General features: G+C 34.8%; 49 protein-coding genes, 1 pseudogene and 1 CRISPR repeat array (1 of these 51 cut by a window edge). Of the genes and pseudogenes, 21 read left to right on the top strand and 29 right to left on the bottom strand.

Annotation, left to right across the window (positions count from 1 at the left end; translation table 11 throughout):
• The 5 genes from QEN48_RS02440 to QEN48_RS02460 all read left to right on the top strand — a co-directional run.
• On the top strand, window positions 1-2,142 hold the 3' portion of the coding sequence (locus tag QEN48_RS02440; protein ID WP_280108825.1) for a PAS domain S-box protein. 360 nt of this gene lie to the left of the window's left edge; the window shows 2,142 of its 2,502 coding nt (coding positions 361-2,502); the start codon falls outside the window, past its left edge; it ends in the stop codon at window positions 2,140-2,142.
• Between the two features lie 587 nt (window positions 2,143-2,729).
• A complete protein-coding gene (locus tag QEN48_RS02445) occupies window positions 2,730-3,713 on the top strand; it encodes a hypothetical protein (protein WP_280108826.1) in 984 nt (327 codons plus the stop codon).
• 9 nt (window positions 3,714-3,722) lie between these two features.
• Window positions 3,723-4,421 (top strand): hypothetical protein, encoded by a 699-nt coding sequence (locus tag QEN48_RS02450; protein ID WP_280108827.1) that lies wholly within the window; start codon window positions 3,723-3,725, stop codon window positions 4,419-4,421.
• Between the two features lie 300 nt (window positions 4,422-4,721).
• Entirely contained in the window at window positions 4,722-4,910 is a 189-nt protein-coding gene (locus QEN48_RS02455) for a hypothetical protein (protein WP_280108828.1), read from the top strand.
• Window positions 4,900-7,341 (top strand): AAA family ATPase, encoded by a 2,442-nt coding sequence (locus QEN48_RS02460; RefSeq protein WP_280108829.1) that lies wholly within the window; start codon window positions 4,900-4,902, stop codon window positions 7,339-7,341. Before QEN48_RS02455 ends, QEN48_RS02460 begins: the two co-directional genes overlap by 11 nt.
• A 33-nt stretch (window positions 7,342-7,374) precedes the next feature.
• Here QEN48_RS02460 and QEN48_RS02465 read toward each other — a convergent pair whose 3' ends face one another.
• The 8 genes from QEN48_RS02465 to QEN48_RS02500 all read right to left on the bottom strand — a co-directional run bounded on the left by QEN48_RS02465 (window position 7,375) and on the right by QEN48_RS02500 (window position 12,315).
• Window positions 7,375-8,694, bottom strand: coding sequence for a hypothetical protein (locus QEN48_RS02465; protein WP_280108830.1), 1,320 nt, complete (start codon window positions 8,692-8,694; stop codon window positions 7,375-7,377).
• Entirely contained in the window at window positions 8,691-9,281 is a 591-nt protein-coding gene (locus QEN48_RS02470) for a hypothetical protein (RefSeq protein ID WP_280108831.1), read from the bottom strand. Before QEN48_RS02470 ends, QEN48_RS02465 begins: the two co-directional genes overlap by 4 nt.
• Window positions 9,282-9,284: 3 nt before the next feature.
• Complete coding sequence (locus tag QEN48_RS02475) at window positions 9,285-9,698, bottom strand: hypothetical protein (protein ID WP_280108832.1); 414 nt, start codon at window positions 9,696-9,698, stop codon at window positions 9,285-9,287.
• Window positions 9,699-10,175: 477 nt separating this feature from the next.
• Complete coding sequence (locus QEN48_RS02480; protein WP_280108833.1) at window positions 10,176-11,360, bottom strand: winged helix-turn-helix domain-containing protein; 1,185 nt, start codon at window positions 11,358-11,360, stop codon at window positions 10,176-10,178.
• A gap of 163 nt (window positions 11,361-11,523) precedes the next feature.
• Window positions 11,524-11,838, bottom strand: a complete 315-nt coding sequence (locus QEN48_RS02485; protein ID WP_280108834.1) for a hypothetical protein — start codon at window positions 11,836-11,838, stop codon at window positions 11,524-11,526.
• Complete coding sequence (locus QEN48_RS02490; RefSeq protein WP_280108835.1) at window positions 11,835-11,972, bottom strand: hypothetical protein; 138 nt, start codon at window positions 11,970-11,972, stop codon at window positions 11,835-11,837. The genes QEN48_RS02485 and QEN48_RS02490 overlap by 4 nt, the downstream gene beginning before the upstream one ends.
• Before the next feature lie 2 nt (window positions 11,973-11,974).
• Complete coding sequence (locus tag QEN48_RS02495) at window positions 11,975-12,157, bottom strand: hypothetical protein (RefSeq protein WP_280108836.1); 183 nt, start codon at window positions 12,155-12,157, stop codon at window positions 11,975-11,977.
• Window positions 12,154-12,315: a ribbon-helix-helix domain-containing protein gene (locus tag QEN48_RS02500; protein WP_280108837.1), complete on the bottom strand. Its 162-nt coding sequence runs from the start codon at window positions 12,313-12,315 to the stop codon at window positions 12,154-12,156. The genes QEN48_RS02495 and QEN48_RS02500 overlap by 4 nt, the downstream gene beginning before the upstream one ends.
• Before the next feature lie 116 nt (window positions 12,316-12,431).
• On the opposite strand from QEN48_RS02500, the gene QEN48_RS02505 reads away from it, so the two are divergent.
• From QEN48_RS02505 to cas2, 9 genes and pseudogenes are all read left to right on the top strand, one after another.
• The gene (locus tag QEN48_RS02505) at window positions 12,432-12,614 is read left to right on the top strand and encodes a ribbon-helix-helix domain-containing protein (protein ID WP_280108838.1); all 183 of its coding nucleotides are present in this window, start codon (window positions 12,432-12,434) and stop codon (window positions 12,612-12,614) included.
• 1,293 nt (window positions 12,615-13,907) lie between these two features.
• Complete coding sequence (gene cas6, locus QEN48_RS02510; RefSeq protein ID WP_280108839.1) at window positions 13,908-14,627, top strand: CRISPR-associated endoribonuclease Cas6; 720 nt, start codon at window positions 13,908-13,910, stop codon at window positions 14,625-14,627.
• Complete coding sequence (locus tag QEN48_RS02515; RefSeq protein WP_280108840.1) at window positions 14,627-16,420, top strand: hypothetical protein; 1,794 nt, start codon at window positions 14,627-14,629, stop codon at window positions 16,418-16,420. Before cas6 ends, QEN48_RS02515 begins: the two co-directional genes overlap by 1 nt.
• On the top strand, window positions 16,420-17,340 hold the full coding sequence (locus QEN48_RS02520; RefSeq protein ID WP_280108841.1) for a type I CRISPR-associated protein Cas7: 921 nt from the start codon (window positions 16,420-16,422) through the stop codon (window positions 17,338-17,340). Before QEN48_RS02515 ends, QEN48_RS02520 begins: the two co-directional genes overlap by 1 nt.
• Window positions 17,341-17,364: 24 nt before the next feature.
• The gene (gene cas5, locus QEN48_RS02525) at window positions 17,365-18,192 is read left to right on the top strand and encodes a CRISPR-associated protein Cas5 (protein WP_280108842.1); all 828 of its coding nucleotides are present in this window, start codon (window positions 17,365-17,367) and stop codon (window positions 18,190-18,192) included.
• A gap of 10 nt (window positions 18,193-18,202) precedes the next feature.
• The gene (cas3, locus tag QEN48_RS02530; RefSeq protein WP_280108843.1) at window positions 18,203-20,845 is read left to right on the top strand and encodes a CRISPR-associated helicase Cas3'; all 2,643 of its coding nucleotides are present in this window, start codon (window positions 18,203-18,205) and stop codon (window positions 20,843-20,845) included.
• A gap of 118 nt (window positions 20,846-20,963) precedes the next feature.
• Entirely contained in the window at window positions 20,964-21,482 is a 519-nt protein-coding gene (cas4, locus tag QEN48_RS02535; protein WP_280108844.1) for a CRISPR-associated protein Cas4, read from the top strand.
• 9 nt (window positions 21,483-21,491) lie between these two features.
• Window positions 21,492-22,484 (top strand): type I-B CRISPR-associated endonuclease Cas1b, encoded by a 993-nt coding sequence (gene cas1b, locus QEN48_RS02540; protein WP_280108845.1) that lies wholly within the window; start codon window positions 21,492-21,494, stop codon window positions 22,482-22,484.
• A gap of 2 nt (window positions 22,485-22,486) precedes the next feature.
• Window positions 22,487-22,752, top strand: a pseudogene (cas2, locus tag QEN48_RS02545) (CRISPR-associated endonuclease Cas2).
• A 182-nt stretch (window positions 22,753-22,934) separates the two neighbouring features.
• A CRISPR array of direct repeats spans window positions 22,935-26,373; the repeat unit is 30 nt; unit sequence GTTTAAATCAGACCTTAGAGGGATTGAAAT.
• Window positions 26,374-26,450: 77 nt separating this feature from the next.
• On the opposite strand, the gene QEN48_RS02550 reads toward cas2, so the two are convergent.
• Genes QEN48_RS02550 through QEN48_RS02560 form a run of 3 tightly spaced genes read right to left on the bottom strand, consistent with a single transcriptional unit; the run spans window position 26,451 to window position 27,294 of the window.
• Window positions 26,451-26,771, bottom strand: a complete 321-nt coding sequence (locus tag QEN48_RS02550; RefSeq protein WP_280108847.1) for an ATP-binding protein — start codon at window positions 26,769-26,771, stop codon at window positions 26,451-26,453.
• Window positions 26,731-26,991 (bottom strand): hypothetical protein, encoded by a 261-nt coding sequence (locus QEN48_RS02555; RefSeq protein WP_280108848.1) that lies wholly within the window; start codon window positions 26,989-26,991, stop codon window positions 26,731-26,733. The genes QEN48_RS02550 and QEN48_RS02555 overlap by 41 nt, the downstream gene beginning before the upstream one ends.
• 30 nt (window positions 26,992-27,021) lie before the next feature.
• Window positions 27,022-27,294: a hypothetical protein gene (locus tag QEN48_RS02560; RefSeq protein ID WP_280108849.1), complete on the bottom strand. Its 273-nt coding sequence runs from the start codon at window positions 27,292-27,294 to the stop codon at window positions 27,022-27,024.
• A 482-nt stretch (window positions 27,295-27,776) separates the two neighbouring features.
• Here QEN48_RS02560 and QEN48_RS02565 point away from each other — a divergent pair, with 482 nt between their 5' ends.
• The gene (locus QEN48_RS02565) at window positions 27,777-27,995 is read left to right on the top strand and encodes a hypothetical protein (RefSeq protein WP_280108850.1); all 219 of its coding nucleotides are present in this window, start codon (window positions 27,777-27,779) and stop codon (window positions 27,993-27,995) included.
• 85 nt (window positions 27,996-28,080) lie between these two features.
• On the opposite strand, the gene QEN48_RS02570 is transcribed toward QEN48_RS02565, so the two are convergent.
• A complete protein-coding gene (locus QEN48_RS02570; RefSeq protein ID WP_280108851.1) occupies window positions 28,081-28,260 on the bottom strand; it encodes a hypothetical protein in 180 nt (59 codons plus the stop codon).
• A gap of 614 nt (window positions 28,261-28,874) precedes the next feature.
• Between QEN48_RS02570 and QEN48_RS02575 the strand changes: the two genes are divergently transcribed.
• Window positions 28,875-29,036 (top strand): hypothetical protein, encoded by a 162-nt coding sequence (locus QEN48_RS02575; RefSeq protein ID WP_280108852.1) that lies wholly within the window; start codon window positions 28,875-28,877, stop codon window positions 29,034-29,036.
• Between the two features lie 257 nt (window positions 29,037-29,293).
• On the opposite strand, the gene QEN48_RS02580 is transcribed toward QEN48_RS02575, so the two are convergent.
• Window positions 29,294-30,256 carry a hypothetical protein gene (locus QEN48_RS02580; protein ID WP_280108853.1) on the bottom strand — a complete coding sequence of 321 codons (963 nt, stop codon included), beginning with the start codon at window positions 30,254-30,256 and terminating at the stop codon, window positions 29,294-29,296.
• Between the two features lie 269 nt (window positions 30,257-30,525).
• On the bottom strand, window positions 30,526-32,205 hold the full coding sequence (gene thsA, locus QEN48_RS02585; protein WP_280108854.1) for a thermosome subunit alpha: 1,680 nt from the start codon (window positions 32,203-32,205) through the stop codon (window positions 30,526-30,528).
• A 426-nt stretch (window positions 32,206-32,631) separates the two neighbouring features.
• Here thsA and QEN48_RS02590 point away from each other — a divergent pair, with 426 nt between their 5' ends.
• Window positions 32,632-32,793 carry a hypothetical protein gene (locus QEN48_RS02590; RefSeq protein WP_280108855.1) on the top strand — a complete coding sequence of 54 codons (162 nt, stop codon included), beginning with the start codon at window positions 32,632-32,634 and terminating at the stop codon, window positions 32,791-32,793.
• A gap of 329 nt (window positions 32,794-33,122) precedes the next feature.
• Here the strand turns inward: QEN48_RS02590 and QEN48_RS02595 are convergent, their stop codons facing one another.
• The 10 genes from QEN48_RS02595 to QEN48_RS02640 form a co-directional block, all read right to left on the bottom strand.
• The gene (locus QEN48_RS02595) at window positions 33,123-34,247 is read right to left on the bottom strand and encodes a carboxylate-amine ligase (protein ID WP_280108856.1); all 1,125 of its coding nucleotides are present in this window, start codon (window positions 34,245-34,247) and stop codon (window positions 33,123-33,125) included.
• Window positions 34,248-34,582: 335 nt separating this feature from the next.
• A complete protein-coding gene (locus QEN48_RS02600) occupies window positions 34,583-34,807 on the bottom strand; it encodes a TRAM domain-containing protein (protein WP_280108857.1) in 225 nt (74 codons plus the stop codon).
• Between the two features lie 83 nt (window positions 34,808-34,890).
• On the bottom strand, window positions 34,891-35,499 hold the full coding sequence (locus tag QEN48_RS02605; protein ID WP_280108858.1) for a cobalt-precorrin-7 (C(5))-methyltransferase: 609 nt from the start codon (window positions 35,497-35,499) through the stop codon (window positions 34,891-34,893).
• Window positions 35,496-36,602: a cobalt-precorrin-5B (C(1))-methyltransferase gene (locus tag QEN48_RS02610; protein ID WP_280108859.1), complete on the bottom strand. Its 1,107-nt coding sequence runs from the start codon at window positions 36,600-36,602 to the stop codon at window positions 35,496-35,498. Before QEN48_RS02610 ends, QEN48_RS02605 begins: the two co-directional genes overlap by 4 nt.
• Before the next feature lie 4 nt (window positions 36,603-36,606).
• Entirely contained in the window at window positions 36,607-37,233 is a 627-nt protein-coding gene (locus tag QEN48_RS02615) for a precorrin-8X methylmutase (RefSeq protein WP_280108860.1), read from the bottom strand.
• Window positions 37,223-38,629, bottom strand: coding sequence for a precorrin-3B C(17)-methyltransferase (cobJ, locus tag QEN48_RS02620; protein WP_280108861.1), 1,407 nt, complete (start codon window positions 38,627-38,629; stop codon window positions 37,223-37,225). Before cobJ ends, QEN48_RS02615 begins: the two co-directional genes overlap by 11 nt.
• 3 nt (window positions 38,630-38,632) lie before the next feature.
• Window positions 38,633-39,595, bottom strand: coding sequence for a cobalamin biosynthesis protein (locus QEN48_RS02625; protein WP_347985124.1), 963 nt, complete (start codon window positions 39,593-39,595; stop codon window positions 38,633-38,635).
• The gene (gene cobM, locus QEN48_RS02630; RefSeq protein WP_280108862.1) at window positions 39,526-40,230 is read right to left on the bottom strand and encodes a precorrin-4 C(11)-methyltransferase; all 705 of its coding nucleotides are present in this window, start codon (window positions 40,228-40,230) and stop codon (window positions 39,526-39,528) included. The genes QEN48_RS02625 and cobM overlap by 70 nt, the downstream gene beginning before the upstream one ends.
• A 27-nt stretch (window positions 40,231-40,257) precedes the next feature.
• Window positions 40,258-40,881: a cobalt-factor II C(20)-methyltransferase gene (locus tag QEN48_RS02635; RefSeq protein ID WP_280108863.1), complete on the bottom strand. Its 624-nt coding sequence runs from the start codon at window positions 40,879-40,881 to the stop codon at window positions 40,258-40,260.
• Window positions 40,875-41,387, bottom strand: a complete 513-nt coding sequence (locus QEN48_RS02640; RefSeq protein ID WP_280108864.1) for a methyltransferase domain-containing protein — start codon at window positions 41,385-41,387, stop codon at window positions 40,875-40,877. Before QEN48_RS02640 ends, QEN48_RS02635 begins: the two co-directional genes overlap by 7 nt.
• 188 nt (window positions 41,388-41,575) lie before the next feature.
• On the opposite strand from QEN48_RS02640, the gene QEN48_RS02645 reads away from it, so the two are divergent.
• From QEN48_RS02645 to thiD, 4 genes are all read left to right on the top strand, one after another.
• The gene (locus QEN48_RS02645; protein WP_280108865.1) at window positions 41,576-42,214 is read left to right on the top strand and encodes a CbiM family transporter; all 639 of its coding nucleotides are present in this window, start codon (window positions 41,576-41,578) and stop codon (window positions 42,212-42,214) included.
• Between the two features lie 249 nt (window positions 42,215-42,463).
• Entirely contained in the window at window positions 42,464-43,213 is a 750-nt protein-coding gene (cbiQ, locus tag QEN48_RS02650) for a cobalt ECF transporter T component CbiQ (protein ID WP_280108866.1), read from the top strand.
• A gap of 18 nt (window positions 43,214-43,231) precedes the next feature.
• Complete coding sequence (locus QEN48_RS02655; protein ID WP_280108867.1) at window positions 43,232-43,993, top strand: ATP-binding cassette domain-containing protein; 762 nt, start codon at window positions 43,232-43,234, stop codon at window positions 43,991-43,993.
• A gap of 81 nt (window positions 43,994-44,074) precedes the next feature.
• On the top strand, window positions 44,075-45,394 hold the full coding sequence (gene thiD / locus QEN48_RS02660; RefSeq protein WP_280108868.1) for a bifunctional hydroxymethylpyrimidine kinase/phosphomethylpyrimidine kinase: 1,320 nt from the start codon (window positions 44,075-44,077) through the stop codon (window positions 45,392-45,394).
• 56 nt (window positions 45,395-45,450) lie between these two features.
• On the opposite strand, the gene pyrI is transcribed toward thiD, so the two are convergent.
• The 5 genes from pyrI to QEN48_RS02685 all read right to left on the bottom strand — a co-directional run bounded on the left by pyrI (window position 45,451) and on the right by QEN48_RS02685 (window position 49,459).
• Window positions 45,451-45,915, bottom strand: coding sequence for an aspartate carbamoyltransferase regulatory subunit (gene pyrI / locus QEN48_RS02665; RefSeq protein WP_280108869.1), 465 nt, complete (start codon window positions 45,913-45,915; stop codon window positions 45,451-45,453).
• The gene (gene pyrB, locus QEN48_RS02670) at window positions 45,908-46,831 is read right to left on the bottom strand and encodes an aspartate carbamoyltransferase (RefSeq protein ID WP_280108870.1); all 924 of its coding nucleotides are present in this window, start codon (window positions 46,829-46,831) and stop codon (window positions 45,908-45,910) included. The genes pyrI and pyrB overlap by 8 nt, the downstream gene beginning before the upstream one ends.
• A 412-nt stretch (window positions 46,832-47,243) precedes the next feature.
• Window positions 47,244-48,518 (bottom strand): TIGR00341 family protein, encoded by a 1,275-nt coding sequence (locus tag QEN48_RS02675; RefSeq protein ID WP_280108871.1) that lies wholly within the window; start codon window positions 48,516-48,518, stop codon window positions 47,244-47,246.
• Window positions 48,519-48,649: 131 nt separating this feature from the next.
• On the bottom strand, window positions 48,650-48,997 hold the full coding sequence (locus tag QEN48_RS02680) for a nascent polypeptide-associated complex protein (RefSeq protein ID WP_280108872.1): 348 nt from the start codon (window positions 48,995-48,997) through the stop codon (window positions 48,650-48,652).
• Window positions 48,998-49,003: 6 nt separating this feature from the next.
• On the bottom strand, window positions 49,004-49,459 hold the full coding sequence (locus QEN48_RS02685) for a PUA domain-containing protein (protein ID WP_280108873.1): 456 nt from the start codon (window positions 49,457-49,459) through the stop codon (window positions 49,004-49,006).
• Between the last annotated feature and the right edge of the window lie 27 nt (window positions 49,460-49,486).

The following is a 49,486-nucleotide window of genomic DNA, read 5'->3' on the forward strand; positions in this document are numbered from 1 at the left end:
ATAAAGCAGGAGGTGGAGCGCTACTACAATAGAGAAAAACTTCTTCGATCCGAAAAAGAGAAGAACCTTATACTAGAGAGTAAGACTGAGCTTATCGCATATCACGAGATGGATCATACAATTAGATGGGCAAACAAGGCCTATGCAGATTTTGTTGGTCTAGATAAGGAAGAACTGATTGGAAAAAAGTGTTATGATGCTTGGTTGGGGAGAGATACTCCTTGTCCTAGCTGTCCAGTTGAAGAATCTTTGAGGCATGAAGAGGAAAGAGAAAGAGAACTATCTCCACCAGGTGAACCAAACTACTTTAACATAAGAAGTGTCCCAGTCAAAGATGAAGAAGGTAACACTATAGGGGCAATAGAAACAGTAGTTGATATAACTGAGAGGAAAGAGGTGGAGGAAAAATACAGAATTATAGCAGAGGGCTCAAAAAACGGAATCTACATTTTTCAAGACAGGGAGTTCAAATTTATCAACGAAGCAATTATAGAAATGTCTGGATACACTAGAGAAGAACTTAATAACATGCGGTTTCTGGATCTTGTACACCCAGACTATAGAAAGAAGATGAAAAAATGTACAGAAAAGATATTAAAAGATAATCTGTCTGGGCTACAGGAAAAACACGAGTTCAGGCTGTTGAAGAAAGATGGTAATACTAAATGGGTTCAGCTGACAACTTCAGTAATAGAGTATAAAGGTAAACCCGCAATAATTGGTAACGTGGCTGATATAACCGAAAGGAAGCAGGTGGAGAAGAAGCTTCGTGAAAGAGTCAAGGAACTTAAAACCCTCTATAAACTTTCAAAAATCTCTATGGAGACTATATCTATAAAGGAATTATTAAAGAGAACGGTTGATTTAATTCCTCCCGCTTTACAATCACCTGATATAGCTTGTGCAAAAGCTAAATGGAGGGATATAGAGGTACAGACGGATAATTATCATGAAACTGAATTGAAAATCAGGAGTAATATCTCTCTCCAGGAAGAGGGAGAAAGTTTCGTTGAAGCCTGCTATCTGGAAAAGAAACTAGAAATAGACGGAAGTCCTTTTTTAGAAGAGGAGAAAAACCTAATTGACACTATTGCTGAAAGACTGAAGGAAATTATACAGTTCAAGGAAAATGAGAAAGAACTCAGAGAGCCTCGACAAGACTACAAGAACCTAATAAACGGAATGAACGACACGGCGTGGGTCATAGACCTCGACGGGAATATCGTCGAGGTGAACGAGGCATCTATCAAAAAACTAGGGTATTCCAGAAAAGAACTGCTCTCTATGAAACCTCACGACATCGATGCCTCATTAGAACCAGGTGAAATAACAAACCTTATCAAAAGCATGCCAGAGGACGAGATACAGGTCTTCGAAACCACTCATGAAACAAAACGTGGAGAAAAAATTCCAGTAGAGATCAACTCCAGCCTCATAACCTATCGTGGAGACCCAGCAATTCTGAGTATTGCCAGAGACATCACAAAAAGAAAAGAAGCTAAAAACCAAGAAGAACTCCTCCACTCCCTACTAAGACACGATCTTAGAAACAAAGCCCAAATCGTGCAAGGCTATCACGAACTATTGGAAAATTACAATTTACCCGAAAAAGCAGAAAAATACCTGGAGAAAGCGAACAAAGCAGTCCAAGACAGTATAAATCTAATCGAAAAGATCAAAAAGTTGATAGAAATCAGAAAAAAAGGAGAATTAATGGAAGTCAATATCAATCCAATCATAAACAAAATTATTAATGAAAATAAACCCCAAACCGAAGAAGAAGGAATAGAAATAGAATATAAAAAATTAGACTGTAAAGTTCAAGCCGGTCCACTTACCAAAGAACTGTTCTCAAACATTATAGAGAATTCAATAAAACATTCAGATTGTAACAAAATCCAAATTTCAGGAAAAGAAACCGATGAAAAATGCATAATAACCATAGAAGACAACGGCAAAGGAATCCCCAACAACATAAAAGACAAAATATTCGAAAGAGGCTACAAAACAGGAAAGAAAGCTGGATCAGGTCTAGGACTCTACCTAGTCAGCAAAATCACTGAAGGATACAACGGCTCAATAAAAGTCAAAGATTCAAAACTAGGCGGAGCCAGATTTGATATAGAACTAAAGAAAACCTAAACACCCAATAACAATACAAGAAAATTTATTCAGCCAGAACCCACATAATCCTTCCCGGAATTAATTATACAAGATAAATCATAAAAAAGAAAAGAAAAGAAAATATAAAAGTCTAATTAACAGGACAAATAACACCGTCTCCATCATAATTTAAAAGACAACCCCCTTCACAAATCAAATAAAACACTGATAGAAAGTTTGAAACAAGCTATAATAACCTACATAACCCATCAAAACCTCCTTTTCTTCCGGTTTTATGTAAAAACTGAAACAATAGAATCATAGAATTTAATGACATTTATAGTTATCAATGTGTAATTCTACTCAAAGGATATCTTTAACTTAATTTTCACTAAATTTTAAAAGGTACAAACAAAAAAATACAGAATCACAGCGCCTAGCATATAATAACTCAATGAAACTTTTTAGCCCCAAAACCTATAGATTTTCTAAAAAAATGAATAATTATGAGGTTAAGTAAGTTATAAGTCAAATTGTAAATAGATTATCAGATTAGGAAGAAACTAAAGGATATAAAATAATTAGTGTAGTGGTTATCTGGTGTTTATAAAATAATAGAGATAATTATGAATAAAAGAAAAAAGGACGAGGAAGAAGTAAAAGAAATTTTACTTGGAATAGATATGTTCCTAGAGAAAGAATTTGATAAACGTATAACTGATATAAGTTCAACGAGACTCCATAAAATTTGTTGGTTAGTCATTGAAGAATTCGACTTAAATATTACTAGAGCATGGTACAAGAGAGGACAATTTATTTTTAACGGTCAAGAAACTATTAAAAAAACAAATAAAGAAGGAATTTCGGATATACAGCAAGGTGAATTATCAGAGAAATCTAAAAAATTTCTAACTAACAATAGAAAATTACTAAGCAATTATATAAACACCTCTTTTCAACATTTTATTAAGTATGATTATCGCCATTATGCGCCACAAGAATTTCAAGAATTCTATGAGGCACATAACATTATATTCGATGTAATGTACAGTCTCTTGGATAAAAAAGATTTAAACAAGTTTCAGAATGCAATAGAGCGTGTGGATGCGAAAGAAAAGATTTCTAATAAAATAAGCAAAATACATCTCGAATTAATATCAAATGAATCTTTTAATCAAATAGAAGAAGAATATATAGAATTTACAAATATTTATGAAGATTTATTTTTATCCCTAAAATTCAAAGCTGAAAATGATGAACTAACCAATAAACAGTGGAAAAAAAGTTTAGAGGTTTTTAAGACATATTTTGATCAACATGCAAATGATAATGAAGATGTATGGGGTAAAATTGCCTGGATAATCAGTAATGAAACAGTAAAAGGCCGTGATTCTGAAAGAATAAAAAATATATCAAATAACAAATTAAATCAGACAATTGAAGATTTAAAATCAATAAATAGGAGAACAAGACGAATATTAGAAGATTTCGACTTACAACCAAAAGAAGAGATATACACCAGCTCCCTTAAAGAAACAGGATTCCCTGAATCAGACAAAAAAACCATAAAAAGATTCACACACACTTACTCCATCAAGAATAGAGAATAAATGATAAGTATGAATTCTAAAGAAGAAACTTATTTTCTAGATACAGCTATATTTATCTCATATACAATAACCGATGAAGACATAGAACCCTATCATTCTAATTGCTGTAAGCTTTTTAAAAACGAAAAATGGTTACATTCATCCGAAACTGTAAAAAACGAACTTGAAAAAATCAAAGAAAGAAGAAGAAAAGCATACAAACTCCTATTGAAAAAATTATCAAAAAACCTAAATAATGAAGAAATAATCCACTTAATAAAACAGGAAGTTCATATAAGCCCTAATGATGAAAAACACTTAAAAAACCTACTTAATAAAATAACCCCCCTCAGAGAGGAAGATAAAATCACTTACATGAGACACCTTATAAAAATATGGAACAAACGAATTGAAAAAGCAAAAAAGAAAATTGAATTATTCTGTACCCCTCATACAGATACTCAAATTAAAGAAATACTAATAGAAAATTCAGACTCAAAATTTGGTGAATTAGATGCAGAGATATTAATTGATGCCTATAAATGGTCAGACAAGGGTTTTTCAAACCCTATTTTTTTGACACAAGATACAGGGATTACTGAAAAACACAAAGAAATTGAAGAAATATTTCAAAAATATTGGAATAATTACGATCCAAAATTGGATCCGGAACTCTCTGAGTCAAAAAAGTTTTTAAAGTTCTTATTTATTGAATCTTATCAACCATAACAAGTTTTAAATCAATTACAAGATTTAAAATCAATTTAATCAAAAACCAGTTTTTTCATTACCTATTTTGAGAATCTCTAAATTTCAAAGTCAAACTTTAAAAATAAACTGATTGAACAAACCCTTCCTCCAAAACAGGAGAAATCGCTTGATTTATGGAAGAAAATTATTTTCCTTAGAAGACAAATTAAATATAAAAGAACCAGTTAGTTACATCGACTAATAACACCAAAAATCAAGGAGAAATTTTTACCAAAATTATATTAAGTATTTTCGGTTTTATTTAATATAATTAGAAAAATGTCTGAGGATAATGAATTACTTGGAAATAAAATGTTGGAGATTTTTAAAGAAAGAATAAAAGAAAAAGAGAATGTATCTGGAGAAGTAAATGAAGTAGTGAGTTCTCTGGCAGAAGAACCGGATTTTGGTGGTCGTGAACAAATTGTTAAATGCTTAAAAGAGGCGAAAAGGATAAATGAAGATTGAATCTTTAAAAATAAACAATTTTCGAGGAATACCTGAGGAGGAGATCAATCCAGGGGGAGATAACTTCTGCATAATTGGACCAAATGGTTCAGGGAAAACCTCAGTTATATCTGCTATAGACTTTCTTCTAACTGGTGAAATACAAGATTTAAAGGGCGAGGGAACAGGGAACATCTCAATAAACAAGCACGCTCCCTATATAAAAGAGAAAACAGAGAACACATGGGTTAAAGCGACTTTTTCTAATAATGGTAAAACATTTGAATTAAAGAGAAAGCTTTCAAATCGACATAAATTAATTAAATGCGAAAAAGCTCCTGACAATGTTGAGTCAATGTTAAAATTGGCTAAAAGGGGTCAACACTATCTCTCCAGAGAGGAAATACTCGACTTCATAGTTTCAAAACAAAGTACAAGGTCTGAAAAACTCCGAACATTATTAAATTTGAGCCAGATTAAGGAAAAGCGATTGGAACTTAGAGGTGCCAAAGAAAGATTAGAGGAAGAAGCTTCCCGTCTTGAGAGAGAATTGGAAAATTTCAAAACTATGCTTTTTGGAGATTTTGAAAACGTTTCTAATTTGGAAGACCTTCTTAGTAAAGTAAATGAACTGAGGAGTGAATTAGGTGGCTCACCTTTAAATGAACTATCAACAGATGAATCTTTTAGATCAGGCATAGACTCTCCTATAGTTCGAGCCAGCGCAAGCCCTCTTAAATCAGAAAACACGAAAGACCTTCTCAAAAACATTGAAGATTGGTTTGAAACAAAAGGAGATAAGTTTTGGGACGATTATGACAAACTAGAAAGTAAGATAATAGAGGCTAGAAAAGAAAAAGAGGCAATTCAAGAACTTAAAAAATTGGATTTAATTTTAGAAGGTAAAAAATTTGTAGATGAAGATACCAAGGAGTGTCCACTTTGTAAAAAACCATGGGACTCTCAAAAACTAAAAAGTTTTCTTGAAGAAAGAGAAAAGAAAGCTAAAAAGATAAAAGAAACAAAAGATGAAATCGAAAAATCCAAAAAAGGAGTCTTAAATACCATAACTGATATTAGAGTTTCTGTAAATTCTTTAGTTGAAATTTTGGAGCAGCATGAAAGCTTTGAAACACAAAAATTAGAAGAGTTCAGGAAAAATCTCCAAGAAATTGAAGAAGGACTAGATAAACCTATTGATAATATCTCTTTAGATAAAATAAATGAAAAAGAAAGAAAACCTAAAATCGTTAAAAATGAGATAAGACAACTGATAAAGAAATCTGAAGAAATACCCAATCTAAATGAGATAGAAAATATCTGGGATAAATTACATACCACACACCAAACCTACAAGAAATACAGAAACTCAAAAAAGAAATCTAAAGAAATGCGAAACTTAGCTGAAGAAATGAAAGAAGTATATACCGAATTTCTGAGATCTAGAAACAAAGTTCTAAATCAGACTTATAATTCAATATCCGAAAGATTTCAAAAACTTTATAAAAAGCTACACAATGATGAAAAAGATTTTTGTTCTAAAATCGAACCTACTGAAACCGGTCTAGAAATGAAAGTTGATTTTTATGGAGAAGGAAACCATCCTCCTCATGCACTCCACAGCGAAGGACACCAAGACAGTATGGGAATCTGCCTGTTTTTGGCTCTCTGTGAATACTTGAACAGTGATGACTTCAAATTAATAATGCTTGACGACGTGGTTATGTCTATAGATTCTCAACATCGAAGAGACCTAGCTGACTTACTCAAAGAAGATATTTCAGAAAACTTTCAACTGCTAATTACTACCCATGATAAACTTTGGTATCGGCACCTAAAAACAAAAGGAGTTGTTTCTTCGAAAAATACAGTTACCTTTTCATCTTGGTCTCTTGAAGAGGGTCCCATTCGAGTTGATCAGCTTTCAGATGGATGGAATAGAATAGAAGATTTGTTGGAAGACGGTGATGTTAACGGTGCAGCCCATAGACTTAGATACACCGCAGAATGGTTCCTTAGAGAAGCTTGTGACCATTTCAACGCAGAAGTTGAATTCAAAGCAAATGGACGCTGGACACTTGGAGATTTCATGGACCCCGCAACACATAAATTCAAAGACCTACTAAAAAGGGCAAAGGAAGCTGAAAAATCTTGGGGAAAGGATATAGACGATATAAATGAACTCGATAATAAAAGGAAAGAGATTTACAAATCACTAAACATAGAAAAAGGCGCAGTAAACCCTAATGTGCATTACAATCCAAATGAATGGGCTAACTTCACTGTTACAGAACTAAAAAAAGTAGTCAAAGCTTTTAATGATCTTTACAACCTTTTTTGGTGCGAAAACTGCGGAAGTTGTCTTAAAGTTTCTAAAGAGAATTATCACGAAGAAGGGTTTAGTTGCAAATGTGGAAAAAAAGCAAACTGGACTCTTTCGAAGGATAATTAATTAAAAATTCGAAAAATCTGAATGTTAAGAAATTTAAAAATTGAATATTCTTCTGTTTTGATCATTCTCAAATATATTTGAATGTGTTTTTGAATCTAGTTGCAGAAGTTCTTTGTTTTTTATATAATTTCTAATTGTATTTTTTTCGTGTAAGATTCTCTTCAGATTCTCTGTTTCATTTATTTTAATATATGAGTCAATAGCTTTACAAGTCTTGGCTTTTCCCATTAAATTATTCTGATTATCGACTTTTTTAGAAATAAAATCATCTTTTATTAGTGTGGGATGTTTAACTGGATTGTAATAATAGTAAGAGTAGGGATCAAAAATTTTGTTGTTTTTTATAAAAAGTCTCTTCTCATATTCTGATTTTGTCAAGCCAAGCTCTTCCAAATACTCCTCAAAATCATTCTCTTTGCTAAAGAAGCTTAATTTTTTTGTAGTTGAACCTATTATTTCGCCTCCCATGAATTGGCCTATAATATCTGATGGTTTGTTTTTATCATCCTTGATATGGGGAGATATCTCCTTTTTCATGTGGGAGTAAAAAATACAAAATTCAGTAGGATCATATCTCCTTTCTAAAGTATGTAATATTGTTCTTAATCCGGCAAGGTTTCTTCCTTTAATAGGTCTAGAGCTAAAATTTATCCAGATATTGGTGTATCCTTTCGATTCATAAAAATCCAGAATTTTTCGTGTTGTTTTTTCGCTTAATTTAGTTTGGATGGGTACAAAAATCGGTTTATTATTTCTTTCAGAAAGTATTCTAGTGAAATAATCAATTCTTTTTTTATATTCTTCTAATGTTACAGTAACCCCGGATTCTGTATTTTTAATTTCTTGAATACGTATATCGGGTACTAAAACCATTCCTTTAGAGTAGCTATATAAATTATGTAAAAATGTATCAAAGTTTTTTTTATTCAATGGAGGATACTTTCTATTGCTATAAGTTGATACTCTTTCCTTAAATGGATCTCTATGAAAAGAACATGAAGTAACTGAAATAGCATTAGAGACTTTTTCAATCAAATTAGGTTTTATACCCATTATTCTCAAAAATTTTGTCGTGTCATTTGTGTATCCTTCTATTATATCATTAATTCCTTCATATGTTCGGGGATCTCTTATGATTTTTGTATTATCAAAAATAAGTTGATTTTGATTCAAAGAATTAAATATGTCTAATGTTTTTCTTGATAAACCATTCATATCTGCAGCTTGGGTTGGTGTTGTAATATTTTTGTATTTTCTCGAATCTATGTTTATTTCCTTATATTTATAGAATGGTAATTTTGAATCTTTTTCAAATTGGCAACAATTTATATGAGGATCAAAATTATCAGTCAATTTTCTCCCCTTAAAGTTTCTTTAAATAAAGGGTATATCTCATTCTTCCATTTTTCCTTATTTATATTTAAAGGATGATTTCCATTATTTATTGAATTTTTTGTGGCTTTGCATACATCATAAATTAGTTTTTCATTTAACTTGTTGGTATCAGTTTTAGTTAAACAAATAAAACGAAAAGTTCTGACTAAATTTGATTTAATTTGGTCAAAATTTTTATCAACAAATTTGTAAGCTTCATTATCATCAAGTATGAGATATTTAAGTTCATTAGCTTCCTTTAAAACATATGAAACACCTATAGCCTCATATTCAGCATCTTTTATATCTTCTCCATCAACTTCATCGAAATTTTCAATCAAAAAATTATAAAAAATTTTGAGGCCACTTGCTAAATTTACTTCAGATTCAAAATATTTTGTTTTATCGAAAAAAACTTCATCTCCGTACACTTCTTGTTTAATCTCATTTTTTATTTTTGGCCCGATTACAAAATCATAACTTCTAATTAGTTTATGAAGATATTTCTTACCTTCAATATCACTATAAAAAAAGATATAAAAAGATGAGTCCGCTACGGAATTCATGTTTTAACCCAGATTAAACAACTTCCTTCTAATTCGCTCTTTAGCATTACTGTCCTCTATTTTATCCTTTTCACTAGATTTTACAGTATATCCTTCAAATTCAGGAGTGTTATACACAAAATAAAGTAGCTCCTCTGAATCAAAATCTTCTAATAAATCATGAACCATCCGCATAGCACCAAGAATTTGATTAAGCTCTTTGTCATCTTGTCTTTTAATGCCATCAACTATATCTTTATATTTACAATACCCCTTTTCGGTTATTTTAATTTTGCCTCCATGAATCTTATCACTACCTTTATAAGTCCAACAATTTTCAAGAGAATAGGGATATTTAATTGAACTTTGAATCCTCTCAGAATATGGGCCCTTATAATGAGCTATAAAATCAAAAATTTTCTCTATTCTTTTGGACATTTGACCCATTAAAAACATTTCCTTTTGAATTTTAAGCATACTAAGTTCTTTTTTACTAGAAGTACCTAACAAAAGTAATATTAAGTACTCTATATCCTCCTGCTCTTTATCTTTATAGATTTTAAACCCCTCTCACTTAAATCCCTCTAGTAGACTAGTTTGTTTATCTTTGTATATATCTTATTAACTGAACAAAATAAAAAAAATAAATATAAGAAGATATGTTTAAAGTTGATTTTTATTTTTTACTAGTTTTAGTTCGATTTTTTGTTTCTCCCGATTCACATAAATCTCAAGATTATAATTATCAGCAACAGATTCAGGATTTATCCCAAGTATCAATGATATATATCTTGGAAATGGAATCCGTGGATATATCCGACCTCCCACCTTTACTTTATATATTTTATAAGGGTTGTTTGGTAATGGAACCCTTTCATTACATACCTTAACCAATTTAAATACCTCCAAATTTTTTTAATAATACATCCCGTTAAAGTCTAAAACACCATCATCACGATTTTCATTTATATTCTCATCAGATTTACTAGGTTTTTCTTGTCTTAACTCGGTCATAGATTCATTCAAAGCTCTGAGAGTATCGAGAAGCTCTTTTTGAGTTTCTTTAAGCTCATATATTTCACTTCTAACTCCTTTCTCGTTAATTAAATCCGGCTGCAGTTTTTCAGCAAATTCTTTTATTTTGTGATTAAGAAGTTGTTCCGTGACGATCCCTTGAGTTCGCAAGGCCCTAACCAAACCAAGGTCCTGAGCCAAAGTCCGAAGACCCTCAACCTCAGCCTTCAAACCAGGCAAAGGAGAATGATCAAGCCAGCCATCCGGTAAATCCTTGAGAGCTAACCTAACACCATTCTTGGTCTTAGAGAGTCGTACTTTGTCTTCTCCATAGTTGAATGCATACTCCCGTTTCTGAGTCCAACCCTCAAAACCAATATTATTCAACCTACCGATTTTTAGTTGGCCGTTGGATTCCAACCGCAACCTCTTCAAAAATGAGACAAACATATTTTTAGTTCGCTCCAACACCCTTTCCTCTTCTTCCTCGAAAGGAAATAGTAGGCCTTCATTATTTTCTATTGTGTTGGTGAGGTCTATTGGAGCCCTATACCTATTGTCAGGCAATTTCTTAACTAAGCCAGATTTTGTGGTAACCCTGATCTCATACTCACCAAACCTAAATAAATAATCAGTACGGTTATATGGACTATCATCAACCCGATGGAAAAACTTTAGGCCTGGTAATTTATCCCGGGCTTCCTCAAGTTGATTATGCAATTGGTTCAAGTTGGAGAATTTGATTAGGGCTCCATGTATCTCTAACAAAGGATTTTCCGCTGTCGGTTTCACCCCCGGTGTAAAACCACCTGTATGTGGAATATTATCGAGTAGTATTTTGTATTGTACTGGTTTTGTGTTTCCGGTTTTCTCGATGATTTGGAGTTTTTCAAGTTTTTGTGCGCTCCGGTAGACTCCTGAGATTGTTAGGTTTAGTTGGTTTGCTATTTGGGTGAGATAGTGGCCTTGGTCTAGTAGGTAGAGGAGTTTGCGGTCTGTTTGGTTTAGGTTGTATAGTTGGAGTCTGGTTTGTTTGTTTTGGTTGTTTTTTGTGTGGTTAGGGGGTTTTCTTGACAGGTTTTTCACCCCCAAGTCAAGTTAGAACAGAAAACAGTTTTAATAGCTTTTTTCTGTGTTTCTTGGTTTTTGTGGTGTTTTTGTTTCAAGTTAGTGGGGTGTTTTTGGATAGGTTTTTGGGTGGGGGGTGCCCTTGAATTCAAGTTAGGGTGGAAATTTTTTTGTGTTTGTGTCATTTTTCTTGCATTTTTTGTCTGATTTTTCGTTCTTCTTGTTTTCTGTGTTGTTGTGTTTTTGGTGTGGCTGGGTATTTTCCTTGTTGTTGTAGTTTTTGTCTTGTTCTCCTGATGGATTCGAGTGCTGGCATTTCCTGTAATTCCTTCTGGCCAATTGTGATCTGATAGCAATCATGTGTGTAGTTGTATTTTGCGTATCCGAGTTTTTCTAATACCAGTAATGTTAGGTAGGTGTCGTTGTTTCTGGCTTTTTGGTTGTTTTGGAGTGTTTGTTCGACTGTTGCTCGGACTGTTTGTAGGTCTTGGTTCATTTTTTGTCTCTTTTTTTGTTTCTCATGTTTGGTTCTGTGAGTTTGCGGCCCTCTAATATCTTGGCGATTTTTGGTTGTTCGATGAGGCATGTGTGTCTTGTTTCTCCGAATGATTGGTAGATTGCTTTTCCCATGTTTAGCCTCGGGTTTTGGCTTTTTGTTTTTGGTTTTTGGTTGGGTTTTTGATTGTTTGTGGTTGGTTGAGTATTTGGTGTTTTTTGTCTTGTGCTTCTGCTAGTAGTAGTGCTGATTTTAGTTTTTTTAGTGTGTCTTGGCCGTGTTTTAGGTAGTGTTTGTGTGCTTCTTGGTCTATTTTCATTTTTTGTCTCCTTGTTGTTCTATGTGTTTTCGGACTGCGTGACGTATTAGTTCTGATCTGCTTGTGTAGTTTTTTTCGATTTGTTGGATTTGTTGTATGAGTGGTTTTGGGAATTTTACGTTGATTTGTTTTGTTTCCATACCTTTTTGTATAACCATGTTTATACAACCTCTATAGGTATGGTGTACCCAAACAATATATAAACATTTCTATACCACTGTTATACAAACATAAATGAAAACCCTTAACCATAGTAAAACCATAGTATAACACAATGACAAAAAACAAAGGACAACAAATCAACGTAAGATTCAACCAATACACAATACAAAAAATAGAAAAACTAATACAACAAGGAAAATTCCCAAACAAAAGCGAACTAATAAGAACAGCCGTACAACGACTAATAACAGAACAAGAACTACAAACAAAACACCAAAACAAACAAAACAAATAACACAACAACAACAAAAATCCACAAAAAATAAATAAAACTAATTTAAAAACTATAAAACTAATAATAATCCATGACACCCTACACATTTGTAATCAACGGATTACAAGCAACAGAAACCTTACCGAGGTTGATAGGGGCAGGCCTAATCTTATTAGGTATTACTCTTCTAATTTATGTTAAATTAAATACTCCTGGCTTGTCTGATTTATTCGATTTTTGACGAAGATAAAAAAAATCAACTTCTATCCTTATCAATACCTTGTTTTCCAGATAGAATAGAAGTACAAGCCATAATATATTTCATACCCTCTTTTAATAACTAAAACAGGTGGAGTGGCATCCATCTTAAGAAACTCTTGAAGCAAAATATTTTCTAAACAACTAAATGAATCCAATTACTCTTTGAAATATCTTAAGAAGGAAAAATATAAATAACATTAAATTATAGCTCTTGTTAGTTAAAAATAGAAGAATAAGAACCTGAAAAATCGCTCTCGCCCGGGGCTTAATCTTTAAGGTTCATATCCCTCCTTCTATAGCCACAAACCATATATACCCCCTCAAAAACACCGAAAAAAGAAAAAAACCAACAAAACCACTTCCTGCAGACCAATCTCCCTAAAACTAGACTCCCCATTCAAAAAACCCATAAAAACACCAAAATAAACTCAATAAAGAAAAATAAACGAGATAGAAATAAATAAAACAACAAAGTTTATCCAAAAAAAACAGAGAAAAACATAGACCCAAAAAAAGGTATGTATAGAGCTAAAGGAAAAAAAGCAAATATGAACTCTAGATTTTTTAATGTATCCCTAAAGTACAGGGCTAAGTAGATATCCGTTTTTTTGAACATCCGATAAGATGCTTTACCTTACTCTATCTCTAGTTATATCCAATGTAAGAATTAGATATATTTTACCACCTATTCAATCCTCAAAAAATTCATTTAGACAAATTCGTTTATTGGAAACGTTCTTTGTTGTGTTAGTTAGCCAAAAGTTTCTGTTGCTTTTTTCGTATTAAGTTATTAATGATTAGTGGAGAAGAGGATATAGCTTGGGAGTTGTTGGTTCTTAAGTCTAAGTATAATGAGATTGCTGATATAAAAGAACCACCGAAGAATTTTATTTTAAAGTTAATAAATTGAACTAAGAGGGGGAAAGTTTTGGACTAGGATCCATGGTTATTTTTTAGATCCATCTGAAAGCCATGGACTGAATTCATCATTTTAAAGTTTTTTTAGATAAATTATAAATACTTTAATTGGTAATGTTTTTCAAGGAGACAAGTTTGGTAAGGGCTAAGATTTTTGTTAAAAAGGTTTCAGATATGCCTCTTGATTATGATTATCAATATTGGCTTGCTAGCATGCTTCTGCATCGTTTGGATTGTGCTAGAGGGAAATTAGCTGATTTTTTACATAATTATGATGGATATAGGTTTTATTCTTTTTCTAATCTTATTTTGAAGGATCAGAGGTCTTCTGATTATGGTCTTCAGTTTGATAGTGCTTATTTTATTCTGACTTCTCCGGATGAAAAGTTTATTGAGGGTTTTGTTTCTGGTTTGTTGCAAGAACCAGAATTCAATCTAGGTGAAACATCTTTTCTTGTTAAATCTATAGAAATTATAGATGAAAGGAAAATACCATCTAAATGTGTTTTGAAAACAATTTCACCAATTTATGTTAAAACCAAGCGAGAGATTGATGGTGAGATTAAGGATTGGGATTTATATCCGAAAGATGGTAAGTTCTATGAAAACCTACATAAGAACCTTGTATCTAAATTCAAGGAGTATCATGGTAGAGAGCCTGAAAATGATTTTTTCGACATAACGGAGGTTATCCATTTTAAAGGCCGTAGATATACCATTGCTGGTGACAATAGGAGATGTAGTGAAATGAAGTTTAAGATAGAAGGTTCCGAAGAACTTCTTAATTTCGGATACCAAGCAGGTTTTGGAGAAAAAAATGCAATGGGATTCGGTTGCGTTGAGGTGTCTAACTAATGTTAAAATCTTTAAAGAAACTTGGAGAAGAAATAGGCGTAGATAAAGGTTTTGAAGATGACTTATTAGCTCCAGATGAAGATGAAACGATTGGGATAATTAAAATAGAAAATAGTGAAATAAAACTTAGTAAAGAAATCAAATACCAAGAAGAGGGATCAAACCAATATAAATATTTTTATGCTGGAGGGAATAAGTCACTTAAAGGTGGTACTGGGGGTATTGGTGGTGTAAGTCCTTTTTTTATAAATCCATCTAATATTAAGAAAGATAAAATTGAGGGTAGTAGTGGCTTCATAGATCTTTATAATGAGAAGTATGATGACGGTGTTGTAGATGATTTATTTTGTTTTTTTAAAAATAATTCAAGTTTATTTGAAGAGATGGATGTTGATTGGATTTATATAAAAGAATTTGAAGGGCATGATGCTAGAGAGCGCCATAATTTTTATATTCAAACTTATATCACAGCTCCTCAAAATGAAAATATAAATTGGGTAGAAGGTGTCTGCACGACATGCGGTGATTCAAGAGAAATGAGAGATATTCGTCTTCCGTTCTATTCTTTAGGGGTCACAAACTATAACTTTGGTTTGGCAAGTAATGAGATTAGCAAAGGCCCTTTAAAATTATGTCCAGATTGTGAATTAAAGATAACTTCAGGTTGGAAAATCCTTAACAATATTTTTGGTAATAAATATGTTCTTATTCCATCAACGAGATTTAATTCTAGTGAAAAGTTGAAGAGATTTATTGGTATAGCTAAAGAAAACGTTGGTGATTTTGAAAAGCTTAATAATATTATGGATGATGAGGAGCTCTATAATGAATTTGAGTTTAAGTTTTTAGTTACTGAGGTTCAGCAGTCTAAACTGAATATTTTGAGGTCCGTATCTAATTATAAAGTTTTTGCTGAAGAGTTTGAGGATGAAGAATTAGTTATAGAAGATGATTTAAAGTACTTTCCAGCCAGTAACATAAATATAAATGTAAATAAGGTACACAATTACTTTGATTTAGAGAGGATACTTAAATTCTTTTTTGTTAACGAAAATAACTATCCGTTGTATGAACTTTATGGAGATACTTTTCATTTTTATCAGCTTTATAATACTGATTTACCAAGTAATCTAAATTCAAGGTTTAAACACCTTCTTTATGCGCATAGAGATGAGCTTTTTTCTTTTATTTATGAGTCAGATCCTTCTGCTTTGCCTAAAAAAAGTTTTTTAAGGATTTTAGAAACCTTCCTTAGGTATGAAATTAGGAATATGGATAGTGGCTCTAGTTTTGAAGGTGGTATTGTTAGAAATCGTATTATAGAGGGCTTGAATTACTTTTATTTCTTTAATGTTAAGGTATATGGAGAGGAGAATATGAAAGAAGATATTGAGAGGTTAGAGGAATATTTTGCTAAGTTTGATGAAGATAGTAAACAGGAGATACGTGAAATAGTGAACCAAGATGAAAGGCTTTTATATTTCTTGGTTGGCCAGTTTATACGCAGAATTGATGATTATAGGTATACACAGGATAAAAATAAGATATTTACCGATTTTATAGAATCTATCAATAGAAAAAACGCTGGCCAACGTTTTGCTGAAAACATACTTCAGAATCAGATGTACTATATTGACAGACTTGATAGTAAGGCTAAGTATATATTTGATTTAACTAAAGACAATTTAAATCAGTTTTTTGAAGATAAATCGTTTTCTGAAGTGTTGATATCTTTAATATCAGGGTATTATGCGGATAATATCTTGAAATCCACATATGAAGGTGATGAATGATGTCTGAAGTAAAAAACATGTATCAAGGCATATTCGTAACAGAAACAGTTTTAGGCAATCCAAACGGAAGTTTTGTAAACAATGAACCTCGGAACATCGATGGAAGAGTATTTACAACCGATAAATGTATCAAATACAACATACGTAATTATCTAAAGCAAGAGTACGAAGAAACTGATAGTTTAAAAAACTTTGTTTTTTTCTTTCCTAGAAAAACGGAGGACGCAGAAGACTATAAAGCCAATTATATGACAAAAACAAATGTTTTTAAAGAATATTTCGATAGTGATTTTGAAAAACTTATTGAAAGTTGTATTGACGCTCGGATTTTTGGTGGAACATTTAGTTTCAAGGGAGGGGAAGAAAGGTCTATCTACGGCCCAGTTCAGATAAGCTATGGATTGGATTTGATTGGAGCAGACCTAATGAATCTAAGGGTTGGAACCCCTTTCGCCTCTGATGAAGGAAAACAGAAGACTACAGGCAACAACCGAGTGGTTGACCATGCAGTTATCTCCTATGACATAACAGTTAATCCGAAAAACACATCAGGCCTGCTTAAAAAAAGTGATTTAGAGAAATTCAAAGAGTCCATAGTGAAAGGGACAAACTTAAGAAAGTCTACAAGCAAAAAAACAGATTCAAAAATGTTATTAATGATTAAATTTAAAAATGAAAAAACACTGAACATCGGTGAACTAAAGCACCTTATCGAGATTGATTCAGAAAAAATAACAGACCCAAAAGAAAGACCCAAGAAACTAGTATTGGACCTAGAAAGAGTGAGGGAAAAAATAGGGGACTTCAAAAACGACATTGAAGAAATCGAAGTGTATATGGATAAAAATGTAGAACTAAAAAACTTCTTCGATGAATCTAACGAAATATCAATCAAAGAAAAACCCTTCAGCGACCTATAAATACAGTAAAAGAGGGACCCACAGATGGAGCTAATAACGCTTGAGATTGAAAGCCGTTTCGGATCTTTTACAAAACCAACCTCAACAACAGGCGGGCTATTAACCTACAAAATACCTCCAAAACCAACAATAAAAGGAATAATAGGAGCCATATCAGGATTCAGCTTTAAAGAAACCCATAAATACTTTAAAAACTTAAAAGTTGGAGTTAAACCTATTTCAGAGATAAAAACTAAAACAACCACATTCAACAGCCATTATGGAAACCCAAGGGGCCGAATGGTAAACATCAAACAAGAAGTATTGATCGAACCACATTACCAAATATTCATAGATTTCTCAAAAATAAGAAAAAATGAAAAAGCTATCAAAAAAATAACCAAAAACTTCAAAGAAACATTTAATAGCCCCCCCAATTCACTCTATGAAGCAATCAACAAGATATGCCAAGCTAAAAAGACATACTACTTTCCATATATGGGTAGAAACAACTTTCCTTTAGAATTTAACTCACTCAATATAGACCTCGAAAGGATAGATAAACCAATCAATGAAGAAATGAAAACAAACTCAGTAATACCAAAAGAAATCTGCAGTGACTTTAGAATTCAAGAAATACAAAAAGAAACAGGGGATTTCGGGCTTAATCTCTCCCTTCCCCAAAACCTAAAGATACATATATTAAAAGACCTGCCGATCGACCAAAAAATCAATAGAGAATATAGTGAACTAAAAGATTTCATATTAGCTCCACCCTCAGAAAACATAGAACTAAACATCAAACCAAAACAACCACAAAAACGATATAACTTTCTCAAAACACCTAAAAACAAGCTAATAACCCTATATTAAAACCACTAAAATGTTCCGAGACATAATAAAAAAAGGAGTTATAAAAATCGATGGTTCCGAAAAAAGGCTCATAGCACACAAAGACAAAAACAAAACTGAATACCTAAACGAACACAACAAAAAAACAAAAAAAATATTTAAATATCTCATTGAAACTGAAAACGTATATAAAACACTTTTTAAAGCAATTTCAAATGATTACAATTTAAATTACACAGAAAATGAGTTTAAAAATCTTCTTTTAGAAATGGCAGAATACCACGATATCGGTAAATTAAACCCAAAATTCCAAAAAGAAACGATAAAAAACCCTGAATTCAAAAACTATAAAACACCGAATCTAGCACTAACATCAGAACATTCTGAAATCGGATCCTTATTTTTTTCAGCTAGATTAATGGAGAAAAATGCAGAAAAAAAACCACCAATACTAGTATTACCATACATCATCAAAGGACACCACACAAGAGTAAGAAGCATTTACGAATCAAGCTTAGGAATAGCCAACACACTAAAAAAGAAAAAAACAGCAACCGGATACCTAAGAGAAATAATTCCTGAAGAAAACAAATTAATTGATCGATATCTTCAGGAAGTAATGGATACATATGGTAATAGGGAACTACGGAGCCAGGTTAAAGAAGATTCATCGGCACTATCATTTTTCTACAACTATATCTACTCAACTCTGATAAGGGCAGATTCAATCGCAACAAATTATGCATACAGCGAAATCAATGAAATAAATCAAGAACTACCAAAATATATCCGTAGAATCACTCCTGAACTTATAAAAAAGATAGAAGAGGGCTATAAGAAAAAACAAACAGAATATGAAGGAAAAATAGAAGAAACTCCATTAAACAAATATAGGAACGAAATGCAAAAAAAAGCTTTTAAATCTCTTGATAAGGGGTTAAAAAAAGGAAATTCAGTTTTCTACCTACAAATGCCGACTGGAGGCGGAAAAACACATACGGCAATAGGCCTCACAATAAAACTCCTCAAAGAAACAAAAGCAAACAGAGTTATATACAACCTACCATACATCAGTTTACTTGAACAAAACCACCAATATTTCCAAGAAATAACTGGACTTGATCAAAAACAATTAAGATCCATCCACTCACTTTCTGATGTACCTACCAATGAAAAAGAAGAAATGGAGAAAATAATTTTCTACGATGACTTCTTTGAATATCCAATGATATGCACAACAATGGTATCATTTTTCAACTCAATAATTAAATTTAATAAATACCAAAAATATCGTTTTGGAGCACTATCAAACTCCATAATAATTCTAGATGAAATACAGACCCTTCCAGTAGAATACTGGCCTGAATTCAACTACTTACTAAATGAAATGGCTGAAAAACTCAATTCATACATTTTAATTATGAGTGCAACAGTTCCTGAACTATATAATCTGAAACATACAAAATCTATGGCCCCAGAATTCAAGAAAGACTGCCACCATCTAATTAAAAATCCAGAAAAATACTATGCAAAATTTAAGAGAAACAAAATCAAAAACAAAAAATTCGAAGAAATACAAATAGACAAAAACGGATTTGAAAAACTATCAAAATCAGTGATAGATAAATATCTAAAAGAAATCGAGGAACATGGAAATAATGGCCTAGTAGTAGTAAACACAATTCAAACATCAAAAAACCTATATGAACAGCTTCAAAACGACCTAAAGAAAATAGAAACCCCAACAAGCTGTCTATTACTAAATTCCACAATATTAACGAGTCAAAAGAAAGAGATCTTAAATAAAATCCAATCTAACAACAAAGAAAACATATTACTCATAAGTACACAGACCATTGAAGCAGGGCTAGACGTAAGCTTTGATTTTGTAATAAGAGATTTCGCAATATTAGAATCAATTGAACAAGTAAGAGGAAGATGCAACAGAAATAAAGAAAAACCATCAGGCAACGTATACCTCCTAAAAAACATAAAAAACCAGACAGAAGCAAAATATATATACCCCAAATGGAGGCTCAAAGAAACCGAAAAAATACTAAAACAAACAAACTTCTCCTACAACCACAAAGACATAAAAAAATACTATAAAAACACCATAAATACAATAAATCAAGAAATAAGCAAAGAAACAAAACTAACCTCAGCTAAAAACAACCGCAACTGGAACAAAATAAAATTCGAAGAAAAAAACAGCCCTAAAAACAAAAACAAAGACGTATTCCACATCGATATAATCGAAGAAAACCAGAACACATATGACTTCTACATAGAGACAGAAATAAAAAAAGAAGCATTCACAGAAAAAGAACTTGAATATATCCAAAATAAACTAAAAATACCAATAAAAAACCAAGTAAACGGCTCAGAAATAATAGAAAAATACATAGAAAAAATAAAAAAACAAAAAGAAAACTATACAGAGAAAAAAATACTAAAAAAACAATTCAAATCCATAATAAATAAATTCACAGTATCCGCCGCAATCCCAAACATCGAAACAGAAATAAACCAAACACTAAAAAAAATCGGGCCATACCATAAAATACCAAAACACCTAATCGGTGAAGAAACCCACCACCTATACTCCAAAACAAAAGGACTGAACAAAAAATACTTCTCAAAAACAGATGAACCAGAAAACAAAATAATATAAAAACCCAACAAAACCACATCCACAAAGCTCAAAAAATTAAAAAACCAGTTCAACCACATTTTTTTATAATAAGGAAAAAATATTTTTAATCTATTTTATAAACTTTACTTAAAGATAAATGAATTATAGAAACTTTAACAATAGAGTTACTGGTGTAGAGGTTGGATATTATTTTATTTGCCATACCAAACTCTGGCTTTTCCACCACAACATCCAAATGGAAAGAGAACATGAAAATGTGAAAATTGGCAAACAATTACATGAAGAAAGGTATCCAAGAGTCAAAAAGGAATTAAATATCAGAAACAAAATGAAACTAGATTTTATAGAAAGAGATGGCGAATTAATCGTTCATGAAATCAAAAAAAGCAATAAAATGGAGAAATCCCACTTTTTCCAGATGTATTTCTATCTAGACTACCTAGAAAAACATAACGTAGAGGCCACTGGAGAAATCCATTACCCCTTATTAAACAAGAAAAAGTCAATCAAACTTGATGAGAACAAAAAAACGAAACTACATAAAACTATCAACAAAATTAAAAAGATTGTTTCTGAGAAATTTCCAAACCCAGAAAGAAAAAATATTTGTAAAAAATGTGCATATGAAGAATTCTGCTTCGGAACAGAAACATAAAGATCCAACATGAACAAAAATGACTATTACATAACACAAGATGGCAAACTAAAGAGAAAAGAAAACACAATCTACTTCACAAACGAAAACACAAATAGAGCGATTCCAATCCACAAAATATACAGTATATATGCCTACGGCTCAATAACAATGACCTCAGGAGCAATAAAATACCTAGGGAAAAAAGGAGTACCAGTACATTTCTTCGATTACTATGGATGGTACAAAAGCACATTTTACCCAAGAGAAACCCTTATTTCAGGAGACCTGATAGTTAAACAATCCGAACATTACCTAGACAAAGAAAAAAGAACCTACATAGCAAGAAAAATAGTAAAAGGATCAATCAAAAACATACTTAAAAACCTAAAATACTACTCTAAAAACCATAAAAACCTTAAAAAACACATAAAAAACATAAAAAACCTCTTAAAACAACTAAAAGACAAAAACCAAATACCAGCAATAATGAGTGTAGAGGGAAAAACAAGAGAAAATTACTACCAAGCCATAGACAAAATGATGGAAAAAGAATACCAGATTGGAACAAGAACCAAACAACCCCCAAACAACAGGATGAACACACTAATAAGCTTTGGAAACTCAAAACTCTACACAACAACACTATCCGAAATATACAACACACAACTACATCCCGCCATATCATACCTCCACAAACCCTTCAAAAGAAGATTTTCACTGTCACTAGATATAAGCGAAATATTCAAACCAATACTAGTAGACAGAGTAATCTTCAAACTAATCAACAAAAACATGCTAAAAGACAAACACTTCGAAGGAAAAATCGGAGACATGCTACTATCAGACCAAGGAACAAAACTCTTCCTGAAAGAATACGACAAAAGAATGGAAAGAACAATCCACCACAAAGGCCTCGACAAAAAAGTATCCTATAGACGATTAATCAGACTTGAACTATACAAACTCACAAAACACCTACTAGGAGCAAAAAAATACAAACCATTAATCATGTGGTGGTAAAAATCTACGTAATAATAGTATACGACGTCAATGTAAAAAGAGTCGACAAGGTAAGAAAATATCTAAAAAAACACCTAAACTGGGTTCAAAACAGCGTACTAGAAGGAAAAGTCACAAAAGCCGAACTAAGAAAAATAAAAAAAGAAATAAAAAAAAAATCACCAACCCACAAGAAGACAGCATACTAATATACCACGTCAGAACACCCAAATACATAAAAAGAACAGAAATAGGCCAAACAAAAGGCAACAAAAACAAAATAATCTAAAAAACTCGTGCTTCTTTAAATAAACACCACACAAACAAAAAAACACGAAAAAACACAAAACACAAAACAAACAAAAATACAAATAAACACCACGCTAAAAACATCCCGTACCTCCACAAAACAACAAAGAACTAATTAACCAACATCCACATATACCTCTAATTAACCCATCTCCAACCTTGGTTTAAATCAGACCTTAGAGGGATTGAAATAGCAGGAAAAACAAACCAATACATAATCCAAAAACACGTTTAAATCAGACCTTAGAGGGATTGAAATCCAACAACAAACAGAAAGAAGACGATAAAATAGTTGGTTTAAATCAGACCTTAGAGGGATTGAAATATGGATAAAGTAACAGACAAAGAAATGCCGATGGATAGTTTAAATCAGACCTTAGAGGGATTGAAATTAGATTTCGCCGACCACGAACGCGATTATAAAGCCGACGGTTTAAATCAGACCTTAGAGGGATTGAAATATCCCTAAAAACCTGAAGGAGGTGATTAATTATGGGTTTAAATCAGACCTTAGAGGGATTGAAATCTATGCTTGTCCCTATCTCTACAGCTATGTTTTCTTGTTTAAATCAGACCTTAGAGGGATTGAAATCATTCCTTGATAACCAGACTCCGTAAATGTCTGCTCCGTTTAAATCAGACCTTAGAGGGATTGAAATCTCCATAAATATATATGGTCATTTACAATTTCATAAGTTTAAATCAGACCTTAGAGGGATTGAAATTTTTTTGTTGTGTATGTCTTGAGTTTTCCTGTTATTGTTTAAATCAGACCTTAGAGGGATTGAAATACGAATTGGTTACACGAATCGGAAAAAGGAAAATGGGTTTAAATCAGACCTTAGAGGGATTGAAATGATCGCTTGAGCATTGAATAATGCGAAGAGTGTCAATAGTTTAAATCAGACCTTAGAGGGATTGAAATAGGTCATAGTCAGCTTCTACATCGTATTCAGCAAGGGTTTAAATCAGACCTTAGAGGGATTGAAATCAAGGAGAGGGAGACATGGATAGTGAAAGTAGTGGGGTTTAAATCAGACCTTAGAGGGATTGAAATAGAGTTACAAGAGACTATTAGTGTTTCGGGAACAGGGTTTAAATCAGACCTTAGAGGGATTGAAATAAAGTTGATAATAAAGCTATTGGTGAAGTGAAAAGTGGTTTAAATCAGACCTTAGAGGGATTGAAATAGCAGGAAAAACAAACCAATACATAATCCAAAAACACGTTTAAATCAGACCTTAGAGGGATTGAAATCCAACAACAAACAGAAAGAAGACGATAAAATAGTTGGTTTAAATCAGACCTTAGAGGGATTGAAATAACGATAAATACCTACAACAAGACAACACAAGAGAGAGTTTAAATCAGACCTTAGAGGGATTGAAATGAGTTTATCTGTATATTCTCTCGCTCTCTCGAGTTCGTTTAAATCAGACCTTAGAGGGATTGAAATGGGTTAAGTTAGGTGACTTGGATCCTGGGCCGGTTCGTTTAAATCAGACCTTAGAGGGATTGAAATATGGATAAAGTAACAGACAAAGAAATGCCGATGGATAGTTTAAATCAGACCTTAGAGGGATTGAAATTAGATTTCGCCGACCACGAACGCGATTATAAAGCCGACGGTTTAAATCAGACCTTAGAGGGATTGAAATATCCCTAAAAACCTGAAGGAGGTGATTAATTATGGGTTTAAATCAGACCTTAGAGGGATTGAAATCTATGCTTGTCCCTATCTCTACAGCTATGTTTTCTTGTTTAAATCAGACCTTAGAGGGATTGAAATCATTCCTTGATAACCAGACTCCGTAAATGTCTGCTCCGTTTAAATCAGACCTTAGAGGGATTGAAATCTCCATAAATATATATGGTCATTTACAATTTCATAAGTTTAAATCAGACCTTAGAGGGATTGAAATTATTCATAAAATGCCAATTCTCGACTTCCGAATCTACTATGTTTAAATCAGACCTTAGAGGGATTGAAATCCGTTTATCCAACAGAGGATATGAAAGCTTTAATTGGTGTTTAAATCAGACCTTAGAGGGATTGAAATGGCTAATACGGCTGGCATGGTGAGTGATTGTGTCCGTGTTTAAATCAGACCTTAGAGGGATTGAAATGCGCCAAAAAACTACAAGAAGCACTTGAAAAACTAGGTTTAAATCAGACCTTAGAGGGATTGAAATAACGAGCTTGGGGGCATAATAGTTTGGAGAAAATCGTTTAAATCAGACCTTAGAGGGATTGAAATAACAAAGGCGAGGTCGTTGAATCATGGATTTTGAAGGTTTAAATCAGACCTTAGAGGGATTGAAATATAAACTGTAGGGTCGTGTTGAATAAAAATCTTAATTGTTTAAATCAGACCTTAGAGGGATTGAAATATGTAGTACCTAAAAATATTATTTAAAAATAAAAAAAGTTTAAATCAGACCTTAGAGGGATTGAAATTTATTTCATGACATATTAGATCGATTAGACGGGACAAGTTTAAATCAGACCTTAGAGGGATTGAAATGACTCTTTGCGCTAGCCCTTTCCTTGCTTCAGTTTCTAGTTTAAATCAGACCTTAGAGGGATTGAAATGCAGACAAACTGAACAAAGAACGACCAAGAACATTAACGTTTAAATCAGACCTTAGAGGGATTGAAATAAGGAAAAGATGGGAGAGATGACAGTTAAAAACGGAGGGTTTAAATCAGACCTTAGAGGGATTGAAATGAATAATGTCGTTTGTTGGTTCGTATTCAGCGCCTATTGTTTAAATCAGACCTTAGAGGGATTGAAATATGTTATATACAGCGATGTTAGGAGGCTAATAGAAATGGTTTAAATCAGACCTTAGAGGGATTGAAATAACACTAGATACAAATGAAGGGTATGGGTTGTATATAGTTTAAATCAGACCTTAGAGGGATTGAAATAGTTTTTAGTTTCGGTTTGTGTTTCTATTTCTATTTTGTTTAAATCAGACCTTAGAGGGATTGAAATATTGAACTACTACAATATAAGGAAAAGGTCAATGAAGGTTTAAATCAGACCTTAGAGGGATTGAAATGCTTGTATATAAGTTGATTAAGGCTAATGCGATGATGTTTAAATCAGACCTTAGAGGGATTGAAATGTACTTAATCAGTTGGATCTGGGTATTTTGTTGGTTGTGTTTAAATCAGATCTTAGAGGGATTGAAATTAATGAACTAAACCAGCCTCACACTCCTTACAATCAGGTTTAAATCAGACCTTAGAGGGATTGAAATGAGAATGGAAGTAATACAACCCTGTGTGGACGTCATGTTTAAATCAGACCTTAGAGGGATTGAAATAGTGATGGGGAAATGAATATTCCGGTTGACAGCGACAGTTTAAATCATACCTTAGAGGGATTGAAATGGTTGTTATATTGTGGAAGCCAAATCGAGCGTTTAGAGTTTAAATCATACCTTAGAGGGATTGAAATTGGTTGACGATGAAGTGAAAACAACTGTCTTGATCAATGTTTAAATCAGACCTTAGAGGGATTGAAATAAACCAAACCAGATACATTCGGAAGCAAACCAAACCATTTAAATCAGACCTTAGAGGGATTGAAATATACCTATTAAGCAGTTGTTATAGTTTTGTTAAATATATGTCGACATCAGTTCCTCCTAGTTCATTATCATGGATTTTTATGAACCATTGTAGTCTTTTATTATTTTTTGCGCTAGAGGTAGCCCTAATCCATGTCTACTGGGTTTTGTGGTATATTCTTTTTGAAATATCTTTTCTTTATGTTTTATTCCATCGCCATCGTCTGATATAACCAACTTAATCTTTACAAGATCTCCATTTAACTTAATCATTATTTTGTTTGCATCCTCATGGGTTATGGCGTTATCAATGATTTCAAGAATTATCACTCCAATTAAGAATTCCGCCCTTATCTCAGTATTGCCTTTGGTTTTATCTTCAAAAAATATCTCTATATTTATACCTGGTTTTTTCTTCAACAATACCTCTTATTTTCCTTCTTAATTCATCTAGAGACATATTATAGGTTTTATATTGATCTTTGAGATGTAGCCGGATTTTATCCGACAGATCGAATAAATCGCTCATATTTTTTAACACTTTATCGATACGTTTCTTACTACCTTGATTAACCTCCTCCTTTAAAAGCGATAGTTGCCCTAATATCACCTGAGATTTATTCTTAAAATCATGTGTCAAAGTCAACTCCAACAACCGATTCTTATCTCTTTACCGAAGAACCTGTACATAAAAATACCCAATAAATAACCCCAGTAACGCACCTGCAGACGCATTATTAATAATAGCAATAAAAGGCTCATGCAACACACCACCACGAACAACAATATACAATAAATTAACCAAAGTCATCAAGACAACTAACACTAAAACAACAAAAGTAAAAATAAAAATCCTAAAACAATACTCACCAGAAAAATGCCTATGTAAAAACCAACCCATATAAATAATAACAACAGGAAAAACAAGAGGAAAAAAAGCCAAAAATAACTCAAAAAACCCCCAGTATATCAATTTAATATATAACGGGAAAAAAGATGAATGAAATTTAAACAACCTTTTCATCTATGTTATTTAGCCTAAGAAAACAGAAAACCTACCCAAAATAAATAAAACAAAAGAACTTGGAGGATGTAGTGCCTAAAAAATACCCTTAAATAAATCCAGATAAATTCTTATCCAAAAACAGAGAAAAACATAGACCAAATAAACACAGAAAAAAATGCTAATTGACTCAGTTTTATCATTACCCTCCATAGGACTATCCGAAGACAAACTAAGACAAATGCCACTACAACTAAACTCATCATTAAAAACCTTTCCTATCAAAACTAGAAGTAGAAACATTAGCTCGAAAGAACCATAAACCAGATAGAAACACCAATACCTTTTAAAATAAAATCGAAACAAACCTACATTATAGATTTTGGATTCGTAATAAAATCATATACTCCAGAAACTGTCTTATGGCAATTAGATATGGAAACTACTGTATAAAAAATGAAGACAACGTGGGGATATTTTTATTAGGAAGAGGGTTGGAAGCGGGAATACTAGATGCTGGGAAGTTTAAAGTTACCGAAGAAATCGAAAAATTTCACAAAAATGATGTAGAGATATATGTCTGCGGAAAATGCATGGAAATAAAAAAAAGCAGTGAGACTGCTCAGTCTCAACAATGGTAGACCTCCACAAAATATTCAAACAAAACGACCGAGTACTAACTTTCTAAAAAAAGAATTTATTAAAAAAAGAATTATCACTCCTTATTCATTTTTCAATCGTGACACTATCATTATTTCCAACCTTTAACTCAATCTTCTCAACTCCAGCATTATTCTTTTCAAGAATAACTTCACTTGCAAGCTCCAGAATCTCTTCCTCAGTAATATCTTTATCCTGAACTAGATGACTCACAACACTCTTCAAAGTATATTTAGTTACAACCATACATACCCAATAAGAACAATTCAACTTAAAAAACTTTTTAGAACAAACTTAATTAAATAAAAATTTAAAACAAAATATATAAATTAGAAACTTAAGTAAACTTTATTATAATTAAATCTCTTATTTTCATTGAATGATTAAGGTTGTTTTAGAAAAGGAATTAAATGTTAAGTGGGTTGGAAAACATATTTCTAATAATTATTTAATATAAAAAAATTACATCAAATGGGTAAAACACAATCGATTTTTTGGGCCTATAGTTTTTAGTTGAATTTTTTGATTCAGGGAGGAAAGCCATTTTTAATTAAGTATTAACTAAGAGTATCAATATAACAAACTATCTATTTTTGGTATACTAAACTATATAAAACAATGTCTTAGAAAACCTCCAGCTATATAAAAATATTTTCAATAGTATCTTATACATCTAGCCAGTATAATATTAAAGATTTTTATATAACCGATTTATATCGAATTATATTTAGTATATAGTTCTTATATAAATTATTATGCTTTAAAATCATTTTTATATTATTTTTTTGTGTTTTAATTTATTTAAAATCGCTAACCTAATAAGTAAAGCTAGTATACTATATATTAGAGGTGGAAGTAATATGGCAAAAACAACTCAAACCTATGAAATAGTAAGGTCAAAAGAACAACCCACGAAAATAATAGGCTGGCTCACTTCAGGGACATACATCGGAGCTTATGCGCTAATAATTCTTGCATACACCTTAACACTAATAATGACATTATCCCTCTTCATAGCCTAAAAAAGAAGGATAATAAACAAGTAAAAGAAAGCTAGAATTGGTTTGTAAGTTAGTCCACAAGACGATACTATAGATATCTCTTTGTATATTAAACGAAACGATATCTAAAGTATTGTCAATTCAAATAAAAAAGAGCGGATAATGGCATTGCGTTGGGTTGTATGTTTTTTATCCAGATATCTGTTTTAGGTTAAGTTTTCTCTGCGAGACAGGTGTGGATCTTTAATTATCCATCGATTTTTTTTATTCATGTTTTTTTATGTAGTTTTGTTTTTTTGGTTTTTGATTTTAGGGTTTAGTTGGCTTGCTATCGATAGAGTTGGTAGTTCTATTAGAGGGGCTATGACTAGCACTAGGTATATTAGGGGGTTGTCTGGGAAGACTGAGTATGCTATTGCTAAGGCCAGTGGGGAGTTTCTTGCCATTATTGTGAATGTTAAGCAGGTTGATTTTTCGTACGACCATCCTCCTTTCAGATAAAAGAAGTTTCCTAAGAAGAAATTTATCAATAGAAATAGGAATATGGGTGATACCACATATACCATTATGTTGATTTCTCTGACCAAGACTGTTCCTTGATAAGCGAATATACTGGTTATAGCTAGTAATAGAAATCCGAATTCGAAGAACCCTAGTTTTGGACGTAGTTTTTCGTTGAACCAGTTCAGGCTTAACTTCGATTTTATTGTTTTTCTTGAGGTTATAGCTATGATAAAGGGAATAAGTAATACGATTATGATGGAATTGAATAAATCTATATAATTAATATCTATTGTTATTCCTGCGAAGATTATGAGGTATATGGGTAGAAGTAACAACTGTAGTACTAGGTTCCATGGTAGTAAAGCCGTGCAAGATGCTACATCTCCTTTGGCAAGAGATGTGAATACGAGGTACCAATCTGTACATGGGGTAACCATCAACAAAATAAAGCCAAGTAATAATTCAGGTTGGTTAGATAGGAAGATGCTGCCGATTAAAAAAGCAAGGATTGGGTTCCAAATAAAATTGAATAACAAGGCTGACCCAGTAAATCTAAGGCCCTTAAAAGCATCACCAAAATCCTTTAAAGGAACCTGTAAAAAAACAATGTATAACATTAAAATAAGAAATGGCATGATTAAATAGCCAGATAACTCCCTAACCAAAGTATTTAAACCCAAAAAATAGCCTATAACTATTGAAAAAAAGATAAGTAACGGTCTAGACCAACTTGACAAACAAAAACACCCTTTCAAGAAGATTCAAGCTGGTTCATAAAATATCTGTCGTCTTTTTAAATTTAATAACATCACAGTAGATATAGCTACATTAATATCCTGATTTCTTTATATCAGATGATTCAATTAGTAGTTTATATTTTAATTAAAATTATTGTATAACTCTTTCAATTAGGTGTTTTTGAGTTTTGTATAAAAAGAGAAAAAAAAGGGGGGTTATTGGGTCCGGTGTGGACCGTTTTTATCTGTTGTTTTTTGGGTTTTGGGTTTTACATCATGCCGCCCATTCCGCCCATGCCGCCGGGCATTCCGCCGGCACCGGGCATTCCGCCGCCGGGACCACCTGGTGCTTCGGGTTCGTCTCCGGAGTCTCCTGTTGCTGCGGTTATTACGTCGTCGATTCTTAGTACCATTGTTGCGGTTTCTGATGCGGAGTCTACTGCTTGTGTTTTAACTCTCAATGGCTCTACAACTCCAGCTTCCCACATATCAATTACCTCGCCGTCATAGACGTTGAGGCCTTTTTCAGTTTCTCCTGCTTCGTGTTTGCTTCTTAGGTCGACTAATGCGTCGATTGGGTCGAGTCCTGCGTTTTCTGCTAGTGTTCTTGGTACGATTTCCAGTGCGTTTGCGAAAGCTTCTACTGCTAGTTGTTCTCTTCCTCCAACAGATGCAGCATACTCACGTAGCCTGTGAGCCAACTCAACTTCAGGAGCACCTCCACCGGCAACAACCTTACCATCTTCAACAGCTACTCCTACGACTTTGACTGAGTCATCTAGTGCTCTTTCTACTTCGTCTACTACGTGTTCGGTTCCTCCTCTTACTAGTATTGATACTGATCTGGGGTTTTTACATTCCTCTACAAAGAGCATGCTTTCGTTCGAAACCTTTTTTTCTTTTACTGTTCCGGCTTGTCCTAGGTCGGATGGTTCTATTTCGTCGATGTTGGATACGACGTTTCCGCCTGTTGCTCGGGCTAGTTTTTTGAGGTCTGATTTTTTGGCTCTTCTTACGGCTAATATTCCTTCTTTTGCTAGGTAGTGTTGTGCCATGTCGTCTATTCCTTTTTGGCAGAATACTACGTTTGCTCCGCTTTCTTTGATTTTGTTGACTAGTTTTTTGAGCATTTTTTCTTCTTCGTCGAGGAATTGTTGTAGTTGGTCTGGGTTTGTGATCTGGATTTCTGCGTCGACTTCTGTTTCTTTGTGTTCGATTGGTGCGCTGATTAATGCTATTTTTGCGTTTTCTACTGAGTCTGGCATTCCTGGATGGACTTTTTCTTTATCTATTATCATGCCGTCGACAAGTTGGGTGTCTTGTGCACGTCCACCAACCTTTTTTTCTATTTTGATGTTGTCGATATCGACTTGGTATCCGTCTTCTGTTTCATCTGCTACTGATTTTATTGCGTTGACTGTTATTTCTCTTAGTTCGTCTCTTGCTGATTCGGCTCCTTTGCCTGTCATTGCTGTTTCGGCTACTTTCCTTAGTCTTTCTTCATCTTCGATAGATACGTTTTTGGCGATTTCTTGGTTTAGTAGTTCTTGGCATTTTTGTGATGCTTGTCTTAGTCCTGATGCTATTATTGTTGGGTGTACGTCTTGTTCTAGTAGGTCTTCGGATTGTTTTAGTAGTTCGCCTGCTATTGCGACGGCTGTTGTTGTTCCGTCGCCCACTTCGTCTTCTTGTGTTTCGGCTACTTGGACTACCATTTTGGCTGCTGGATGTTCTATATCCATCTCTTCTAGTATGGTTACTCCGTCGTTTGTTATCACTATATCTCCTAGTGTGTCGACGAGCATTTTGTCCATACCTTTTGGTCCAAGTGTTGTTCTAACTGCACCGGATACGGCCTTCGCTGCATTTATATTGTTCTCTTGAGCGTCTTTTCCTCTTGTTACTTCACTATCATCACTTAATATGAAAACTGGTTGTCTCATAGACATATTTTATCCCCCTATGCACTGCTGTGCATAGAGATAATCAAGTAGAATCCATTGTTTTAATGGAATGTTGTACTATAAAAAGGTTACGGTTATTGGTTGCTTTAGGTGGTCAAACTAAAAACCCCACCAACCTACCAAAACAAGCGATAAAATAACTAAAACTGATCAAAAAACCTCAATAAAAGTAATAAATTACAGCATTGGCAAGGAAAAATCCCCAGGCTTTAGCCATAAAATTAATACCATTAATTAACCCCTCCCTAAAGATAAAGAGGTTTTAAGACCTGTTTTAGGATAAAAAAATTTCAATCTATCTTGAATTATTTTTTGGTTGTTAATATAATAACTTCAAAAGTTAAAAAAACACCGTTAAATTAATATATATGGTTAATGTAAATTTTTAACTGAGGGGTGGAGGGAATAAAAATGACAAAAACAACCGACACCCATGAAGTAGTAAAATCAAAAGAATACCCAACAGAACTCGTAGGATGGCTCGCATCCGGCACATACATGGGAGCATACGCATTAATACTCCTAGCCTACACAATAACAATAATACTAACACTATACACCTTCATGGCCTAAAAAAATAAATAAAAATCAAACCAAGTAAACCACTTAAACAAAGATAGGTTACTTGCTAAACCATGAACCATTAAATCATGATTAAAAAGAATTCAAGTAAATAAAACCCTAATCCACAAAACTACAAACCCACCCCTCACAACAACCAACAACAATTCCAAAAAACAAAACAGAGAACAATAGATGGGTAGAGACCCCATCTCTACCCAAAAAAATATTTTTTTAATCTATTTTTATTCTAGAAACAAACAAGGTTTTTAGGGAGAAAACCCCGAAAAGATTATTGGTTTTATCAAAAAATAGGTTATATACCAGGGAGATATGGTTGTTTAGGATGGCATTGTTAGTTCTGAGGATTCTTTAACGACTTCTGCAAGGCTGTTTGTTTCTTTGTATGTCTTGATTTGTCTGTCAGCTCCTGTGTATTTTTGTTTTGTATTTTTTTCGATTAATTTGATTTCTTTTTTTAGGCCTAGGTCTTGAACTGCGTCATCTACGAATTCGAGCATTTTGTATATTTCTTTTTGTATTGGTATTTCGTATACTTCTCCGTTTTTTCGTTTTATGAAGGTTCCTTCTAATCCGTCTCTAAGTGCTCGCCATCGGTTTTCTTTTATTATTTCTTGGTCTAGTTGGTATGGTAGTTGGTCGCCTTGGTTTTGGTAGACTTTTGAGAGTTTGTATACTAATGCTTGTGTTAATGCTGCTAAGGCGATGCTTTCGTCTATTTTGGTTGGTAGGTCTGCTATTCTTATTTCGACTGTTCCTAAATCGGCTCTTGGCCTGACGTCCCACCATATCATTGTAACGTCGTCGATGCTTCCTCCTTTGATTAATCGGTTTTCTACTTTTTTGTAGTGGTTCCATCCTTTGAAGTGCATTGGTAGTCCGGTTCTTGGGAGGGAGTCGAATATTCTTATTCTTGTTGATTTTAATCCTGTTTCTTCTTTTTGCCAGAAGGGAGAGTTTGTTGATAGTGCTAGGATGTGGGGTAGGAAGTTTTTTATTGTATTTGTTATGTAGATTGCTTCTTCTTTGTTGTTAACTCCGACGTGGACGTGTTGGCCGAAAATTAGTTCGCGTTTTCCGGTCCACCTTAGGTCTTCGAGAACTTCTTTATATCTTTTTTGGTCTGTTACGTCTTGATCTTTCCATTCACCGAATGGATGGGTCCCTGATGCTGCTAATCTGTATCCTTTTTGTTTTGTGAATGTTGAAAGTTTGTTTCTGAGTTTCCATATGTTTCCTCTTGCTTCATCTATATCGCTGCAGACATCGGTTGCTATTTCAAGTATTGATTGGAATAATTCGGTCCGTAGGTTGTCTCTTATTGGTTCTGCACACTCTAGCATTTCGTCGGCTCGGGAAACAAGGCTCCAGGTATCGGGATCTACTATCTGGAATTCTTCTTCAATACCAATGCTATATGGTTCAGATTCGCCGAATTTTGTCATATATGTATACCCACAGGGTTTTTTATATCGTTTAAGGGTTTTAGGTAGTTTTTAAGCGTATATAGTTTTACTCAATTTGGTTGCGGAGTTTTTTAGATACGGTTCCTCTTAAGTGTTTTCCAAAAAAACGATTTTTTAGGAAATTTTTTTTTAGAAATAAATGTTTTTATCTGGGTTTTGTGGTTGTTTCTTGAGTTCTTTTGATTTAGAATTAGTGTTGTTCTTTGGGTTTATATAAAAATATTTTAAAAATATTTTAAAAGATAGTATAAAAATAATATAAAAAATAGGGATCTGGTCTGGGAAAACCAGTAAAATTTTCTTTAGAGCGGTAGTTAGTTAACTACTTTGCCGACTCCAAAGGTACTCTTAACGGTTTCAATCTCAACCGTGACCTTCTCTCCCACATTGGCATTTGGTACGAAAACTACGAAGTTCTCGATTTTTGCAATGCCATCGCCTTCTTTACCTGTGTCTTCTATCTCGACGTCGTAGTGTTCGCCTTCCTCGATTGGCGTTGGTGGGTTGGAAAAACCTTCATTCATGTATTTACACCTCACTTTATGATTTTGCCTCTAACGAATTGATAAATCGTCTTTAGCTTGAAGTTGAATGATTTGTTAGCTACTTAAAACTTTGGATTTCATTTGGGTTTTGTGGTTGTTTTTTGTTGGTTTTGGGTTGGTTCGATTAGTATTGAGTATAGGTTTGTTGTTGGTTTGGGTGGGTTTTGGGTTGTTCCTTTTGTTATTTCTTCGTCTGGGTATCCTAGTTTGTTTAGTATTGTTATTTGGGCTTTTGTGTTTGTTTGTTTTATTTTGTTGGTTAGTTTCTGTATGTTTAGGTCTGGGTCGGTTATTAGGAAGACTTTGTTGTTGATTTCTAGTTGTTTTTGTAGTTTTTGATAGTTTCTGGTTCTTCCGTGGAATGATATTGGTGTTATTTCTGTTTGGCTTTTTTTTAGTTTTGCGCAGGCGTATTGTAGTGATGATATTCCATTGATGATTTCTCCGTTTAGGTATCCGAGGCCGCTTAGCATTGGGTCTCCGGTTGATAGTATTATGGTGTTTTTTGGTAGTTGGTTTAGTTTTTTGTAGTTTTTTATGGTTTGGAGGTTGGAGTCGGGGGGGATGTGTTTTTTTGCTATTTCTATTGCTCTTTTTGAGCCGTGTATGTTTTTTGCTTTTTTTATTGTTTTTATGGCTTTTTCTGTCATCATTCCTGGTGCTATGCCGACTCCTACTATTTTCATTGTATCGGTTCTCTTTGTCTGAGTATTTCTCCGTTGTTTTTTACTAATGTTATTTTGTAGTTGGGGAGTTTTTGTTGGACTTTTTTTAGGGCTTTATCTATTTCTGGGTTTTCTGGGTCTTGTGCTACTAGTTGTGCTACTGAGGGTTGTTTTACGTTTTCAAGTATGTCGGGGTTGCCCCATCTTAGTATTAGTCCTGGGAGGCCGCATAGGACTGGTTTTTTGTGTTTTGTGGTTGTTTTTTGTAGTCGGTCGAATTGGTTGCCGATTTTTATTACTTTGTGTTTTGGGTAGAGTTTTCGGCTGTATTTCATTCCCATCATGCCGGTTGTTAGGACGATTTTGTCGGCGTTTTTTAGTTGTTCTAGTCTTGATTCGGTTAGTTTGTCGTTCCAGGGTTCTACGTATCCGGTTGTTCCTAGTAGTGATATTCCGTCTTTTATGCCGAGTTTGGAGTTTATTTTTATTGCTTCTTCGGTTGGGTTGGGTGTTATTATGACTATTTTTGCTCCTTCTATGTCTGTTTCTTGGCATGCTTGTTTGACTGCGTTTTCTATTTGTTTGCTTGCTGTTTTGCTTACTGCGGGGGTTCCTGGTTTTATGTTGAAGCCTTCTGTTTCTACGGTTCCTATTCCGAATCCGTATCCGATTTCTATTTCTTGGTTTGGTTTTGCGGCTGCTTTTAGTTGTATTCCTTCTGTTGAGTCGAAGCTGTGGCCGCTTTTTGGTTTGTATGCGCTGCATACTCCTTGTCCTGGTATTATTAGTGTGTTTATTTCTGCTTGGATGCCTGCTGGGGTTGGTGTTTTAATTTTTAGTTTGTTTACTTGTTGTTCTGGTTGGTCTTCTGGTTTGTTTTTAGGTTCTACTGGTGTTCCTGCGTTTTTGTTTAATGCTTGTACTGCGCCTTTTGCTGCGGCTGCTGCTGTTGTGCCTGTGGTTAGGCCTCTTTTGAGTGGTGTTCCGTCTGGCAGTATGATTAGTCTGCCTTTTTTTATTTGTTTTATTGCTTCTTCTGTTTCGATTTCTGATTTCTCGATCCAGTTTATTGGGATTTCTTCTTTGAGTATTGGGTCTGTGATTGTTTTTTGTTTATTTACCAACTTATCACTCGTTTCTATACATTTCGATTATTCCGTTTATTGTGGTTACGGCCATTGGGGTTCCGCCTTTGCTTCCGGTTATTGTTATTGATGGTACGTCCATTTGGTCTAGTTTTGCTTTGCTGTCTTGTGCGCCTACGAATCCTACTGGCATTCCTATTACGAGGCGGGGGTCTATTATTCCTGCGTCCATCATGTCGATTACTGTGAATAATGCGGATGGTGAGTTTCCGATTACGATTATTGATCCGTTTAGTTTTGCTCCGAGTTGTATGAATCCTGCTGAGGTTCTTGTTATTCCTTCTTTTTCTGCTTTTTCGTCGCCTTTTCCTATTGCTGTGTCTATTTTGGAGTTATGGTCTCTCTGGCTTATTCCTACTTTAACCATGTTTATATCTGTGTATATTGGTGATTCGTCTTTGAGAGCGTCTAATCCTGCTTCTATTGGGTTGTTGTTGAATTTTACTAGGTGTTTTATGTCTCCGTCTCCTGTTGCTATTACGCAGCGTTTTTTTATCTGTCCTTCTGGGCTGTCGTCATCTACTAATCTGCTTGCTATTTTCCAGCTTTCTTGTGCTATTTCTTCTCCTTCTTCTGAGGAGGCTCCAAAATCAAAGTTTTCAGTAGTCATATTTATCTTTATATCCTCTTCTGGTTATTATAACGTTCCTTTTTTTCCATATATATGAATTTGAGTTTGGTATTAGGGTTGTGTGGTTTTGGTCGTTGTTTAGTTTTGTTGTGTCGAGGTTTCTATTTGTTGTTATCAATATTTTTTGGTTTTCTCTGGTGATGTTTTGGCCGATTGCGATTGGCCTGTCTTTGGGTAGTGTTTTTTGTATTTGTTTTATGTGTTTGGGGGATGTGTTGTATATTCCGAGAGCGTAATCTGTTTTTAGGGCTTTTTTGGTGGTTTCTAGCCAGTTTTTTTGTGTTGTGGTTTTTATCATGAAGTCGTTTATTATTGGGGCGCCTGTTTTTGCTGCTAGGGCTTGGTATGCGGTTATTCCGGGTGTTGTTCTGGTTGTTTTGTTGTGTTTTTGTTTATGGCCGTATATGCTGGGGTCTCCTCCTGATAGGATGGTGGTGTTTTGGTCTGCTTTTTTTATTCTGGTTTTTATTCTTTCTTTGTAGTTTAGGTGTTGGTGTGTTTCTAGTTCTTGGTTTTTTAGTATGGGTTTTAGTTGGTTTATGTATCTTTGTGGACCGTATATTGTTTTTGAGTTTTTGATTTGTTTTTCGGCTTTCTTTGTTAGGTGTTCGGGGTTTCCTGGTCCTATTCCGATTATTTCTGGGTTTTCTGGGTCTTGGTTTTTTTGTGGTGTTAGTTCTGAGTTTTGGGAGCCGATTATTATGAGTGTTCGCATTCCTATTTTGTTGTATTCTTTGTTTTTTTGTAGTTGTTTGAGTGTGGTTTTCTGGATTTTTTGGTTTTCTCTGGCTATGTTTTTGGCTATTATTGCTTCTGTTTCTGGTTGTCTGTGTTTGTTGTATATTTGGAGTGTTTTGCGTAGGTTTTCTTTTCTTTTGTGGCTTCTGGGGTTGTAGAATACTGTTGTTATGTCTTGTTTTGCTGCGGTTTCGGCTCGCTGTGTTATGTCTTTCCAGGGGGTTAGGAGGTCGCTCATGCTTATGCAGCAGACTCCGTTGTTGTATGGGTTTTTTAGTAATGATCCTGCTGCTGCGAAGGCTGTTACTCCTGGTATTATCTCTATTTCGCCTTGGTATCTCTGTTTTTCTGCTATTTCCATTGTGATGCCGGCTATTCCATAGATGTTGGGGTCTCCACCGCTTATTATTGATACTGTTTTGTTTTTGGCTTCTTTTACTGCTTTTTCGGCGCGTTCTACTTCGCCTTTCATTCCGGTTCCAATTGTTTTTTTATCTGTTGTGTGGTTTTTTATGAAGTTTAGGTATGTTTTGTATCCTACTACTACTTCTGAGTTTTTTATTGCGTTTATTGCTTTTTTTGTCATGTATTTTGTTTTTCCAGGCCCTATGCCTACTATAAATAGTTTTCCTGTCATTATTTACCTCGCTATTGCGATTGTGACGTCGCCGATTGTTTTTTTGTTTTGGATCAGTTTTTTTTGTATTGAGGTTGCTATTGCGGTTGGTTCGGCTACTCCGGTGTATCCGAGGTCGGTTGCTCTTGATTCTGATGGGGGGTTTATTTGGTTTATTTTGTTTTTTGGGACTATTAGGAGTGGTAGTTTGAGTTTTTTGGCTGCTTTTTTTATTCCTTCTTCGTGTTTTTTGATGTCGGCTGTTGCTATCGCTGTTATTTCTTTTTTCTTGATGTTGTTTTCTTTTAGTGTTTTTTTGATGGCGTTTATGACGTTTTCTGTTTTTACGTTTTTACGGGCTCCTATTCCTATTATGTATTTTGGTGGTTTTTCGGGGTTTTGTAGTATGGCTACGTTGTCTTCTATCTCTATTATTCGGGGTCCGTCTATCTTGATTATGGGTAGGTCGGTTTCAAGGTCTATTATGTATGAGTTGATTTTTTTGGATGAGTTTTTGTTGTGGATTTGTTTTTTGTGTTTTCTGGCTATCGCTTCTAGTGAGGGTTTTTGTGATGCTTCTGTTGCTGTTGTTATTGCGGGGTATAGGCCTAGTTTTTGGTGTAGTTTTAGTGCTGTTTCGTTTGCTCCGTGATGGCCTCCTGTTACTGGTATTACGTGGTTTAGGTTTCTGTCTACGACTAGTATTGGTGTGTCTTTCCATTTGTTCTTAAGTTTGTCTTTGGTTTTTCGGATTACGATTCCGAGGGCCATTATGTAGATGTGGGTTTCGTTTTTGTTGTTTGTTTTGAAGTCGTGTTTTTTGTATGGGGTTAGTTGGGTTTTGTTTTGTTTGTTTTGGAGTGCTTTTTTTATTTTTTCTGCTTGTTTTCTGTCTCTTTTGAAGTGGATTATTTTATTTATCCGTATAGCTCTGACCTCCTGTATCCTGTTTTTTCTACGATTTCTCCGATTATTATTAGTGCTGATCGTTTTATTCCTTCTTTATGTACTTTTTCTGCTATGTCGCTTAATGTTCCTTTGATTATTTTTTCTTGGTCCCAGCTTGCTTTGTATATGACTGCGACTGGTGTGTTTTTTGGTCTGTCTATTTTTTTGACGATTTCATCTATTTTTGATATTCCGAGGAATATTACGAGTGTTGTGTTCATCTGGGAGAGTTGTTTTATTTTGTCTTCTTCGAGTGTTTCTCCGCTTGGTCTTGTGAGTATTACTGATTCTGATACTCCTTTGAGTGTTAGTTGGGTTTTTAGTGCTGCTGATGACGCGAATACTGATGATACTCCTGGTACGACTTCATAATCGATGTTGTGTTGGTTTAGTATCTCCATTTGTTCTACTATTGCGCCGTAGAGTGCTGGGTCTCCGCTGTGTAGTCTTACTACTTTTTTGTTTTGTTTACAGGCTTCGATCATGGTTTCTGTAATTTCCTGTAGTTCTAGGCCGTAGCTATCGATGAGTTCTGCGTCTAGGTCTTCTAGTATTTTTTCGTTTATGAGGGATCCTGCGTATACGATTAGGTCTGCTTGGTCTAGGAGTTTTTTTCCCTTCATTGTGATGAGTTCGGGGTCTCCTGGACCTGCTCCTACGAAATGTAATTTCATTTTAAGTTCTCCTTTTTTTATTCTGGTTTATGGGTTTTTTGTTTTGTTTTGGTTTTTTCTGGCTAGTAGTATTGAGAAGTAGGGGCTTTCTTCTGGTATATCGGTTGTTATTTCTTCTTTTTCGGTGTAGAGTTCTTTTCCTAGTATGAATTCGTTGTATCCTTGTTTTTTGAGTTCTTCGATTTGTTTTTCGAGTTCTGTGGCTTTCATTATGATTTTTGTTTGTTGTTGGCTTCCGTCTGTGACTTTGAATGATGTGTCTATGAATAGGTTCATTTTTGATGCTGTTGCTGTTATTGCGCTTACTCCGGGGATTGTCTGTATCTCTATGTCGGGGTGTTTTTGTTCGATTATTCTTTTTATGTGGCCAAATGTTGAGAAGAAGTTTACGTCTCCGAGTACTGCGAATGCTACTGTTTTTTCTTGGGCTATTGGAGCGATTTCTTCTACGTGTTTGTTCCAGTATTTTTCTAGTACTTCTGTGTCTGAGGTCATTGGGAATTTGAGTGTTGTTGGTTCGCAGTATTTTTCTACGAGTTTTTTTGCTCTTTCTCCGGGTACGTAGACTTTGTCGGCGTTTTTTAGGGTTTTTTCTGCTTTTATTGTGAGTAGTTCAGGGTCTCCTGGTCCGAGGCTTATTCCTATTAACATTTTCCTACAACCATGAAAACTGGGTTTTGGGGTTTGAATGCCGTTTCTTCGGCTAGTTCATAGCTTTTTGCTATGTTTATCATGATGGTTTCTTTGTGTATTTCTTGTTTCTTCATTTTTTCTTGGATTTTTAGTGTTGTTTCTAGTCTTGCGGCGTTTGCGATTATTTTGCCGTTTGGTTTGAGTTTTTCTATTGCTTTTGGGTAGAATTGCTCGATGTTTTTTGTTCCACCTATGAATATTCGGTCAAATGGTTTGAGTTTTGGTATTATTTCTGATGCGTTTCCATGGTGGAATTTTCCTGTTGGACAGTTTTTTTGTGATATCTCTATTGCTTTTTTTCTGTTGTCTATGCCATGGATTTTTTTGGTGTGTTTTGAGGCGGCTTTTGATATTGCGCCTGATCCACATCCGATGTCTAGGAATCGGTTGTTTTTTTGTATGTTGAGTTTTTGGATTGTTATTCCAATTACTTCTTCTTTTGTTGGGGTTCCTTTTAGGGACATTTTATTTCTCTTTCCTCAGGTTTTTCTCCCTATTTATTGGAGGGGGTTTATTATTTTTCTTGTTTGTGTTTTTGGGTTGTGTTTTTGGTTTTGGGGTTTGTTTTTTACCAAAAGACTTAAAAACAAAAACACTTAAAACTAAGTTGAATATTTTAAGATTTAATTGAATATTTTTTTGGAGGAAAATAATGCATATCGCAGATGGCGTACTCGCAGACCCTGTATGGATCGCAGGCATAATAATCACATTAATCCTAGTAATATGGTCCTTAAAAACAATCGACCGCGACGACATCCCCCGAATAGCTTTGATAACCGCAGCACTATTCGTCATAACATACATACACATCCCAGTAGGTGGATCCTCAGCACACCTAACAATGGCTGGAGCACTAGGCATATTACTAGGAAGCCAAGCATACCTCTCAGCAACAATCATAATAATACTACACGCAGTCACAGGCCACGGAGGAATAACAACCATCGGCATAAACACTGTATTCATGGGGATACCAGCTTTAATAGCATACTACCTATACATAAACGGACTCAACCTAATCAATAGAGAACAGGCAGAAGCAATAGTAGGCGGAATAGTATCTGGAATAGGAGTAATCCTCGTAGTGCTACTCGCAGTGGCAGCATTAATTATATCAGAGCCATTTGTGGGGGCAGGTCTAACCGAGATGGCATACAGCTTAGCATTGCTGCACTCACCAATAATATTACTGGAGGGAATCGTTCTGGGTGTTGTAATAGGATATTTAGCAAAAGTGAAACCGGAAATGCTTGTTAAAACAAAACAAAAAACAAGACCAATTAATTAATTTTGATGAAGGTGTTGGGAACCAAAAAAACCCGCCCCCTATTTCCTCTTTTTTTGTGGAGGGAGGTTGGGTAGAGGATTCTCCTATCTTTTTTATTACCCACCCCCTCATTATCTAATAAACTTTTTTATAACCTTGGGTTAACGCTGAAAACACTAGTTTTATTAGTTCAGTAGAGTTAAATATATATTGCAAAAATTCAAAACACCTTGATGAAGTTATTTTCCGGACAGGATGGTTGGATAAAAAATGAAACACAAAAACCTATATATCGGTGGGGATTCATTCCTCCATAAATTCAACCCTAAAACCAAAATCATCTCCGCATTAATCCTAATACTATCCATAGTTCTATTACAAAACATAATACCCCTCACAATCGCATTATCACTAGTTTTCACTGCAGCCATACTGTCCGGATTACCAATAAAAAAACTACTCAACCGCCTAAAATGGATATTCATGTTCATGGCAGCCATCTTCATATTCGTACCATTCTTCACCCCCGGAGAAACAGCATTCACAATACTATTCCTAACAGCAACCTACGAAGGCCTCACAACTGCCTCAATAATAAGCCTAAAAATGCTGACAATAATGACATTATCGATGGCTGTAATAATGACAACAAAATTTGAGGAAATACTCAGATCACTAAGCGAATTAGGCGTACCAAAAACATTCATAGAGATCTTCTTCCTAACATACAAATACATATTCGTAATATTCGAAGAAACAGAAAAATCGATGATGTCAGCAAAAAGCCGTGGATACCAACTCAGCCCAAAACCCTCAAAACTCAAAGTACTTGGCAACCTAATAGGAATGATATTTGTAAGAAGCTTCGACAGAAGCCAGAGAGTACATAAAGCAATGATGGCAAGAGGATACAGAGGAAAAATGGTAACCACAATAGACAGAAACATAGGGATAACAAACAGCGACCTAGCAATGTCCTTCTCATCAATCGCATTAGCAATACTCCTCCACCTAATTTAAACATGGAGAAGTGGAACATTGGAACCCCCAGCAATCGAAATAAAAAACCTAAGCTATAGATACGAAGACGGAACCAAAGGACTAAACCACGTCACACTAGACATACAAAAAGGCGAATCAATAGCCTTGTTAGGACCAAACGGAGCCGGAAAATCAACACTCCTCCAATGCATACCACACATACTAAAACCAACAAAAGGAGAAATCAAGGTACTCGGACAGAAAGTTCAAGACAACGAATCATGGGTTAGAAGAAAAGTCAGCATAGTTTTCCAAGACCCACACGACCAACTATTTATGCCCACAGTATTCGAAGACGTTGCATTCGGCCCAATGCAACTCGAAATATGCAACAAAAACTCAATAAATGAAGTAGTTAGAGAATCACTAAAAAAAGTCGGATTAATGGGAAAAGAAGAAAAAGGATCACACGACCTAAGTTTCGGACAAAAAAAACGAATCGCAGTAGCCACAGTACTATCAATGAACCCCGAAATCGTCTTACTAGACGAACCCGTATCAAACCTCGATCCAGGCGCAAGAGAAAACATGATAGAACTACTCCAACAAATAGACAAAACCAAAATAATCGCATCAAACGACATCGAAATGGTACTACAAACCTGCAACAAAGCAATAATACTACAAAACGGAGAACTCAAAAACCAAGGACCAGCCAAAGAACTACTAACCGACAACCAACTACTAAAACAATACGGATTAAGAGTCCCCTCAATAATAAAAGCCCTAGGAAAAGAAGGACTCAAACACCTAAAATAACCCAAACCCAAACAGAATCTTTTCTATTTTTTTAGGTAGATTTAGTTTAAACAGAGACAATTAACTAAATAGGTGATTATTTTGAAGGTTCCCTCAGTAATGACAATCGCCGGCTCCGATTCAGGCGGTGGAGCAGGTATACAAGCAGACCTCAAGACATTTGCAGCACTAGGTGTTCACGGTTGTTCAACAATCACATCAGTAACCAGTCAAAACACAGAGACCGTAACCAATATCCATGACCTACCTCCAGAAAACATCAAAACACAGATAGAGACCGTTCTAAACGACATAGACATCAAAGCAATTAAAATAGGAATGCTTCACAACGAAGCGATAGTTAAAACAGTATACAACACACTAAAAAACAGAGACATATACATAGTTCTCGACCCAGTTATGATTTCAGAAGGAGGGGACCCATTAGTTACAGAAGGAAGCCTAAGGACAATAAAAACATTAATGCTCGAGATATCAGACCTAATAACCCCAAACAAGGAAGAAGCAATCGAACTCAGTGGAAAAGAAATCAAGACAAAAAAAGACATACACAACGCACTAGAAAAAATATGGAACAAAGGCCCAGAAACAATCGTTATAACCGGCGGCCACATAAATGGAGACGACTACGTATACAATGGAAAAAAACACCACACATACAAAGGAAGTCTACTTGATATACAATCACATGGCTCTGGATGCACTTTTTCTTCCGCAATAACTGCCTACATCGCCAAAGGCAATAAACCAAAAAAAGCAATAAAAAAAGCTAAAAAATTCACCACACAAGCAATTAAAAACGGAGATAAAATAGGCCAAGGAAACATACCAGTAAACCCAATTACAGAAACCCTAAAACAATCAACCAAATATAAAACCCAGAAAACACATTCAAAAGCTCTAAAAAAATATATTAAAGCAAACCCAACAAACCTAATCCCAGAGGTCGGGTCAAACATAGGAATGGCCACCAAAAACCCACAAGGCCCAGAAGACATAATAGCAATACCAGGCAGAATAGTAAAAACAGAAAACAAAGTAAAGCCGGTTGGATGTCCAAAATACGGTGCATCAAGCCACGTTGCAAGAATAATCACAACCGTAATGAAACACAACCCCCGGATCCGGGGTGCCCTTAACATAAAATACAGCAAAGAAATAATCGACATCGCCAACGAAATCGGTATGAAAACAACATCTTTCAAAAGAAAAAACGTACCTGAAGACGATACAATGTCACATGGAACCGATAAAGCAATAAAAAAACACAAATCGATTCCAGACCTCATTTATGATACAGGCGGCCACGGCAAAGAACCAATGATAAGAATCCTTGGACATGATGCAGTTGAAGCGGTATCAAAAGCCATAAAAATATCAAAAAAACACAATGAGAGGTAAAGTGACCTCTTACCTGAAGAGAAAGAAGCCTTAGTCCTGAAGTTAGATAAAAATACTTATTTTATGTGTTCAGAGATATATTGGTCGAGAACACGTTCACAATATACACACCGAAGCTTAACAGGGTTGGTTGTTACAACCTGGAACTCTGAGTTTATCGGTTCCTCAGTATTCGATATACAGTTACGGTTAGGACATCTAACCACGCCCTCTATCTGTCTGGGCAAATGAACCTTATTCTTTTCAATAACCTCATAATCACGTATTATGTTTATAGTTCCCTTTGGAGCTATTAAAGCTATTTTATCAACCTCATCAGAAGCAAGCTCCCTACCTTCAACCTTAACAATGTCCTTGGTCCCGGTTCTATTCGAAGGTACATTCATTGCAATAGAAACAATATCCTCTGTCCCTTCATCGATACCAAGTATCCGAACAACCTTTAATGCCGACCCAGCAGTAATGTGATCTATCACAGTTCCATCTCTAATCGTTCCAACTCGAAGCTTCTTATCATCCATCAACAACACCACCTAAAATCATCTCCAACAACGCCATACGAATAAAAACACCGTTAGCCGATTGTTCAAAATAAGATGCAAACTCCATTTCATCAACCTCTGGATCAATCTCATCAACCCGTGGTAACGGATGCATCAAAATCAAGTCCTCTCTAGCATCACCCAAAACCTCTTTATCGATTTTATAACTCCCTGAAACCTTTTCATATTCATTTGGGTCAGCAAACCTCTCTTTCTGTATTCTGGTCGCATAAAGAATATCTATTTCACCTATAACCTCCATAAGAGAATCAGTCTTATAGATCTCTGCAGTATTTCTTTTTATATCCTCCAATATTTCAGTTCTAATTTCAAGTTGGGGTGGGGAGATTAGAAACAGATTGACATCGAACATCGATAGAGGTATAACAAGGGAGTGAACGGTTCGTCCATACTTCAAATCACCTAAAACAGCTATGTTCAAACCATCAATCTTACCCCTCTCCTTCCAGATAGTATATAAATCAGTCAAAGTCTGGGTTGGATGTTCATTAGAACCATCACCAGCGTTTATTACCGGAGAGTCCGTGAATCGAGCAGCCATCTTAGCCGCCCCATCCTTTGGATGTCTCAAAACCAAGGCATCTGCATAACCCTCAATCACACGAACAGTATCCGCCAACGTCTCCCCCTTCTTTATACTAGAGGCATCAACAGAATCAATTGAAATAACCTCGCCTCCAAGCCTTTTCATAGCGGTCTCAAAAGACAGTTTAGTTCGAGTACTTGGCTCAAAAAACAAGTTGGCTAAAACCAAACCAGACAAATCATTAACAGGCCCCTCCTCCTCAACCTCTCTAGCATGAGACAACACCTCGAACACCCCGTCCTTACTAAAATCCTGCATCGAAATTATATCGCTACCACTAAAATTCATACCATCCACACCAAACATCAATATATAATTTAAATCCATACCTTAAATCTATACCTTAAATCTTACTTGACATCCTCCCGCGCCTAAAGACGGGGGTATGCTTTCGACTATGTATCAAAAACCCATTACACCCAAACAACTAAACATTTTTCCACAAACCCATCGCTTTTCCATTGTCATTGTTCTTTTTCATTACTGGGGGAGACAAATTCAAACAAAAATATAATCCCCAAAATCGATATGAAGAAAGCTGGGGCAAGTAAAAAATCATTATCAAGCTCTATAAACCAACCTATAAACACAGAGAGATAAGACATAAAAAACCCAACGAAGATCAATATAAATGACAAGTTTTTAAGGTTTTTTTCATCACTAAAATACTTTTTAAACACCTAACAACCCCCTAAATGGCTCAAAGAACCTGTATTACTTCTACAGTTAATTCAAGTTCCTTACCGGTCTCTAAATAAATTATATCGCTTAACTCAGATTTAATATCATCCGGTGGTGGACCATGTGAATAAATCGAAATGGTTATTGAAACAGGTTCTTCAAACAAAATATAATAACTATCATACCCCATTTCAAGCTCTTTAAACTCAAGTTCATCATACCCCTCTAAAACCTCTTCAACTACACCCTCAACCTCCCCTTCAAAAGCAGCGTTAGAATACATGTTATAAGAAACACCGACCACCATTGTACTGGCAAGGCCAATTAAAACTACGTAAACAATGCTTACTCTAACAAGGTCACGTTTAACCCATATTTGCTTATAATACTCACTAGGTAGGTAACCTTGATATCTAAGGGTTAATGTACCCGATAGATTAAGAAACAGTACATTTACTGCAAGCAATATTGAAGCTCCAACAGCTATCAAAGGATCGCCCAAAGCAATCCCTATCCCTGCCACAGATGCCGGTGGGATAAGAGCAACAGCAATCATGACTCCAACAAGAGCCGTACTCAATCCAACAGTAAGTGAAAGTGCTCCAGCAATTCCAGATCCAATCGCTATAGCGATACTTAAAAACGTTGGATATATTCTCTCAATTATCTCATCAACCAACATTGGGTCGTAGATTGGAGATACCAAATTAAATTTAAAAGCAATCCAAGCAAAAATCGCTGAAGAAATAACTGCAATTAGAACACCCAAAACTTCAGAAAAAATTGCCTCCCGAAATAAATCCCTGTCTGCAAGCACAGTCCCGACCCCAGACGCAACAGCAGGACCTAGAATAGGAGCTATAACCATCGAGCCGACAACAACTGCCGTACTGTTAATAAGTATACCACAAGTAGCTATTACCGAAGAAACAATCGTTAGAATTAGATAACTAGGAGTTAACTTAGCCATCTCACTGGTCTGAGCCTTCAACTCATCACGAGAAATCCGGTCTTGCTCTTCCTCCCTAGCCTCCTCTTTAATATCTTCAGCCTCTGCTGAAAGAAAAACCTCCACAGTCGCCACTGAAAGCCAGCCCTCTTTCTCCACTCCAGCCTCACATAACGCCTCAGTTACCTCCTCAACCTTTTCTTTCGGAACAAGCGCCCTAATAAGCATCTCCTGATCTTCAGTTTTTAAAACTAAAGACCGCTCAACACTCTCTTCACCCAAAATGGAGAGAACCTCATCCTTCATATCCGAGGGTACCTTGACTTCAATTGTGCGGAAAGTCATTTATACTCCAATAATAAACTTCGAACAAACGCTAATAAAACTATGTCCAAAAATATCAAATAACGGCCAAACGATCCTCAAAGACGTTTGGCCCCCGACAAATCCAACTAAATCGATTCAGTCTTCAAGATTCAGTCTTCAAGTGAGATTATTGCTTCTGCTATGTCTCCTTCATTATCCTTCAAAGCCTGAATGGCTTCATCTTCAGAACAATCTGTCTGCTCCATCACGAACTCTATGTCCTCTTCATCCGGCTCAACCTCTTTTTTAATCTCTTCTGGATTCCCAATCACTTGGTATGTTTTCTGGCCCTTAGCATCCATCACAGTTACCTCAGCTTTGTTGAAAACAAGGTCTTTTTCCGCTGTTTTTATTATAACTTCCTCAACATCCTCTAGTTCTTCAATGTCGATTCCCATCTGCTTCATCAATTGATCCATTTTTCTTTGATCGAATCCGCCTCTCATTCCTGGAAACATAAATTATCACCTATCAACGCCGCTTCTAACCTCTACTGCGGCGCCCTTTTCAAATAACTTTATCTCTTTATAACTTAATGTTGTCTTTCCTGTTGCAAGTAAGTTGTCATCCTCATCAACAACAACAACCTCCATGCCAGCTCTAATTTCTGGGTCAAGTTCAACCACGTGTTTAGCAAACGCAGTCTTACCATCCCTAATAAAATCACCAACCTCATTCAAGACAACAACCCGGTTCTCCGGATAAGGAGTTGACTCAAGAACTCTCCGACCCCCAATTATACTGAGAGTGAATAAACCATCCTTAACCCGTAGATATGCAATATCAACTCCATCCTTTGAGACCTTGCGTATAGTTCCAGTACGCCTATAACTAACATCACAACCGTCGGGAAAAACCTTCTCACCAACACCTACTCCAAACTGGTAGTCAGCAATAGATCTAGCTGTTTTCAAAGACATCTCTCCCTAAATATATCCGATAGTCTT

Source organism: Methanonatronarchaeum sp. AMET-Sl, from assembly GCF_029854155.1.
Lineage (GTDB): Archaea > Halobacteriota > Methanonatronarchaeia > Methanonatronarchaeales > Methanonatronarchaeaceae > Methanonatronarchaeum.

Bases quoted from the DNA above. Each gene is read 5' to 3' on its own strand.
- QEN48_RS02445 (WP_280108826.1), top strand. From the start codon at position 2,730: ATGAATAAAAGAAAAAAGGACGAGGAAGAAGTAAAAGAAATTTTACTT.
- QEN48_RS02450 (WP_280108827.1), top strand. From the start codon at position 3,723: ATGAATTCTAAAGAAGAAACTTATTTTCTAGATACAGCTATATTTATC.
- QEN48_RS02455 (WP_280108828.1), top strand. From the start codon at position 4,722: ATGTCTGAGGATAATGAATTACTTGGAAATAAAATGTTGGAGATTTTT.
- QEN48_RS02460 (WP_280108829.1), top strand. From the start codon at position 4,900: ATGAAGATTGAATCTTTAAAAATAAACAATTTTCGAGGAATACCTGAG.
- QEN48_RS02470 (WP_280108831.1), bottom strand. From the start codon at position 9,281: ATGAATTCCGTAGCGGACTCATCTTTTTATATCTTTTTTTATAGTGAT.
- QEN48_RS02475 (WP_280108832.1), bottom strand. From the start codon at position 9,698: ATGTCCAAAAGAATAGAGAAAATTTTTGATTTTATAGCTCATTATAAG.
- QEN48_RS02485 (WP_280108834.1), bottom strand. From the start codon at position 11,838: ATGAACCAAGACCTACAAACAGTCCGAGCAACAGTCGAACAAACACTC.
- QEN48_RS02490 (WP_280108835.1), bottom strand. From the start codon at position 11,972: ATGGGAAAAGCAATCTACCAATCATTCGGAGAAACAAGACACACATGC.
- QEN48_RS02495 (WP_280108836.1), bottom strand. From the start codon at position 12,157: ATGAAAATAGACCAAGAAGCACACAAACACTACCTAAAACACGGCCAA.
- QEN48_RS02500 (WP_280108837.1), bottom strand. From the start codon at position 12,315: ATGGTTATACAAAAAGGTATGGAAACAAAACAAATCAACGTAAAATTC.
- QEN48_RS02505 (WP_280108838.1), top strand. From the start codon at position 12,432: ATGACAAAAAACAAAGGACAACAAATCAACGTAAGATTCAACCAATAC.
- QEN48_RS02515 (WP_280108840.1), top strand. From the start codon at position 14,627: ATGTTAAAATCTTTAAAGAAACTTGGAGAAGAAATAGGCGTAGATAAA.
- QEN48_RS02520 (WP_280108841.1), top strand. From the start codon at position 16,420: ATGTCTGAAGTAAAAAACATGTATCAAGGCATATTCGTAACAGAAACA.
- cas5 (WP_280108842.1), top strand. From the start codon at position 17,365: ATGGAGCTAATAACGCTTGAGATTGAAAGCCGTTTCGGATCTTTTACA.
- cas3 (WP_280108843.1), top strand. From the start codon at position 18,203: ATGTTCCGAGACATAATAAAAAAAGGAGTTATAAAAATCGATGGTTCC.
- cas4 (WP_280108844.1), top strand. From the start codon at position 20,964: ATGAATTATAGAAACTTTAACAATAGAGTTACTGGTGTAGAGGTTGGA.
- cas1b (WP_280108845.1), top strand. From the start codon at position 21,492: ATGAACAAAAATGACTATTACATAACACAAGATGGCAAACTAAAGAGA.
- QEN48_RS02565 (WP_280108850.1), top strand. From the start codon at position 27,777: ATGGCAATTAGATATGGAAACTACTGTATAAAAAATGAAGACAACGTG.
- QEN48_RS02570 (WP_280108851.1), bottom strand. From the start codon at position 28,260: ATGGTTGTAACTAAATATACTTTGAAGAGTGTTGTGAGTCATCTAGTT.
- QEN48_RS02575 (WP_280108852.1), top strand. From the start codon at position 28,875: ATGGCAAAAACAACTCAAACCTATGAAATAGTAAGGTCAAAAGAACAA.
- thsA (WP_280108854.1), bottom strand. From the start codon at position 32,205: ATGTCTATGAGACAACCAGTTTTCATATTAAGTGATGATAGTGAAGTA.
- QEN48_RS02590 (WP_280108855.1), top strand. From the start codon at position 32,632: ATGACAAAAACAACCGACACCCATGAAGTAGTAAAATCAAAAGAATAC.
- QEN48_RS02595 (WP_280108856.1), bottom strand. From the start codon at position 34,247: ATGACAAAATTCGGCGAATCTGAACCATATAGCATTGGTATTGAAGAA.
- QEN48_RS02605 (WP_280108858.1), bottom strand. From the start codon at position 35,499: ATGAAAATAGTAGGAGTCGGCATAGCACCAGGAATGATGACAGAAAAA.
- QEN48_RS02615 (WP_280108860.1), bottom strand. From the start codon at position 37,233: ATGACTACTGAAAACTTTGATTTTGGAGCCTCCTCAGAAGAAGGAGAA.
- cobJ (WP_280108861.1), bottom strand. From the start codon at position 38,629: ATGACAGGAAAACTATTTATAGTAGGCATAGGGCCTGGAAAAACAAAA.
- cobM (WP_280108862.1), bottom strand. From the start codon at position 40,230: ATGAAATTACATTTCGTAGGAGCAGGTCCAGGAGACCCCGAACTCATC.
- QEN48_RS02635 (WP_280108863.1), bottom strand. From the start codon at position 40,881: ATGTTAATAGGAATAAGCCTCGGACCAGGAGACCCTGAACTACTCACA.
- QEN48_RS02640 (WP_280108864.1), bottom strand. From the start codon at position 41,387: ATGTCCCTAAAAGGAACCCCAACAAAAGAAGAAGTAATTGGAATAACA.
- QEN48_RS02645 (WP_280108865.1), top strand. From the start codon at position 41,576: ATGCATATCGCAGATGGCGTACTCGCAGACCCTGTATGGATCGCAGGC.
- cbiQ (WP_280108866.1), top strand. From the start codon at position 42,464: ATGAAACACAAAAACCTATATATCGGTGGGGATTCATTCCTCCATAAA.
- pyrI (WP_280108869.1), bottom strand. From the start codon at position 45,915: ATGGATGATAAGAAGCTTCGAGTTGGAACGATTAGAGATGGAACTGTG.
- pyrB (WP_280108870.1), bottom strand. From the start codon at position 46,831: ATGAATTTTAGTGGTAGCGATATAATTTCGATGCAGGATTTTAGTAAG.
- QEN48_RS02675 (WP_280108871.1), bottom strand. From the start codon at position 48,518: ATGACTTTCCGCACAATTGAAGTCAAGGTACCCTCGGATATGAAGGAT.
- QEN48_RS02680 (WP_280108872.1), bottom strand. From the start codon at position 48,997: ATGTTTCCAGGAATGAGAGGCGGATTCGATCAAAGAAAAATGGATCAA.
- QEN48_RS02685 (WP_280108873.1), bottom strand. From the start codon at position 49,459: ATGTCTTTGAAAACAGCTAGATCTATTGCTGACTACCAGTTTGGAGTA.